The 43,481-nt window shown below is 34.8% G+C and carries 32 protein-coding genes and 1 pseudogene (1 of these 33 only partly in view); 19 read left to right on the forward strand and 14 right to left on the reverse strand.

Going from position 1 to position 43,481, the window contains the following annotated elements; genetic code table 11:
* The 4 genes from IPH52_22580 to IPH52_22595 all read left to right on the forward strand — a co-directional run.
* Positions 1 to 520, forward strand: the end of a protein-coding gene (locus IPH52_22580; protein MBK7057785.1) for a PAS domain S-box protein. The gene continues 1,655 nt to the left of window position 1, outside the view; 520 of the gene's 2,175 nt are visible here — the last part of the coding sequence; its start codon lies beyond the left edge, outside the window; its stop codon occupies positions 518 to 520.
* A 783-nt stretch (positions 521 to 1,303) separates the two neighbouring features.
* Entirely contained in the window at positions 1,304 to 1,723 is a 420-nt protein-coding gene (locus IPH52_22585; protein MBK7057786.1) for a hypothetical protein, read from the forward strand.
* A gap of 18 nt (positions 1,724 to 1,741) precedes the next feature.
* Complete coding sequence (locus IPH52_22590) at positions 1,742 to 2,917, forward strand: hypothetical protein (protein ID MBK7057787.1); 1,176 nt, start codon at positions 1,742 to 1,744, stop codon at positions 2,915 to 2,917.
* 21 nt (positions 2,918 to 2,938) lie between these two features.
* Entirely contained in the window at positions 2,939 to 4,765 is a 1,827-nt protein-coding gene (locus IPH52_22595; protein ID MBK7057788.1) for a methyl-accepting chemotaxis protein, read from the forward strand.
* A 17-nt stretch (positions 4,766 to 4,782) separates the two neighbouring features.
* Here IPH52_22595 and galT read toward each other — a convergent pair whose 3' ends face one another.
* Complete coding sequence (galT, locus tag IPH52_22600) at positions 4,783 to 5,796, reverse strand: galactose-1-phosphate uridylyltransferase (protein MBK7057789.1); 1,014 nt, start codon at positions 5,794 to 5,796, stop codon at positions 4,783 to 4,785.
* 189 nt (positions 5,797 to 5,985) lie between these two features.
* Here galT and IPH52_22605 point away from each other — a divergent pair, with 189 nt between their 5' ends.
* From IPH52_22605 to IPH52_22620, 4 genes are all read left to right on the forward strand, one after another.
* Positions 5,986 to 6,534 carry an LEA type 2 family protein gene (locus tag IPH52_22605; protein MBK7057790.1) on the forward strand — a complete coding sequence of 183 codons (549 nt, stop codon included), beginning with the start codon at positions 5,986 to 5,988 and terminating at the stop codon, positions 6,532 to 6,534.
* 105 nt (positions 6,535 to 6,639) lie between these two features.
* Positions 6,640 to 7,803, forward strand: a complete 1,164-nt coding sequence (locus IPH52_22610) for an acyl-CoA dehydrogenase family protein (protein MBK7057791.1) — start codon at positions 6,640 to 6,642, stop codon at positions 7,801 to 7,803.
* Positions 7,804 to 8,048: 245 nt separating this feature from the next.
* The gene (locus IPH52_22615; protein MBK7057792.1) at positions 8,049 to 8,570 is read left to right on the forward strand and encodes a 3'-5' exoribonuclease; all 522 of its coding nucleotides are present in this window, start codon (positions 8,049 to 8,051) and stop codon (positions 8,568 to 8,570) included.
* Positions 8,571 to 8,574: 4 nt separating this feature from the next.
* Positions 8,575 to 9,114, forward strand: coding sequence for a putative metal-dependent hydrolase (locus tag IPH52_22620; protein MBK7057793.1), 540 nt, complete (start codon positions 8,575 to 8,577; stop codon positions 9,112 to 9,114).
* A 12-nt stretch (positions 9,115 to 9,126) separates the two neighbouring features.
* On the opposite strand, the gene IPH52_22625 is transcribed toward IPH52_22620, so the two are convergent.
* The 3 genes from IPH52_22625 to IPH52_22635 form a co-directional block, all read right to left on the reverse strand.
* Positions 9,127 to 10,248: a hypothetical protein gene (locus IPH52_22625; GenBank protein MBK7057794.1), complete on the reverse strand. Its 1,122-nt coding sequence runs from the start codon at positions 10,246 to 10,248 to the stop codon at positions 9,127 to 9,129.
* Between the two features lie 340 nt (positions 10,249 to 10,588).
* On the reverse strand, positions 10,589 to 11,671 hold the full coding sequence (locus IPH52_22630) for a DUF1624 domain-containing protein (protein ID MBK7057795.1): 1,083 nt from the start codon (positions 11,669 to 11,671) through the stop codon (positions 10,589 to 10,591).
* 14 nt (positions 11,672 to 11,685) lie between these two features.
* A complete protein-coding gene (locus IPH52_22635; GenBank protein MBK7057796.1) occupies positions 11,686 to 11,868 on the reverse strand; it encodes a hypothetical protein in 183 nt (60 codons plus the stop codon).
* A gap of 71 nt (positions 11,869 to 11,939) precedes the next feature.
* On the opposite strand from IPH52_22635, the gene IPH52_22640 reads away from it, so the two are divergent.
* From IPH52_22640 to IPH52_22675, 8 genes are all read left to right on the forward strand, one after another.
* Positions 11,940 to 12,860, forward strand: a complete 921-nt coding sequence (locus tag IPH52_22640) for a hypothetical protein (GenBank protein MBK7057797.1) — start codon at positions 11,940 to 11,942, stop codon at positions 12,858 to 12,860.
* Between the two features lie 101 nt (positions 12,861 to 12,961).
* Positions 12,962 to 14,302, forward strand: coding sequence for an HlyC/CorC family transporter (locus tag IPH52_22645; GenBank protein MBK7057798.1), 1,341 nt, complete (start codon positions 12,962 to 12,964; stop codon positions 14,300 to 14,302).
* Positions 14,295 to 14,837: a phosphopantothenoylcysteine decarboxylase gene (locus IPH52_22650; GenBank protein MBK7057799.1), complete on the forward strand. Its 543-nt coding sequence runs from the start codon at positions 14,295 to 14,297 to the stop codon at positions 14,835 to 14,837. The genes IPH52_22645 and IPH52_22650 overlap by 8 nt, the downstream gene beginning before the upstream one ends.
* Positions 14,838 to 14,850: 13 nt before the next feature.
* The gene (locus tag IPH52_22655) at positions 14,851 to 15,894 is read left to right on the forward strand and encodes a helix-turn-helix transcriptional regulator (GenBank protein MBK7057800.1); all 1,044 of its coding nucleotides are present in this window, start codon (positions 14,851 to 14,853) and stop codon (positions 15,892 to 15,894) included.
* Positions 15,895 to 15,991: 97 nt separating this feature from the next.
* Positions 15,992 to 17,887, forward strand: coding sequence for a HAMP domain-containing protein (locus tag IPH52_22660; GenBank protein ID MBK7057801.1), 1,896 nt, complete (start codon positions 15,992 to 15,994; stop codon positions 17,885 to 17,887).
* Entirely contained in the window at positions 17,871 to 20,030 is a 2,160-nt protein-coding gene (locus IPH52_22665; protein ID MBK7057802.1) for a FecR domain-containing protein, read from the forward strand. The genes IPH52_22660 and IPH52_22665 overlap by 17 nt, the downstream gene beginning before the upstream one ends.
* Positions 20,031 to 20,041: 11 nt before the next feature.
* Positions 20,042 to 20,617 carry a hypothetical protein gene (locus tag IPH52_22670; GenBank protein MBK7057803.1) on the forward strand — a complete coding sequence of 192 codons (576 nt, stop codon included), beginning with the start codon at positions 20,042 to 20,044 and terminating at the stop codon, positions 20,615 to 20,617.
* Positions 20,618 to 20,976: 359 nt separating this feature from the next.
* A complete protein-coding gene (locus IPH52_22675; protein ID MBK7057804.1) occupies positions 20,977 to 21,216 on the forward strand; it encodes a hypothetical protein in 240 nt (79 codons plus the stop codon).
* Positions 21,217 to 21,221: 5 nt separating this feature from the next.
* Here the strand turns inward: IPH52_22675 and IPH52_22680 are convergent, their stop codons facing one another.
* The 6 genes from IPH52_22680 to IPH52_22705 form a co-directional block, all read right to left on the reverse strand.
* Positions 21,222 to 21,575 carry a hypothetical protein gene (locus IPH52_22680; GenBank protein ID MBK7057805.1) on the reverse strand — a complete coding sequence of 118 codons (354 nt, stop codon included), beginning with the start codon at positions 21,573 to 21,575 and terminating at the stop codon, positions 21,222 to 21,224.
* Positions 21,572 to 22,078, reverse strand: coding sequence for a hypothetical protein (locus tag IPH52_22685; GenBank protein MBK7057806.1), 507 nt, complete (start codon positions 22,076 to 22,078; stop codon positions 21,572 to 21,574). Before IPH52_22685 ends, IPH52_22680 begins: the two co-directional genes overlap by 4 nt.
* 14 nt (positions 22,079 to 22,092) lie before the next feature.
* A complete protein-coding gene (locus tag IPH52_22690) occupies positions 22,093 to 27,330 on the reverse strand; it encodes an AAA family ATPase (protein ID MBK7057807.1) in 5,238 nt (1,745 codons plus the stop codon).
* An 88-nt stretch (positions 27,331 to 27,418) separates the two neighbouring features.
* Positions 27,419 to 28,537: a SpoIID/LytB domain-containing protein gene (locus IPH52_22695; GenBank protein ID MBK7057808.1), complete on the reverse strand. Its 1,119-nt coding sequence runs from the start codon at positions 28,535 to 28,537 to the stop codon at positions 27,419 to 27,421.
* Positions 28,538 to 28,880: 343 nt separating this feature from the next.
* A complete protein-coding gene (locus IPH52_22700; GenBank protein ID MBK7057809.1) occupies positions 28,881 to 30,284 on the reverse strand; it encodes an adenylate/guanylate cyclase domain-containing protein in 1,404 nt (467 codons plus the stop codon).
* Positions 30,285 to 30,477: 193 nt separating this feature from the next.
* Entirely contained in the window at positions 30,478 to 31,944 is a 1,467-nt protein-coding gene (locus IPH52_22705; GenBank protein MBK7057810.1) for a CYTH domain-containing protein, read from the reverse strand.
* A gap of 205 nt (positions 31,945 to 32,149) precedes the next feature.
* Here IPH52_22705 and IPH52_22710 point away from each other — a divergent pair, with 205 nt between their 5' ends.
* Positions 32,150 to 36,616, forward strand: a complete 4,467-nt coding sequence (locus IPH52_22710) for an ATP-binding protein (protein MBK7057811.1) — start codon at positions 32,150 to 32,152, stop codon at positions 36,614 to 36,616.
* A 112-nt stretch (positions 36,617 to 36,728) separates the two neighbouring features.
* Positions 36,729 to 37,583: an alpha/beta hydrolase gene (locus IPH52_22715; protein ID MBK7057812.1), complete on the forward strand. Its 855-nt coding sequence runs from the start codon at positions 36,729 to 36,731 to the stop codon at positions 37,581 to 37,583.
* Between the two features lie 37 nt (positions 37,584 to 37,620).
* On the opposite strand, the gene IPH52_22720 is transcribed toward IPH52_22715, so the two are convergent.
* The gene (locus IPH52_22720) at positions 37,621 to 39,690 is read right to left on the reverse strand and encodes a SpoIIE family protein phosphatase (GenBank protein MBK7057813.1); all 2,070 of its coding nucleotides are present in this window, start codon (positions 39,688 to 39,690) and stop codon (positions 37,621 to 37,623) included.
* Positions 39,691 to 39,797: 107 nt separating this feature from the next.
* Here IPH52_22720 and IPH52_22725 point away from each other — a divergent pair, with 107 nt between their 5' ends.
* Positions 39,798 to 41,711, forward strand: coding sequence for a hypothetical protein (locus IPH52_22725; protein ID MBK7057814.1), 1,914 nt, complete (start codon positions 39,798 to 39,800; stop codon positions 41,709 to 41,711).
* Here IPH52_22725 and IPH52_22730 read toward each other — a convergent pair.
* The 3 genes and pseudogenes from IPH52_22730 to IPH52_22740 form a co-directional block, all read right to left on the reverse strand.
* Positions 41,679 to 43,067 (reverse strand): cyclic nucleotide-binding domain-containing protein, encoded by a 1,389-nt coding sequence (locus IPH52_22730; protein ID MBK7057815.1) that lies wholly within the window; start codon positions 43,065 to 43,067, stop codon positions 41,679 to 41,681. The genes IPH52_22725 and IPH52_22730 overlap by 33 nt on opposite strands.
* A gap of 2 nt (positions 43,068 to 43,069) precedes the next feature.
* Complete coding sequence (locus IPH52_22735; protein MBK7057816.1) at positions 43,070 to 43,303, reverse strand: hypothetical protein; 234 nt, start codon at positions 43,301 to 43,303, stop codon at positions 43,070 to 43,072.
* Positions 43,303 to 43,452, reverse strand: a pseudogene (locus IPH52_22740) (phosphopantothenoylcysteine decarboxylase). Before IPH52_22740 ends, IPH52_22735 begins: the two are co-directional and overlap by 1 nt.
* Positions 43,453 to 43,481 lie beyond the last annotated feature (29 nt).

The raw sequence follows: 43,481 nt of genomic DNA on the forward strand, positions 1-43,481 counted from the left end.
TCAAGCAGTTACTGTAAATGATTTGGCTGTGCAAAGTATCCTTCAGGATTCAGCAGGACGCGTGCAAAGTATGATGGTATTATATGACAAACTATATCGATCAGAGAACGCTGGTATTGTCTCAATTAAGGACTATTTTCCATCTTTAATCTTTGAAATTATTAGCCTTTTTCCTAAAACCAAACTTGTTAAGATAGAAACTGAATTGGATGATATTCGATTAAAAACTTTAGTGGTTACTCCTTTAGGAATTATTTTTAACGAGCTAATTACAAATACAATGAAGTATGCATTTTCAGAAAACAAGGACGGGTTAATACGAGTAACCGCAAAGCAAAAGGAAAATCTGATTATCCTCACCTATGAGGATAATGGCAAAGGAATTCCTTCATTCATATCTTTTGATAAGCCGACTGGGTTTGGATTACTATTAATTAAAATGCTAGTAAAACAAATCAACGGAACTATTTCCATGGAAATAAAAAATGGAACATGCTTTGTAATTGAATTTCATGTTTAAGTTGCAAAAAAAGAACCTATGATCTGAAGCAATATGGGGCTGTGTAAAAAGAAGGCTTTCTCACATCGCTTGGCAGTTGGGCGGAGGCGGGTGGATAAAGACGTGAAGGCGCAAATAATAGAGCTAATAAAATCAATACTATTTACGTCCTGTGCGGCTAAACTCAATATTGCTCCTTAGGGAAGCAACTTAATGTAACACATTGCTTTTACTTTTACAAAATCCCTGATCGGCATGCAATGCTAATGGTGGGTTTGTCAAATTCAATGCTGATCCCAAAGGGTCGCAACAAAAGGCGGGCTGTTGATTTTACTAGTTTATTAGGTTTGTCTAATATTGTTGATTTCATAAAATGTTACATAGTTTTACTCTTATGCCTAAGGTGAGTTACTAGGTAGAATTGGAGAAAAGAATAGATTATACAGAAAAATTACTTTGCTATGATAAGATATATTTTTTTAGTAATCAAAAATGTTTCGAAAAATTTATTGCCCTAAAACAAGTCTTTACTGAAAGTGAGTTAATTAAAAAACTTCTAAGGCTTAAATAAATTCTTCTTGGGCTAGCATTTTATTTTAAATAACCTTATTATTTTTTTTGAGTCTGCTGCGAAATGGGTCATTTTTAGTTTTCGTATTGATAAATCTTAGCGGTTAAATGTATGAAACCTTATTTTGCAACGGACTCTTTAAAGGAAAGTGCATGAAACTATTGTTCATATTTTTTATATTCTTATTCACAACAATTATAGCTAAAGATACATCAAAAACAAATAAGGGAAAATTGATTGAAAGAGAAGTAGAAATTATTCGTGTCAAAGAAGAGCCTGATATTAAGGCTAATCAATATTTTCCAAAGCAGCCTGAAGAAAACAAATTACCACAAGATTCTAATACGCAAAGCAATGTAAGAGAAGTCGAAGAAAAAAAAGATGTTGAGGGCTTGCAGGCAAAAGAAACCATTAGCGATAATAAATCAAAAACGATCAAGCTTCCTGAAGTCAGTGTCGAAATATTTGGATTTATTAAAGCTGATTATGTTTATTCCAATCAGGCAATGTTGTCCTTTGGTCGTGAAAATTTAACTGCTCCCAATCAGGCAAAACGCATAGTGCAAAATGATGATCGGGATCAGCGGTCACTCATGAGTATCCGCGAAACTTCAATAGGCTTTAAGCCCAAGTTTGGAAATAATTTGCATTAAGTAATTCAGTTTGATCTAATGGACATTAACCAGGGAAATGGAGGACCGGCGAGTAAGCCTCGTATTGTGCAGGCATACATTGAATATAAATTTGGAAACAAGATGGATTTTTTTGCGGGACAGAAGTGGGATATTTTTTCGCCATTGTATCCTGACACTTACAATATTATTTCTGGATTACTCGGCAGTGGGAACCTTGGTTGGTTTAGAGAACAAATGGGATTTAAGCATTCTCTTTCTTCTCAATTTAATTTATCATATTCGATTGGAAATTCTAATCTAAATACTTCTCCAAACGTATCGCCTAACGTTGAGTTAACTAAGGCTCCAACGTTTGCTTTTCAATTAGAATGGATACCTACCAATCAACTAAATCTTTATCTGTCTGGAATTTATTCTAATTTGAAATACTATGATCCAAATTATTCAACATTGTATTTGAATAATAATTATAGTAGTTCTAGTTCTAGTTTCGATGATTCTTATAACCAACTTTTGAATAATAAAAAAGTCAGTCGTGTATCAAGTGGAATTTCTCTTAGCGCACAATGGAAATTAGCCAGTAATCTCAACATAAAGGGAGAAACTCATATAGGTCAGAACTTAGATAATTTTAGCACATTGACTCAGTCAGCCGTTCAGGTAACTTCGTATGGACAGTCTCTTTTGCAATCCTCTTCCCCTCTCGCCTATCGATCCAATTCTGTAAACGGTGGAAGAACACAATATAACTCTATTAGAGAGGCGGGCGCATGGATGAGTATTCTTTATAATATTACCGAGCACTGGGAAGTTATATTTCTTGCAGGCAAGACTAAAATTTTAAATCCAGATAGATTAAAAACTTCATTTGAATCTATTTCGGGAAATCAATTTTATCTCAAGGAAATGAATCGAAACCAGCCCAATGTAAACGTGTGGGGTTCTGATCAACTTGGCTCAGTGATTACAAATTCAACGATAGGCGGAAGCGTGGCAAGGATTCTAGAAGGCAATTTCAAATTATTCGTATATTACCAATACACGGAGACAGAATACAAGACGAGTGATCGGCAAAAAGGCATTGGTAGACTAATTAGTAGCATAGGAAATGATGGAGCCATTTCGTGGAACTCTGCTAATGCAGCTATACCGGATTCTGGGAATTTGCCTCATGCTCATTTAATTCGTGCTGGCGCTATGATGAATTTTTAGAAAAGCAAAAAAGGAAAGGAAATGAAATTATCTATAAAACAAATTATCACAATTAGCTTTATTGGGCTAACAACGATTATACTATTATTAACGGCTTTGATAATATCCCTGTATCTAAGTCAGAATCAACTGTATGAAAATCAAAATCGAAAATTTGACTCTTATCTTCTTGCAGATGAATTAAGACAGAGTTCGGATGATTTAACAAGATTAATGAGAACCTATGCATTGACAGGAGATGAAAAGTATAAGGACTATTTCTTTACTGTTTTAGATATTCGAAATGGGAAAAAAACTAGACCGGAAAAATACAATCGAATCTATTGGGATTTCTATACGGTTAATGGAAATAAGCCGCGACCGGACGATAAGGCTGTCAGTCTATCTGATTTAATGAAACAAAGTGGATTCACAGATTCTGAATTTACTAAGCTAGAAGAAGCAAGAAAAAATTCGGATGGGTTAGTAAGAACAGAAGAAATTGCTATGAGTGCAATGCAAGGCAAATTGGAAGAAGATGCAAAGACTATGATTTTACCGAATGAAAATTTGAAAGAATTTGCGAGAAGAATTTTACATAGCGAGAAATATCACAAAGATAAATTTAATATTATGAAGCCAATAGATGACTTTTATGTTTTGTTAGAAACTAGAACAAATCAAGAAGTTTTGAATTCAAAGGAAAAGCAAACGTTTCTATTACAAATGACTATTTTTGTTTTGGTGTGTTTAGTGTTAGCATCCCTTTTTTCATTTTATTTAATTCACAGAGAAGTAATAAAACCAATCTTGATATTTAATGAAGAAATTCAAGAAATTACGAATAGTAAAAACTTAACTAAGCAGTTAATCAATGATAGCCACAATGAGATTGGTGAGCTTGCAATGAAATTTAATGAATTTATTAAAAGTATCCGCACTTTATTTTTAGCATTTCAATCTAATTCTAAGAGTGTGAATAAGCTCGCTATGACTTTGGAGGAAGCAATTCAGGAAACAAAAACCTCTTTTGAAGAAGTCTCTATTGCGACTGATAGCGTTGCTGATGAGACAGGACAACTCATGCATTTTACGGAAACAATTACAGAAATGATGAATGAGTCTAAACAGAAAATTTCGAATGGTTCAAATCTATCAAAAAGAAATTTGAGTAGCGCACAAATCTTGTTATCTGAAATTACAAGCGCATACGCAGAGTTAAACTTAGCTAATAGAGAACTAAAAACAATCAGTTCTCAATTGGATGAGACTGCGAAGGCTACTGAATCGCTGTCTGAACGATCAAGGGAAATTCACTTAGTGCTTATTTCTGTTAGGGAAATTTCAAAGCAAACTGGACTTCTTGCACTCAATGCAGCGATTGAGTCAGCTAGAGCAGGAGAGCACGGGAAGGGTTTCGCTGTAGTAGCCGATGAAGTAGGAAATCTTGCCGCACAAACTCAGCAGGCTACTGCAAGGATTAGTCAGGTCGTGAATGATATTACTTTAGAAATTAACGATTCAGTAAATAAAATTCGGATCACAAATGATAGTAGTAAAAAATTATTTCAAATTATTGCTAAAATAGAAAAGGTAATTTCGAATAATGTTTCCATTGTTAAAAATACACAAGAAGAATCTTCTCTCATTTCCTTGGAGCTTTCCGGCATTGAAAAAAACATTACAGAGGTAAATATCGTTAATGCGCAGATACTTGGAGCCAATCAGCATCTTGCTGCATCTGGAGAAGAAGTAAGCGTTGCCATGAAATCAAAAATTGCTGCTCTCGATAATATTAATAAGCAGATAATTTCTTTAAATTCAGAAAACAAAGCTTTGCAAGCAGATATTATTCAATTTAAAATTTAAAAGAATCTAATTGTAATTTACCACTTCGGTGGTATTGGTATTTCAACATTTCTCAAATACTCTGCACTTTCTTCTGGAAGAGATGGATTGATATACATACCACTTCCCATTTCAAAGCCTGCTTGTTTTGTGATTCGAGGAACGATAGAAAGATACCAGTGGTAATACTTTGTTCGCCGCTCTGCAAGAGGGGTTGAACGAATTGTAAAATTATAATCTGGATTTCCAAGACCAAAGTATAACATAGATAAAACTTTCTTCAAAATTTTTGCAAGGTCTTTTAGTTCTTCTAATGTAGCATCTTCATACGAGGATGTATGTTCCCTAGGAAAAATCCAAATATGAAATGGACTGAGTGCGGCATATGGGACGAAGGCGATAAAATTGACATTCTCTGCAATGATGCGAGTTCCGGCAGCAATTTCATCTAAAGCAGTTCTACAAAAGATGCAATCTCCATAATCATCGAAGTAGCGCATTACTTCTTGTATCCTCGCTCTGAAACTATAAGGCACAACGGGAGTAGCCGCTATTTGACAATGCGGATGTTCTAACGATGTGCCTGCTGATTCTCCATGATTTTTAAAGATGACGATTGTTTCCATTCGTGTATCTTTTGCAATTTCTTCATAACGTAACTTGAAAGCTAGGAGCAAATTATAAATATCCTTTTCAGGTAATAGTGCGGTAATGGAATTATGTTTTGGCGTTTCTACTATTACATCATGAACTCCAACGCCTGTAATGGTAGAATTAATTCCTATCTTCCATCTAAACCTTTCTCCTTCTGGAGAAAGGGCAGGATATTTATTTGAAATTACTCTAATCTTCCATTCATTGTTTTCCTCAATTCTTAAAAATTCTTTTGTCGCCAAATGCTCGTTACCCGGACAAAAGGGACAATCATGTCTATATTCTGGTATTTCAATTTTTGGTGAATCTTTTCTTGTAAACTCGTGCGGTCTTTTGGCTCGATCGGTTGCAATGATTACCCAATCTCTAGTAATAATGTTTTGTCTAATCTCGGACATAATAGCCTTCTTATCAACGTCATACGAAACGTATACTTGCCTAATATCTAAAATCAATTCTAATCAAGCAAGATTTAATCTTAAAAAAAACTCTTTTCTTTCTATGATAAATATCAGCAAGATTTGAATGAGACAGAGTTCTTTCAAAAAACCTATTGCCAAAAAAACAACATTCGCAATTATACAGGAATGAAAATAAAACTCAGTCTATTACTTTGTATTTTGCTTTTCTCAGCCTGCACAAATCCTATTGAGAAGAAACGAAAAGAATTAGAAAATTGTAAGATCACAGTTGATTCGCTTGAAATTAAAAATGTTCGTATGTTTATCGTTCCGCCTGTCCCAAAGCTTTATTTTAAAGCAAATATTAAAATCGAGAACACGAATGATGTGCCTGTAACAATCGAGAAATTTTCTTTTAAGATATCAACGATTGACGGTGGAAATGAAAACGCTCATTTAGCGGAAGTTATCAATGCAAACGAGCATGAGATTCCAGCCTTTGCGACTGAAATCATTCAAGCTGATATGCAAACTTTGTTTGAAGAGAATGTCAATAAGAAGCTAGTTATTTTTTTTGCGGACCTGATCAAAGCAGTGTTAGGTGGAGGCGAAATGGAATTTGTATTGGAAGGCACAGTTGAGTTTAACACAATTCTTGGAAAGATGAATGTGCCTTTGAAAGAGAAGGTTAAGACTAGTCTCAGGAATAACAAAAAGTCAGAGAAGAAACCTTGACAACAAGACTATTTCGAAAATTCTATCAGTAAGCATATCAAGAATTTCGGGGGAGACAAGTAAATTTGCCCTGTCCCATAATATTGAAAAGAGGATTGACCTATGATTGATTTTACAATGACCGATGAACAAAAAGCACTGCGTGACCTTGCGCGTGACTTCGCAAAAAATGAAATGGCTCCTAAAGCTGAGCATCATGATACAACAGGAGAATATCCAATGGAAATTCTCAAAAAAGCTTGGCAGGCAGGACTAATGAATTTGCATATTCCTGCCAAATTCAATGGTGCAGAGATGGGCGAATTGGATGATGTAATCATGGGAGAAGAATTATATTCTGGTTGTTCAGGAATGGCTACTGCAATTCTAGCGAATAATCTTGCTTTGGCGCCGGTGTTGATTGGAGCAAGCGATGAAGTTTTAAAAAAATTCGTAGAGCCTATGACTCATGAATTCAAACTAGCGGCTTACGCGGTTACTGAACCGGGTGCTGGTTCTGATGTTGCCGGTATCCGCACAACTGCTACTCGTGTTGGAGATGAGTATGTGATCAACGGCTCCAAGATGTGGATAACAAACGCAGGCGTAGCTGATTGGTTTTTTGTTCTCACAAAGACTGATCCTGCAGCAGGACACAAAGGGATGACTGGATTTATTGTAGAAAGCAAAACTCCTGGAGTCATTATCGGAAAGAAAGAAAAAAATATGGGACAGAGATGTTCTGATACAAGAGCTGTAACTTTTGAAGATGTAAAGATTCACAAAAGCCAAATCGTTGGAAATGAAGGTGATGGATTTAAAATTGCGATGGGTGCATTCGATCATACGCGACCTGGTGTTGCTATTGGTGCTGTTGGTGTTGCTCGTGCAGCTATGGAACATGCTATACGTTATGCGAACACACGTAACGCATTTGGAAAACCAATTTCTGCAAATCAGGGAATTAGTTTTATGCTGGCTGATATGGCAAAAGACATTGAAGCGGGACGTTTACTCTGTTGGCAAGCCGCATGGATGATTGACAATGGTCATAAGAATACCTATCAGGCTTCTCTTGCAAAAGCTTTTTGTGCTGATATGTGTATGAGAATTTGCACAGATGCCGTTCAAGTGTTTGGCGGTTACGGGTATAATACTGAGTATCCGGTAGAAAAACTAATGCGTGATTCTAAAATTTTCCAAATCTACGAAGGAACTTCTCAAATCCAAAGAGTGATTATCTCTAAATTCCTCAACGACGGAAAAGGAATCGAGCACCCAAATAGTTAAAATGGTAACTGCTCAGCAGAATAGAATTGCCACAGAGACACAGAGTCACGGAGAAATTCAAGAGAGAGTAATTGCACGGAATATTGCTTTTTTTCGTAATTCAGATTTGGTTAATATGCGATTATGATTTTTTAATTGAATTCAAATTTTTCATTAACTCTCTTTAATGCGATGAATATGAATAAAAAAAGCACAAATCGAAAATCCTCTGTGTCTCAGTGCCTCTGTGGCAAAGCAGGTAAACAATGAGCTATATTATGGTCGATGTCGAAGCTGATGGTCCGATTCCGGGCGAGTATTCTATGATTAGCTTCGGCGCCGTTTTAGTAGATAAGACGCTCGACAAAACATTTTACGGCAAGTTAAAACCTATCTCGGAAAAGTTTATCCCAGAAGCACTTGCCGTATCAAATATGAGTCGCGAACAAACGCTATTACACTCTGAGCCTGCATCTGTCATGCAAGAATTCGCTCATTGGTTAAAACTAAATTCAAAAGGCAATCCAATGTTCATCTCTGACAATAACGGATTTGATTGGATGTTTATGTGCTATTACTTTCACCGGTTTATTGCTAGTAACCCCTTTGGTCATAGCTCTACTAATCTCGGCTCTCTCTATAAAGGAATTGTCAAATCTACTTTCGAGAATTTCAAACATCTACGCAAAACAAAGCATACCCACAACCCAGTAGACGACGCAATGGGAAATGCAGAAGCACTTCTTACGATTGTAGAGAAGTATGGGCTAAAAATATCACTAGGATAAAATTATGACAAACTCAGCAGATAACAACAAGTATCCAATCGGACAATTCACTCATCCTGAAAAGACAACAGATGAGCATGTTGCAGTGTGGATTGAAGAAATAGAAAAATTTCCAACAGTTCTCAGGCAGACAGTCGCCAATTGGTCTAACGAGCAATTATCCACAAAGACAAAGCCGGATGGTTGGATGGTGGCACAGGTTATTCATCATTTGGCGGACAGTCATATGAATAGTTTTATTCGGTTTAAATTGGCATTAAGCGAAGACAGACCTACTATTAAGCCGTATGCGGAAGATAGATGGGCTGATCTTGCCGATGGAAAAGATTTGGATATAGAAAACTCACTTCAGATACTAGAAGGTCTTCATAAGCGATGGGTGATTTTACTTAAGTCGCTCTACAAAGAAGATTTACAAAGAACTTTTTTTCATCCCGAACACAAAGAGTTTCATTGTTTGGATGCAACTGTTGGCTTTTATGCATGGCACGGAAAGCATCATCTGGGTTTCATACAGAATTTGAAAAAAAGGATGGGTTGGTAAAAAAATCTTTTTTTAGAAAACTAATTTTTCTAACCAGGGAAATAGTTTTTCTGCAAATAGTCTTTGTGCTTCTTTTGTAGGATGACCATCACCTACGATAAAAAAGGTTCCTTTCGGATTTTCTATGTAATACTTGTCTACTACATCTTTTAAATCAAGATAAGGAATTTTCTTTTCTTTTAAGTATTCTTCCATCTTTTGATTTGAAAATTGCGTTAAATCCCTATCTATCGCCCCTTCGAAGTTTGGGGAAAACGCTAAATAAGAAACATTTGTAAAAAATACTTTTATATTTCTTTTTTGACATTCCTCTAGGATGAAGTTAAAGTATTCTCTCGACAAATCGAAATTAACCGCATACTTATCTTTAGGCAACGAGCGATTTTCCGAAAACAAATCTAGTTCACTTTGGTCTTTTACTAAAGATGGAATCTTTTTTAAATTGGACAGAATGACTTTTTCAATCTTGGATTTTGAATGAAAGAATTTGTAATATTGAAAATAAGTAAATTGAACAAACTTAAAATTAAAAAGGAAGCTGGAATAGGATTTATCAAAAAGACTTGGATTCTCTAAGATTGGTAATTGTCTATATTGCATTTCGTGGACTCGATCATCTATCCAATCATTTTCATTTAAACAAAAAAGAATCGCATCTGGTTTTAACTTAAAAAATCTTTCTAAGTTTACTGCATGAATTTTGAAAGAAGTTCCTTGAATCCCCATGTTTAATACTTCGAGATTTTGCTTTTCAAATTCTTTTTTTAAGAAGTATGTAAAGGTCTCTTCGTATTCAACCCCATGACCTTCTACTAATGAATCACCTACAACTAGCATTCTTTTTTTGGTTGGTTTGAAGGTGAAATCATTATCTCTAAATCCATAAGAATTCGTTTTGTAAGAAACAGAAAAATCTGCACGGGCTTGTGTGTATTCTATGTTTGGATAATGAGAATGGATAAACTGTTTTGACTTTATAAGATAGGGATTTTTTTTGTATGGATCTATTACCTGTCCATTCTGTGGATACTCCACAATACCCTTAAAAAATAGTCTTGTTGCGACTTCGCCTATTAGAAAAATAAGGAAAAGTAATAAAAATAATGCGAATGAATAAAAAATTTTAATCTTCATATGAAAATCCTAGATTGATTATTGTAATAAAAAATTTATCTAGGAAATTGCCTATTAAAAAAACGAAGCAATGGATTTTGTCACGGAGGCAATGAGTCATGGAAGTAATTGAGAATGCACGAGTTAAACCTTCGATTGCATCAAAGATACTGTCTAGGATACTATCAAACATACTATTAAAGATAGTGATTTTGCCTTTCTGACTAAACTTAGTAGTATACTTGAGACTATTGTTGATAGTAATTTTGATGCATCGCAATAATTAAGACTGTTTTGAATTTGCTTAGACTCTCTTAACATCTCTCTGTGTCTTCGTGCCTCTGTGGCAATCCGTATATCATTAACCTCCGATGAAGAACTTAATCAGAAAAGGTGGGTTTGGATATCTCTTTTTTATAAGCAGGATGATGAGTGCTAAGAATAGACAGAATAGAATTAAAAGAAAATAAGATAGGAAGAACGTCTCTATGCTTATATATACATCTGCCTCAGTTGTTTTTCCGAAGCCGGGTGCTATGAACTTGGAGATGATTAGGAAATGCAAGAAATAAAAAAATAAAGGACTAACGCCAAGTAGCCGCAGAGGAGTATAGATTTTTAGATTAGAATTCCACTCGACAAGAAGATACAAAAGTAAAATTCCACCGAAATAGGCGGAGTAGTAAGAAAGCGTTGGCGGATAAAATAATTCTGTGTAATTGCCTCTTGCGGCTAATCGAAATTCGTCGTTCCAGAAAAAAATTCCTAGAAGTAAAAGAACTAATCCAATAAGGAATACAAAACCATTGTCTCGCTTTGATAGGATTTCTCTACTCAATCTTAATTGGGCAAGTAGTGCTCCCGTAAATGCAATTCCTATCCATGAAAAGATTGGAAACCAACCGTCAATAAACCAGTGCTTGAGGATAACAATGAATTGACCTTCGAAAGGAACAAAATGTCCTTCTTTCCAGATCAGAGGAAAACTTGGTTTTTCCACATAACCAAAATAAACTCTAAGCATTGGAGCTGCAGCAAAGATTAGGATGACGAAGAATACTTTAAATGGCAATTTCATTCTCATAAATAAAGCAGTCAATGGAAGTGCCAGGCCTGTCAGATACAATACGTCTACTGAAATAAAGGGATAGCTTTTCCATAGAAATGTATCAATACTAGCCGCGACAAACCAAGTGAGAAAACCTCGAAGTAGAAAATAGGAAAGCGGATAATTCTTGTTTAACACTGAGAATCCAACCAGGAAACCTGCGATCATCACAAAGAGTGGTGCGGCTAGAGAGCCAAATACAGTTAGTATAAATGGGTGAGGTGCTTTCAGAATTTCTCCTGCAAAGTTTGATAGAATCATTGTTGCTATGGCGAGACCGCGTAGAACATCTAGGGTTTGATTTCGTGGAATAATTTTAATTTCTGTATTTGTCATTGGTATTGCTTCTTTCAGATTTTAATTCCATTCTTTCTAGTCAACGTGAATTCGATGTAAGAAAAAGAATTTACCACAAAGTTCACAAAGAAATGAAATATACAAAGAGCACTAAGGAAATTCATGCTAGAAATTGGATAAATCAAAAACTTTGCATTCTTTTCTTTGTGGTTAAAAAATCCTAATACCGAATTCATGTTAGTCAATTGTAAAATAGAAAATAAATTTTTGCGTGACTATTTAGAACTACCACAATAATGTGAAATGTATGTTTGATTCGGTTCCTCTTAGGAAGTCGTTTTACCAATTTCTTGCATTCTTTCTAATTCTATTTTTTTTTACGATTCCTGTATTCAGTGAGTCTCCAAGGGATATTCCTTTTTTAAGGACTACGGAGACTGCTTTGCAAACATCCGTTTATACTTTGGTGTCTAAAGATACAAATGTCCGACTCAAAATCATTGGAGTAGTTCACGTCGCTGACAAAGAATGCTATTTGAATATTCAGAAAATTATTAACGATTTGGATTATCTATTTTATGAAGGGATTCGAGTGAGTAACAAAGCGCAGTCGCAGGTTGTAGATGATAAATATCCTGTCAGTTTGGTGGCACAATCTACCGATGAAACAGATACTTTGCGCAGTATCAAAAAATATTCCGATTTAAAATTGGAAATTGCTCGGTTTCTCAATTTTGCTGATCAAGCCGACCATTTAAGACCTAAGGCAAATTGGATCAATGCAGATATAGACTTTAATCAATTCGTAGAACTTTTGAAGACTCATAGGATTCAGTTTGATTCCCTTTCATCGAACTTTTCAGGCGATAGCCAGTCTATTTCGAGAGACTATCTAGAGATCATCAAGATGAATCCAAAAGATAATCCAGAAGAATACCGAGCTAAGATTGCAAATTTTAAAAAGAAAATGTCTCATAATCTTGTGAAATCCGCAAATGATTTGGCTTATTTGGAAGAAATGCGCCTTCCCCGTGAGGCTATAATCATAGAAAGAAACAAAATTGCCCTTACTTTTTTAAAACCTAAGTTTAGTTCCCAAATTCCACTAGAACTCGGTCTACTTTATGGTGCAGCACATACTCCAAATTTTGTTGAAATTTTAACTCGTGAATACAATTTTGAAATTGAGTCCTGTGAATGGCTAGACGCGTGGAGTCTTGAAAATTAAACTTACTATATACTTTTCGTTTTTTATAAAAACAAATAATTTCCTATGGCAGATGGTGAACAAAATCAAATTTCAAAACAACTGGTCAGGTTTGTAAAAACATGGCTCTTATAGAAACATTTATTATTCTTCTTTTAGTCGCAATCAATGGCTTTTTCGTAGCTGCTGAATTTGCACTAGTGTCTTTGCGTCCTTCCAGATTGGAAGAAATGATCAAAGAGAATCGTCCTATGGCGAGTCTCACTAAGACTGTTCTTGTTAGGCTAAACGATATGCTATCCGTGTGTCAGGTGGGGATAACAATCGCTAGCCTACTTCTAGGTTGGCTTGGCGAGAAATTCGTAGCTGTAGGACTCAAAGGCATTTTACAAATGGTAGATTTTCCAGGTAAGGAAAGTTGGAACTTGGAAGGTGTTTCGATTACAATCTCTTTTATGTTCATTACCTTTATGCATATTACGCTAGGGGAATTGATTCCTAAGTCGATAGCCATTCAGAGCACCGAGGTCATTGCGCTTAATTCCTCTTTACCTCTATTATTTTTCTATTACCTATTTTATCCAATTACCTATTTCATGAATGGAATCACAAATCAGTTTATGAAAACGCTTAAGCTGAATAATCTAAATCATAAGTTTGTCCACAGTGCAGAGGAGCTTATGATTCTTTTAGAAGAGCATACCAAGCAGGGTAATATTGATAATGCAGAGTTGCAGATCATTCAAAATACGTTTGAGTTTTCTGAGCATGAAGCAAAAGAAGTTATGACTCATCGTCTGAGTATAGTTGGTTTTTCCGCTGAAGAAAAGATTAAAGAAATTCTACCTGTAATTGCCAAGAATCATTTCTCTAGATACCCTGTTTACAATAAGACGACAGACAAGATAATCGGTGTTATCCACGTTCAGGCTGTTATAGAATGGCTTGCTCGAACCAATCGGAATAAAAATGCAACTGTGAAATCAATCATGCAAGCTCCTGTATTTGTTCCCGAAACTCTTTCTATTGAAAAAGTATTACAAAAGCTTCGCAAATACAAACAGCATATGGCAATCGTAGTGGACGAATACGGTGGAGTAGCCGGTCTTTTGACTGTAGATGATATTATGGAAGAAGTGTTCGGTCCAATTCATGATGAGACAGATGTAAAGATTGAAGCTTTGCATGATGTAAAAACGGATTCTTATACCATTGACGGCGAAGCAGAGTTAGACGATCTAGAAGATATACTAAATGAAGATGAAATGGAAGGAATGAAAGATGTCCGAACCATTGCAGGATTTTTTCTTGAGAAGCACCAGGATATGCCATCTGAAGGAAGTTCCATTACAATTACAAAGGGAACTCTCACTGTAGAAAAGATGCAGGGAAATAAAATTCTAAACATTCGCTTTGATTTAGCACCCGTTCACTATATCCAAACAAAAGAAGACTATGACTAATCCTACTAAAGAAATTGTAATTGCGGTTACTGGTAGTATAGCCGCTTACAAGACTTGTGAGCTTGTTCGCAATTTAACAAAGGAAGGATTTCCTGTGCGTGTCATAATGACTGCTCATGCTACTGAGTTTATTGGTCGTATTACATTTGAAGCGTTAAGCGGTAGACCTGTTCGCATCAATGAATATGATACAGGCATGGCTCATATCGAATTGAAAAATATTGCCTCCGTATTTGCCGTAGTTCCTGCTACCGCGAATATCATTGGTAAATTCGCAAACGGAATAGCAGATGATCTAGTAACGTCTACTTATCTTGCTTCCACTTGTCCTATTCTAATTGCTCCTGCTATGAATCCCGGAATGTATACAAGTCCGGCAGTGACACGGAATTTACAGACTTTAGAAAAAGATGGGGTTCAAATATTGGATCCATCTTCTGGTGTTGTAGTTTGTGGTGATGCTGGACAAGGAAAATTAGCTGACATTAGTTTGATTCAAAACAAAATCATTGAAATACATAAGAAAGCAATTTGATAATTACATTATTATGATAGCAAAATCCTTTGCGAACCTAAAATCGGAAGAGAATTCTATCGTTCAAGATAAGGTCAAATATCTTTTCCTTTTTAATTTGATGACTCTTTTTATTTGTCTGATTTCTTTTCCTGTGGCTATTTATCGTAATACGCTCTCTGGTAGACCTGGTCTATTTATTATGACAGTCACATCTTCTATCACTTTAGTTCTTTTGCTAAATCGAAAACCTAAATATGCATTCGTGTTTAGTTCGTTCGGTTTTTTACTTACGATGACTGTTGGTGCATTTTTTGGAACCTTTCATGGACATGAAGGAATTTATTTTCCAACCATTATCATTTTCTTTCTTCTTTTTACTTCTCTGCGAGTTACAAGTTTTACTATTCTTTATAATTTCTCTATAAGCATTGCAATATATTTTATTAAAAGGAAAGAGCATGGACTCGATCTGAAATTCTTAATTGATAATATGATTGCTCTCAGTTTATTTTCTGGAATGGCTTTGATTGTGGTGCATGTATTTGAAAAGCATATAAAAAAAATCGAAGCCCAAAAAGACAAGCTGGCAGAATTTCTTAGCAGTGAGAAAGAGTTATCGAATTTACTCTTACATCAACCTAACTCATTTATTCATTCTGCTTCAGAGGAAGAAGTTTCTCTTAATGAACGTAAATATGCGAAGTCCGGTTTAAAGGCAGATGAAGTTAAAGAAATAATCCATAAACTATTAAAGTATATGGAAGAGGAAAAGCCATATCTGAATGAAAATTTAAAAATTACAGATTTGGCGAATGAACTAAAGGTAAGTAAAAATAATTTGAGTCAAGCGATCAATGATGGGCTCGGAAAAAATTTTTATACTTTTCTAAATTCGTATCGAATAAATGAGTTTATTCACAAAATAAAAAAGGAAGAGTATTCCTACCATTCTATCTTACGCATTGCAATGGATTGTGGTTTCAATTCAAAGTCTTCTTTTAATTTTACATTTAAGAAGATTACAGGATTAAGCCCAAGAGAATTTAAAACAAGAAATATTGACAGTAATCAATAGTGTGGGTATGATAGCAAATGAGTGAAAAATAAGAATTTGTTTTAGCAAAAAAATGAGTTTACATTTACAAAACTGTCACTAGGATAACGCCAATTATATGGAAAAAAAGAAAAACGACTTCAAAATTTCAAAATTAACAATTCGAGTCAAGCTGATGTCGATCATTTCCTTGATTTTCATTATATCCATTTCCGCCATCATTCTAATCGCGACCTATTTCTTTAAATCAGATAGTGAAATTCGAGTTCAAGAGTTAAATATCAAACTTGCAGAAGTCATCGGACTAAAAGTAAAGACAGACATTGAATCTGTTCTTGATAAGACGCGGCTAATGGCAAATGCTGAAGAGCAGAAGTTCAATTCAGAAAAAGAGAAGCAGAAATTCACGGAATCATTTTTTAAAGACGATCAAAATTTTATTCTATTCGGAATTTTTTCAGAAGAAAATGGAAATTTAAAACCAAAGCTAGTAAATTACAATGATAAATATCTTTCAGAAAACAGAGTAACAGAAGAAGATTTAACTAAAATTTTAAAACTTCATTCAAAGGAATTATTAAAAGCATTTCATGGAGAGCCTGTGATTCACAATGCAAGTCCTGGCTTTCCGTATCCAGTCATTGCTCTTGCGATTCCTCACCGAAGTGATTATGAATCTAGAACAATCCTGGTTACTATTTTTAGAATGGAGAAATTCTTAAGCGCGTTTAAAACATCCGGTATCACAGAAAATTTTATGGTGAATGGAGAAGGCATTGTTCTTGCGCATCCAAATTCCAATATTGTTTTATCGGGAACAAATCTCTCCGAGTCTCCCATTGTGAAAGCGATGCTTAAGAGCACAGTGGATAATGGGTTAACGCGCTACGAAAACGAAGAGAACTCTAAAAAATACTATATGGGTTCTTTTAAAAAGATTGGCTTTGCAGGAATCGGTGTCATTTCTACTGTGTTAGAAGAAAAGGCATTTGAGCAAGTCTACAACATTCAAAGAAGAAATCTTCTCATTATGGCAATAACACTTTGCACTGCAATTTTAGTTGTATTCTTTTACGCGAACTCACTCACAAATCCAATTTTAAACTTAGTATCTGCAACAAAGAAAATAGAAGAGGGACAATTTCGAGTAGATATAATTCCGGCTGCCCGTGATGAAGTTGGACTACTTACAAACTCATTTGTAAAAATGGGTAAGGGACTAGAAGAGAGAGAGAAAGTAAAGGATGCACTTGGAAGATTTGTAAATAAAGAAGTTGCAGAAATGGTTCTTAACGGAGAATTGAAATTAGGCGGTGAGAAAAAAAATTGCGCGATATTCTTTTCCGACATACGCTCATTTACCGCAATATCAGAAAAATTAGATCCGCAAGAAGTTGTCGAATTTTTAAATGCTTATATGACCGAGATGGTTCGTTGTGTCAATGAAACCAATGGAACGGTAGATAAGTTTATCGGTGATGCAGTGATGGCTACATGGGGTGCGGCATTTTCTCGTGGGAATGATGCAGAAAACGCTGTAAATGGCGCTCTTATGATGAGAGCAGCACTCATGAAGTTTAATGAAGGCAGAGGTGGAGACAAAAAACCAATTATTAAAATAGGTTGTGGTCTAAACTATGGACCTGTAGTAGCAGGTCAAATTGGTTCATCGGATAAGATGGAGTATACCGTAATTGGAGATGCTGTAAATCTTGCTTCCCGTGTGGAAACACTTAATAAACCTTTCGGAACCGATATTTTAATTAGCGAAGATTTATATTTGATCGTAAAAGATATTTTCAAAGTAGAAAAAATGAAAGCGATTAAAGTAAAAGGAAAATCAGAGCCGCAAACAATTTATGCAGTTCTAGGAAGACAAGACGATCCGAATTGCCCAAAAGATATGGATGCAGTAAGAAGGCTTGTCGGTATTAAATATGAAGCTCCTAAGCCTTCCGAAGGAAAAGAGGAAGAAGACGAAGAAAAGGAAGTCAAGTATGAAATCCTTGAATAGCAACAAGATTGTAGTATCTGTTTTGCTATTTTTAATTTTTTTCTTTTCGCTACTTCTTTATTTTGACTTCAAAAGAAAAATCGGGATTGGCGATAAAGAGATAATAGGAATTATCCGCTATAAAGAAAAACTTATCCAAAGAAAAATAGATGGGCAAGTTGTCTGGGAAACAGTTGATAGAGATACACCAATTACAAATCTAGATTCAGTTCGAACTGCTGATCGGTCAAACGTCACCATTGAATTAAACGATAAGACTCAGATAGATATGGATCAGAATAGTATGATTCTATTGGATTTTTCCAACCAGAATATCAATCTTGACTTCGCCTATGGAGCATTTACCGCTAAAAGATCGGAAAATGAAAACACAAGTGAATCAAAACTCAATATTAAGTCAGGAGATAAAACAATCGAGCTTCAAAAGTCGGATGTTAAACTCACAAAGACAGATGACAAGAATTTGAATCTAACTGTCGATAAGGGAAATGCTACTATCAAAACAAAAGAGGGAGAACAAGTAATACAGAAAGATCAACTTGTAACAGTCAAGGAAGAAAAAGTAGAAGTCCAGGCTAATCCCGTTAAGCTCACAAACCCCCTCGATCGTTCTATTTTTATGACTGCCAAAGATTTAGTTGCTGTTAGTTTTTCTTGGGAGCCGCAAAGTCCCAGTCAGAAACAAGTAGACTCAGTAACTAATCTTGAAATTTCCGAAGACTATCAGTTTATTAAAAAGACAAAGAAAATCTCCGTTACAAAAGAGAATAGCGCAGAATTACAATTACCCACTTCCACTTATTACTGGAGAGTAGTTACGAATAATCAAAATAAGCCTCCCGTCGTAAGCGAAGTCAGAAAGTTTTCCTTGATCAATGAAGAGCCTATTAAGTTATTTTCTCCTGCGAATAAGGCAAAGTATACCTACACAAACTCATTACCTATCGTTACATTTTCTTGGAATAAGAGTGAGTATGCGTCATCGTATAAGTTGGAAATTGCGAGAGACAATGAATTTAAAGATATTGTTAAGTCGCTCGATTCACATACAAATCGGTTTGGTTTTGATGGACTCACCGATGGAAAATACTTTGCAAGAGTCAGTTCAAAATTTGTATCTGCAAATACGGCAGCACAAGTCTCTGAAATTGTAATGTTTTCGGTGGAGAAAAAAGTAGACTTAGATCCTGTAGAGATTACTGCTCTTGATACAACTACGACAACAGTTACTGCCGTAGAAAAAGAAAAGTTTGTTTTGAATTGGAAAGGTTCGCCTGAATACACGAACTATGAAGTTCAGATTTCAGACGATAAGTCCTTTAATAATATTCTAGAAAATCAAAAAGTTACAAAGAACTTTCATGTTCCAAGTAAGTATTTAAAAAAGAACTCTTATTATTGGAGAGTCAGAGGGATTACCAAAGACGGAAAGAACTCAAATTATTCCACATCTAAGTTTGAAATTAAAGAGCCTGCGAGTCTCGAATTTATTTTCCCAAAGGATAACGAAGAGTTTGCGGTTAGACAATCAGATAAAATAGACTTCAAATGGAATAAGGTTGACTTATACGGAAACTTTAAGTTAGAAATTTCAAATAAGCCAGACTTTACTTCTATATATAAGTCAGAAACAACAGCTTCCTTTGGGACTAGCCTGGATGGTTTTAATCCGGGCACTTATTATGTGCGGCTAAGTCTTGTTAATTCTGAGACCAATGAGGAGCTTCTAAAGAGTAAACCTAGGTCTTTTAAAATCCCTTTGTTATTGAACGAGCCAATATTAAAGAGTCCAAGACGATCAGAAGTTGTAGATATGTCAAATCTCGATACATTAAACTTTAATTGGGAGCCAGTTCCAAATGCTGTTTCTTATAGAATCGAACTTTTTCAAAAAGCGGATAACGGTGATAAGCTTATAGTTTCAGATGATGTAAACACGAACCAATATGTTGTAAAAGAATTGAATATTTTAGATGAAGGCAAGTTTAAATGGCAGATTAAGGCTAAAGTTAAATCTACAGAAGGGAAGGATTTCTTTTCTCCGATAGCAGTAGAGTTTTTTACTATCGCATTAAAATCAGCGCCTTCGTCTGCACCAGAGATAGTAACACCCAAGAAACAGCATATTGATAAGAAATTTTAGTGAGGTCGAGTTTGAAAAAAGTAAAGTCAATTTTAATTCTGATTTGTTTACTCCTAACGGCTAATGGAATTTTGCCTCAGGCTACTGATGTTCATACAGGTAAGACAGTGATTCAGTGGAAGCCAGTCGAAAATGCAGAGAGTTATAAATTGGAAATTAGACCTGAGAACAATAAACAAATACAACTTAGTCTCAAAGAAAACCAAGCGCATTTAGATTTAAAACCCGGAAAGTATGAATATCGCGTAGGTGTATTAAATAAGTTTAAAAAAGTAAAACATTGGAGTAAATGGCTACCCCTCGAAGTTGTGTATTCTCAGCCACCTGTAATCAATGATGATTCCAGGTATTCTTTTTTTCTTCCAGAGAAGGAACAGGAAATAGTGGTTAAAGGCAAATACTTTTTAGAAGAAATGGAAATTGAACTAGAATCTAATTCAGATAAGATACCTATAAAGAATCTACAAAGAATTTCTGATACTGAACTAAGATTTAGAGTAAATCTAGAATCTTATACTAAACCGGATCAAATCCAGCTAACACTTAGAAACCCCTTAAATAAGTTTACGACTAAGAAATCTTTTTAGTATTAGAAGAAAAGCCGAAGCCTAAAGAGCCAGAAGTTGTAGTTAAGGAAGAGAGAGGAAATGGTAAACCAGAAGAGCCTGCAAAATCTGAAACAAAAGAAGTAAAGGAGCCAACGGAGTCTAAATCTTATTCGGCTGAAGTTATCCCTCCTCTTTGGAGATCTAGTTTAGTTCCGGGTTGGGGACAATACTATAAGACTGAAAAAACAAAAGCATATACAATTGGTGGCTCTGTTCTCTTTTTTCTAGGTAGTTATTTTTTCTTTGAGAGTTATAAGGATTATTCTGTAGCTCGATCGGAAAGATATTCGAATCTGCTTTTTTTAATACCGGGAGAAAGAAATTTATTACCCGCAGCATTGTATCTAAGAAATCAATCTGTTCACTCACGCAGTGAAGCCCAGGACAATCTAGAAAAACAAGAAGCAGTGCTTGGCATTGCGGCTGCTATTTACATCTATAATATTGCGGATATTCTATGGAATAAAATGCCAACGGAGAAAGCGATTGAATCCAGTGAAAAGACTTCGGGGCTTTTTTTGAATGTAGGCAATCAGGGACGAGGAAGTTTTCAATTTGGTTTTTCGTATCGTTTTTAAAACTACTAAGCAGGAATTACCTCTACGTTAAATCCTTTGCCAATTCCAGATAAGAGTCTGAAAGAGGTCTTCTGCCAATTGGAATCTTTATTGTAAAGAATGGTTGCATCGATTTTTTTTTCGTTCATTGCTTTCATCCATCCAATGATGGCAGGGACGGAAGATGAGTTCATTGCTTTTAACTGTGTAAAGTCTATTATAATCTTTTTACCTTTAGCCTCCTCAATTATTTCTAGATAATAAGGCTCTAGGACATTGATTAATTCTTTGTTATCACTCTTTCCCTGCCAAGAAAAAATAAATGTATTTCCTTTTTCTTCTGCATTGATTATTAGATTTCCAAATTCGAACGATTTCATTCTGCTTCCTCTATTTTTTTTGTAGCTATAACGGTTATTTTTTTTCCTGAAATTTCATATTTGAGATTAAACTCGGTTTCGTAGGCAATTCTAAATAAGCCCAACTGGCTTTGTCCGGTTTTAGGATTTTCAGCAATCTCTTTTAGTCTTTCCATGTAAAGAGCTTCTAAATCCTTTGCATTCTTTATCTTATCTAAAAAATCTATGAAGGCTTGAACGCTTTCTACAGACTCAATTCCATTCGAAACAGAAATATTTAGTTCGTGTTCTTTACTATATCTAATTTCGAGGGAGACGTCTGTGGCATCGTCCGTGGATAATCCGTATTTGATTGCATTCTCAAATAATTCCATGCATACTATTTCTAATGTTTCGAGAGTATCTATTGTGAACCCTTTTTTTTCTATGAGAGAACTAATCTGTTTACGAATATCAGTGACGACACTCCAAACAGGCTGAGCACTGAACTTCATGAAAAACTTTATATCCATATTTTGCGTCATTTATCTTCGTCTCTTTATTTTCGTTTGCAAATCATAAAAGTGGTATCGTCTTCCGTTTTAAAATCTTCTAAAGATTTTAAAATGCTCTGTTTGATTACTTCGACAGATTCACTTCCTTTTTCTTTGAGAATTTTTACTAAGCCATTAATCTCATACATATAACCATCAATATTTGTAGATTCAGTGATTCCGTCGGTAAATAAAAGTAATACGTCACCAGACTCCATATTAATATGATCTACCTGGAATTCATTGTGTAAATCATAATACCCAATCCAGCTTCCGTTTGTTTCAATAATTTCTACAGTTTTTTTCTTGGCTACATAGAGAAGTAAATCTTGGTGCATGCCTGAATAATAAATAGACCCATTTGCCTCTTTCAAAAATAAAGTTAGGGTCATGTATTTTTTAAGTTTCATTTTTTGGATATTCGAACTGATGACCTGGTTTACTTTACTTAAGAGCAGGGCAGGGTCTTTCGTTTCTAGAGAATTTAAAATGGTATGAATAGCAGTTTGAGTCATCATCATGAGTAGCCCTGCCGTAACGCCATGTCCACTAACGTCCCCAATCACGAACCATTCTCGTCCCTCCGTTTGAATTACATCGAAATAATCGCCCCCAACTAAATCAGCGGTTAACATATAAGTAGCCACATCGAAACCAGAAAGAGTCGGAGAGATTGGAAGAAGAGAAGTCTGAATATCCTTTGCAATTTCCATTTCAGTTGTGATTCTGGTTTTTTCTTTCGTGATGCTTTCTAAGTTTGAATATAGACTTGCATTTTCGATAGAAATTGCAGCTTGAGAGGATAATATCTTAATTACCTCAATTCGGTCTTTGGTGAATGCACCAGACGTTAGATTATTTTCTAGATAGACGATTCCTACAATTTTTCCTTTGCTCAAGAGTGGAATACATAAGACCGATTTAGGTTTATTTTTTCTAATGTATGAATCTTTTAGTTTTCCTTCTTTTGTAACATCTTCGATTACTAGTTCTTGCTTTGTTCTATTTACGAAGTTTACTATAGATGAGGATAATAGCTCACTATCTTCTCGCAATTCTTTTCGGTCAAAGTTGATTTTATTTTCATCTGCATTCCAAGAAGTTTCAATGAACAGTTTTTCATTTTCTTCCAATAGTAAGAAACCTATTTCTGCACCTGCGTTCTCGGCTAGGACTTTCATTAAAGAGCCAAGCAGGTTGCTTAAAATAATTTCGCCCGAAATAATCTGAGAAGCTTTTAAAATGGAAACAAAATCAAGGGAAAGGTTGGCTTCCATTTTAGTTGTGCTCTCTGTTGTTTTCTTTGAAATGTTTTTTTTGCCGCTAAAATAATCCAAATCATTTTCATTGGTTTTAGTGCTTAGAAAAGGGTATTTTTTTGCCAGTAAACCAAGTTTGCCCTTAGCCCCCCAATTCGAAAACAGGTAATAAGCTTTTTTCAAATGCACTTGAGCAAATTCTTTTTTTCCTAATTGAAGCCAGAATTTTGCATATAGTTCATTGGCAATGGCTTCTTCTTGGGTATAATTACTTATCTTTGCTAATTCCATTGCTTGATCATAAAAGTCCTGTGCTGATTGTTTTTCTCCTAAGACTCTATGTTTTTCTGCTTCTACAAGATTCCATTTATGCGAATAATTCATTGGGGCATAAGATGCCCAGTATTCAAGTTGCGATTGATTTTTCTCCATTCTTTTCCATTCTTTTGAATCAGTAAAAGGTAAATCTCGATTATTCGCATCATGTAAAGCTAACCCTGAAAGAATTAATAAAGAATCATAGAAATATAAATTCACCTCTCCCACTGTGCCACCGCCGGCGGTAAGGTATTCTCTTGCTTGCATTGCATCTTCTTCTGCAATAGTATAATCTTCAAATAGGTAATGGACGAATAGTTCATGAATAAAAAAATAAAATAATCTAGTTCTATCATCGGAGGCTTTTGCTTCTTCTACTGTCTTTTGACGCGATACAAGAAAATCCGTTCCTATATGATCTTCTTTCCCGCTTATTTCTAATGCAGCATTCAAAAAGATAGAACAGTAATTAGCCGCAGTTAGTTGGTTTACTTCTCTTAGCTTGTCTCTATAAGCTAGAAATTTTGTTTTTAGAGCAGGTAATGGATCCCCCAGCCAGAATGAATTCAGGCATAGAGAATAACCATTATAACCCACAAATTCTAATGCTCCCGTTTCTAGCCCGACCTGATAACCATCTTGCAAGATCGGAATTGTTTCGTGTAAATGAAATCTTCTATGGAGCAAAAATAATCCAATTGTAATATGTGTAGCAGAGCGCATGATTTTATTCTCTGGCTCTAAAACAAGACGATAGGCGACATGTCTAAACTCATCCATAGAAGGTATATCATGAAGGATATTATTCAATAGAATGCCATAGGTTGCATAACTAAAAGCAGAAATTTGACTATTGCCGAATTGAATGGATAGGTTTACCAAAAGTATAATTAGCAATGGAAATAATGGAGAGCCAGAATTATAGCAGGATGGAATTAGGCAGGCACCAATATTCATAATGGAAAGTATTTCTGGATCTTTCATTTTTGGGAGAGAAAAAAGTTCTTCAATCTTTCTGTCTCCAAGCAGGAAATTAATTTCCTTCATTCCCTCTAGGTAATTCTCCGGAGTAGGTCGTTCCGGGAAATGAATATCTAACTTGGATAATATGTGTTTGCCGGTAGCAATTGCTTCTGGAAGTCTATTCTGTGATGCAAGCGCTTGGATTTTGACGAAGTAGATTGGAACTTGATCGAGTGAGTTACTTGCATTATTTAGTAAGTCTTGCATCCACTCATTCATTAAGTCAAAGTTTCCAACAAGAGAGGCAACCTCAGAACCAAGATCATGAAAAGCCAGATTCATTTGATAGTTATCCTTCCATCCATTTGCACCGAGTAGTGCAATGCCATTCTTCGCATAATCAATAGTAGCCTGATAAGCGCTAGAAGCTCTTGCTTTGCGGGATGCTATTAGGTTGAGTGAGGCTAATTCTATTCTTTCCTTTTGACTTTGTAAAAGGGAAATTCCAAAATTAAGTTGATTGACGAGAGAAAAAATATTATCTTCTTTTTCTTCTTGGGACATTCTACTTTCAAGAAGTCTACCTATTTGGAAATGAGTTTTTGCACGTTCCATTTCTGGAATGAGAGAGTAACAGGCCTGTTGAACTCTATCATGTGCAAATTTATATTCTGGAATTCTTTCTTCAATACTATTTTCGGAAGAAGGAATAAAGTCTGAATCCGAAATACTACCAATTAGAATAATAAAATTTTCCATGATTGCTGGATGTAGGTAATGAAGAGTATCCTCAATAGAATATCCTGCAACAAGCCCGACTGTCTTTAGATCAAACTGGTTTCCTATGCAAGCGGATAATCTCAATATATCTTGCGTATTCATAGCTAATAGCTGAATTTTCCCGGTCATGAATTCTACTACATTATCAGTAAAACCTCTTTTTTCGATTTTTCCTATATCCCAAGTCCAAATTCTGTTTTTATCATCGAAATATATTAGTTTTTCTTGCGCTAGAGATTTTAAAAATTCATTCAGAAAGAATGGATTTCCGGCTGTTTTTAGAAAGACTAATTTGGCAAGAGAAGTTACATCTATAATCGGCAAATTTAAAGTATCCCCTATGAGTTCAGTAACGTTCTCTAGACTGAGAGGGGAAAGAGAAATATAATTTAGAATAGCACCAGCACCTGCAATTTCTTCGAGGGTAATGGATAATGGAGATGTTACGGATACCTCGTTGTCTCGATAAGCGCCAATTAAAAACAATCCGGGAGAAGGATGACTCATTAGCAGATGCATGAGTCGTAGGGAAGCCCCATCCGCCCATTGAAGATCATCTAGAAAAATAACAAGAGGATGTTCCGGTTTTGTGAATACTTTAATGAATGTCTGGAACACTAGATTGAAGCGATTCTGTGATTCGTTTACTCCAAGTTCGGCTAATGGCGGTTGTTCGCCAATGATGATTTCAATGTCAGGAATTACATCTACGATTACTTGCGCATTTTCGCCGAGAGATATTATTAGCTTTTGTTTCCAATCTTCCAATTGTTGCTGGCTTTCGGATAATAGCTGTTTGACTAGGTCTTGAAATATGTTTACGAATGCTTTATAGGGAATGTTTCGATTGTATTGATCAAACTTTCCGGAAATGAAGTATCCTCGCCTTTCCGTGATGGGTCTATGTATTTCGTTGACTAATGCAGATTTGCCTATACCGGAATATCCTGCAATCAGAAGCATTTCGCTTTTGTCGGACACAACACGATCAAATGCATCGAGTAAAACTTCCAATTCTTTTTCTCTACCGTAAAGTTTTTGCGGAATCTGAAATTTGCTAGAAGTATCTTTTGTTCCAAGCTCAGTAAAAGAAGGGATATAATTCTCTATGCCAGAACTGATAATAGCAAGATCATATTGTATGCCGCTACTACTCAAGTATCTGTCTTCAGAAGTCTTAGAAATCAATTTCATAACTAAATCGGAAAGAGGAATTGGAATGGAAGGGTCAATTTCACAAGGAGGAATTGCATGTCTAGCAATATGGGAATGAACCAATTCCATTGAGTCACTGTAGTCAAATGGTAATTTGCCGGTAAGAAATTCATAGAAGGTAATACCGAGAGAATAAAAATCAGTTCTGTAATCAATCGTTCGATTCATTCTACCCGTTTGTTCAGGAGAAATATAAGATAGAGTTCCTTCTAGAACATTTACATTTTCCAACATAACATTTTCTATGGCATAGGTAGTAGAAATTTCAAAGTCGATTAGTTTTAGAACTTCTGTATTTTGATTGTAAATAAAATTGGAAGGATTTATATCTTTGTGAATGATATTATTTTTGTGAACATCTTTAATTGCACTTACCGTTAGAGCTGCAATTTTAAAAAATTCGGCTAATCTGAATTTGCCTCTGCGATATTCTTTTAGAGATATAGCGTCAATATCCTCCATAGCAATTGCTAATCGGTTTTCTTGTTTTTCTAAGCTATAGACTTTTATAATATAAGGAGAATCTATTTGAGAAAGAATGTTAAATTCATGATTTAGCTTTGCGATTACAGCAGGAGAGGGAAATTCACTTTTGATTAGTTTTAGAATTGCTTTAGTGCCGTTCTTCTTGTGAACTGCTTTCTGTATTTCTACAAAATTGGTTTCATAGATTTTTGTTTGAACTTCATAATTTCCAAATTCTTGCATATTGCGCCATTAAAAAGGTATAAAATAAATTAGAAAGAAAAGAAAGGAATTTTACAAGCAATTATTAGGAGAAAAAATAAAAACGAAATCAGTCAATGTTTACAAGCTCTGTTCCTTTATAATAATGAGTCAGAATATCACGATAGTCGTAATTTTTTTCAGCCATGCCCTTACTGCCCCATTGACTCATTCCTACACCATGACCAAAGCCCTGTCCTTTGATTTTAAAAAAATCGTCTTCGAATTGAATTTCAAATAGGAGAGACCGCATAACTGTTTGTCCAACGGCTCTTCTAAATTCGACTGCATTCATGAGCGCAGTTTTTTCTTTGCCTTCTATTTCTAGTGTCTTAGCTCTACCCGATGGCGTGTATTCAGATATTTTAATTCCCTTGATTTCTTCTAGCTCGAGGGATTTTAATTTCTCTTGCAGTTGAGTGCGGCTAAGAGTAATTTTCCACTCAAAATTAGTAGCTTCTTTGCAGTGAGGAGATTCTACTGCGACTAGATAGGTTAATCCAGTGTAGCCCCAGACATGTTCGGGTGATTCCGTTTTGCCACCACTATTGCTATGATAAAAAGTCCTTGCTGGTTTATTTTGGTAAATCAAAATTTCTCCCGTTGTATCTCGGACTGCTTGGTTAGACCTGACAGTCTCCCGCTTGATTCCTCCATAGACTTGAGATTGAGTGGTAGATTCTACATGATAGGTGCTATTCGGAGCGGATAATATAGAATCGACCGCATAAGTTCTAGCTGCGACTGCCTGAGCTTTGAGAGCTTCCGTATGCCAGCTAGAAGGCATTTCCGCAGGAACAACTCCCATAAGATAGTCTTCCATTTGAACTTTATTTACAAATATAAATTTTCCAGTAGCGACCTCCGGGACTATTTCCAATTCACCATTATAAGAGAGATCTTTTAGAGTAAACACATTTGTGTCGAACGTAATTTTTACTTTTTCTTTTGTCTCAGCAGGAAGGAATAAATAGTTGTAATCCACATCGAGGTTACTACTTGTTAGCTGTAAATGAATTTTTCCTTTTGATTTGATTTCGAGTGATGTGTCAAACTTTCCAATGTTTACTTTGATTGTCTTTAATAATTCTTTGTCAATCGGCTTCCATGATTTCTGAAAGAAAGAACTACAAGAAATATATAATAAAATAAATGCAAAGGCTAGTATGTAAGTAATAGATTTTATCATGGAGTTTAAATAATTTTTAATTTTGAATTCTCAATTAATTCACCTTACACAATGTGAATGAGCAGCGTTGACTAATGGTGCGCTCTTAATTCAAAATTCATAATTCAACATTCTTAATTAATAACATTATCGGGAAATTGTCAATGGGAATTTAATTTTAAGATTTGTATATGCTTGCGATAAGTTGACGTTTTATCAAGTAGGGGTCAGGAAGGGCTTCCCCTATGCCCGTCGGATAACTTCCGGTTGCCCCTCGAACCCCAAGGAAGAGTATAAGAGAAGCCCTTCCTGAGTGGTAGTATGTATATCGTTATCTTATCGGAAGGTTATAGCATTCTTATTGTTATGACTCAGCTCGGTAAATAAAAAGACAATCGGCTGCACCTTCTTTTACTTGCATGGAGCAAATAGAATCTTGGATGACAAAGGAGCCTAAATGTTCTCGATTCAAGTAGAGTTTGACTTTATGCGTTAAGGTATCGAGTAGATTATCTAGAACATAATAATCTTTCATATCTTCCGAAAGTTTCTCCAGACGTTTTTTGAAGACTATGTTCGGCAAAGCTTTTGAATATTCTACAATGTCATTGCAGATTAAATCCAATTTATTATTTTCGGTTGAATTCAAATATTCGATGCTTGTGTTTAGATTTAGTAACAATCCACCTCGAAAATTAGAGATTGAATCTGCTACATCATCTACTTTTTTTTCTAACCTTGAGGCTACGTTTACATCTTTTCCGAAGACAGTGTATTCTCGCAAGTCAAGAGCACCGGTAAATCCTTCTTCGACTTCGGCGACATTCATTCCGATTCGAGTGCGAATTTTGATTGGTTCTGAATTCTCATGAATTTTGATTTCACTAATGGCTAATATTCCAATTGCCGCTTGTAACATTCTGAATAAATCATTCTCAATATTTTCGGACAAAGAAAAGATTGCCATAAATGCGTCACCAGCGGTTTGCACGACGTAACCCCCATGCAGTTTAATATGAGCAGAGGCTAAGTGTTGGTATTTCTTGATTAATAGTCTTGTGGACTCTGCTTCATCAGAAGATGCAAATTGATTTACCAATTGTCCGAAGCCTTTTAGATCACTGAATAGAACTCCAATTCTTTTTTGTGCTTGCAAATGCTTTGGCTCAAGTGGGGGATAATCATCCTTTGCCCATAATCTATTCTTAATGAATAATTGTAAAATATGACTCGGCTCATATCTATCATGCATAACCTCTGATCTACTTGCAAGTTTTTCAATTAGATTTTTTGGGATTAGCTCAATTGTTTTTAGACCAATGATTCGGCTTAGGTCTGGCATTTCAGTGATTACATAAAAGAAATTATGGTAGTAGGTGATTTCTCCGACTGTCTTCGATTCTTCGATGAAGCCAATCGTATCTTTTAATAGATTTCCTTTTGTGACTGTAGTTCCAAATATTTTTCCGAATTCTGTTGAGGCTAGGTTTTTACAATACTCCTCGGATAGATCTTTTTCAAATCGTGAAATGTGTTCTTTGATTTGAGTTTGTTCAATATCTCCTGAATTATAAATGCCATCTGTTTCTTCGATTGGGATTTGTATATCGTCTATCGTTGTGATTCTAGCACTGAAAAAATTTATATCAGACCAAATCTTGGAAGATTTATAAAAAATATAATAGGTTTCATTTATATCGGTATCCTTAATTTTTAAAATTAAGTTTAGCCGCGCCATAATTCTTGTAATACAACGGTGATTATCCACTTTTTTCTCCAATCTTTTTAATTAACTCACCTTGCGCAAGGTGAGTGACCAGCGTTCCCAGCGCTGAATGTGGGGTTACACCTAACGGTGGGTTCGCTGCCGCGGGCAGTTAGTTTCATTGCTTTATTAGATTTATCTAATATTCTTATCCCCACTAAAAATTCCATTGTTTTATTCATTTGTATAAGATGACTTAATTCATTGTTGCTTTTTTTAGGATCATCTTATACATAGTGTCTTTTCTGTTGGTTGTTATACCGCAACAAGGACTTTTGATATTCATTTTTGTTAGATCATATCGTTTGTCTTCTAGGTTTCGAAGGTTCTTATACGCAACGGAATAAATTTCTTCTACGTGAATGTCTAAAAGCTCTGGAGGCATTTCAGAAGAAAAATTATAGAATGTTACATCACGGACAGTTTTCGCAAGACCTCTGCCGTCTATCGTTGCATTTTTATTTCCAATGCTAAAATTCAATTGGATTTTATTGTAAAATTCTTTGTCACCTGCAATATCGAGCAAACTCAATGTTTGCTTCTCTAGAAAGTTTTCCATTTGTTTAATGATTCTTTCTCCTTGTTTCAAATCATTGGTTGCTTTGAATTGAAATAAAAGCATGATTTCACTTTCCGGTAAAAGAATTTTCCATAAATGAAAACCATCATTGTCTTTGTTCATTTTTTTTAAGAGAGTTTGGATGTATACAGAGGCAAACTTAATTATTTTAGCTCTACCTTCTAGAAATGCTTCCTTTCCTGCTTTGCCTTGTAGTTTAAAATCAGGATGAGGATAATAAGAAGCAATGCTTGGAACAAAAAAATAATTTCCCGGATCTGCGGCTAATTGTGCCTTGACTATATCAGCTAAATGGTTTGCCCCGTTTGTCCAATCTATAATATTTGTGGAATCATTGAAGTTTGATTTTTGCACATGCTCAAGAACTCGCCTGAATTTCGGAAGTATGATTCTATTCTTTATGAAGTCAAAATCTTGGTTCGTATAATCACGAATAACCTCAACAAAGTAATCTAGAATTTTATCCGTTATTTTATCGAAAGAGCTAAATCCTTCTGATTTATTCTTAGAATTACGGGCTTCAATTTCTAATTCGTAGAGGGTAACATTGTTTGGAATAGAAATGCAATCAATTGCTATCTCGCAAATTTCTTGATTATCAATGAATGCAGAAAAACGACTCGTATCCACAGTGAAGCGGCAGAGTTCTTTCATAAGTGAGCCATCTATGTCTGCAAAAATTCCTGCCTTCACGACTGCTTCGTGTGTTTTTATCGAATCCACTGAGGATGAGGCAAAGATTGCTTCTCCTTCAGTGAGCGTTAACTTGTAATTATTCTCTACTCTACCTGTTAGAGAAGGATTCTCAAAACCGTATTCAGGTTTTTTGAAGGTGATAAAAAAATCATTCTCTCTTTTGCGAACGCTGAATTGTGCTTTTTTATTTAATAAATCCAAGGCGGGCGTATCAAAATAAATATAAGGTCTAGTCTTCTTACTCTTTGCAGTGAATCGAATTTTCTGATTGGACTGAATGGATAATTCTTTGAAAGATTCATTGTTTAAAACTTTATAAATCTGTTCGGTTAAAATATATTTGTATTCGTATTCTTTTTGTATACCTTCGCTAGAAGCTTCATTCACTAATTCAATAATTTCGGATATATATTCTCCGCGTCATCCATCCAGATGAATTTTAGTTTTTTTATTAAACGTCTCTTTGTTGTATTTATTTTTACTCAAATTTTGCAAAACCATTTTTTTTACATACCATTTTATTGTTTCTTGACTTGAAACACTATAGCTTTTCAGCTACGAAGAGAACTCTGTTTTATTGGGAAAAAAAGAGATGAACGAAGAGAATGTAAAACAATACCGAGAAGAAGTTATTAAATATTTAACAGATCCAGACAGTCCAGGCGAGATTGATTTCTTGGAAAGACAAATGCTCACTAGAACTAAAAAGCGTCTTGGTATTTCTGACATCTTAGCTAAGGATATTGAAGATAAATTAATCTTACAGTATGCAGCAAAAGTAGAAAACAATTGTGAATTAATTCTAGCGAATGATACAGAAAAAAAAATAGAGAGTTATGAACTAAGAGAGCAGTTAAAGAATGATCTCAAACGCCTCGGCACGCAAGCAAAATATGATAGCATTGAAATCGTTTCCATCTTCAACGAAGGAAAAACAGGAGCGTTTGTTTTTCAAGCCAAGGTAAGAAAGAATAAAGAAGAGTCTTTATATGTTTATAAATACGATTACTTTCCTAAAATATTAAAAGAATACATTGGATTCGAAAAGAAAAAACAATTACAAGGTCAGATCCTTCCTGCTCATTATGATTTTATGCAAGGCTCACCAGAATACCATTCTGGATTTTTACAAATGCCACCAGCACAAAATTTTGCAGGGGGAAGTATACTTAGATCTCTCAAGCAATTATTAACAGAAAACATTCTTGAATTTGATATGGGAACCAATCAACGAAAGAAATTGTCTTATCCCATTGGGCAAGTAGTTCATTTTCTAGTGACTAAGTTCTATTATCCGTATCAGAAGATTGAAAATCTTTCTTATCAAAATAGTTTCGAGCAATTTCTTCCGCCTAGAGAAGATCATAATGGTAAAATTGTTTTTGAAAATGAAACGATAGACACTACGATTTATTATAAAGTCAGATCTCTTGATATTGTAAGTTATGATTTATATCCAAAGACAAAAGAAGTGTCGGGTGTAAAATTTAAAATGCTAATTCCGTCTAACGGTTTTTTCTATCGCAGGGATGCAAATGCAGAAATAAATTACAATGACACAGATAAATTAGTCTATAATTTAAAATCATGGAATCTATACATCGAAAAGAAGCCAAAGAATATTCCGGAGAGACAACAATTTCTATCTGATATTTCTAAAAAATATTCTTTCTTAAGTGAAGTTTCTAAAAAATTTAACTTATCAAATATTTTCTCCAAAGCTTCAGGCGAGTTTCATCTAAATGATATTTTGCAAACTAAGGGGACAGTGTTTAATACAAGTTGTCTTCACGGAGATTTGAATACTGCTAATATATTATTATGCAAATTAAGCAATGGGCATTTCAGCCCGCTTTTAATTGACTTTTATGAAACAGGCATTACTGGAAATATGTTTTTTGATTTAGCTAGACTTGAAGCTGAGATGGCGATTCCACTTCTCTCCTTTGAACTCCGAGACAGATTTAATCTAAAGTCTGATACGAATGCGTTAGCCGATATGCATATCAATTTTATTTTAAATTTTGAAGAGCAATTGTTTCAACTCAGACAAGATGAAAAAGCGTTTAATGGTGATTTTGTGCTCTTTGATTTTAGGAAAAGTCTTTCTACAGCCGTGAAGGATATATTTTCAGAAACAGATTATGCTGAGTTTGAATGGTTTAAAAATTATATACTTGCGATTGGCATTTATACTATCAAATACAGCAAGTTTAGAGAGACAAATCTAAATAAACTTGTCGCAACGGTTTGGGGAATGCGTTTCTTTCATCGGTTTGAAAATTTTAAATCGAATGAGGCTAGAAAAGTCTTTGATCCAACGATCAGTGCGATGGTGAGTGCAATTCTCACTAATAAATTTCACCGCCTCAAGCAACGCTGCACAGAGCAAAACAAAGAAACTAAAAAGCTACTCGGTATAGAGCAAGTCCCTATTAACCTTCACGTTGATTTTCACGGTGAGCTTAGATCGTATTTTCAATTATTCTTAGAACAGAATAAATACAATAGCTTCTTTTTAATGGGAGACAGTGGAACGGGTAAGACTGTGTTCTTGGATTATTATACGATGGCACAGGAATTTTCTTTTCCAATTTTATTTCTTGCGGGGAATAAAGAATGCGAGACAGAAGATAGTTTTATCAAAGAGATTAAACTAAAACTAGGTGCTGAGTTTGATAGACCCGATTGGCTTAGTCTTCTAGATCACACTCTCGATGACGGACCCGATAAGTATAGATACTTAGTTGTCATAATTGAGAATACTTATTATAATCCTGACCCGACTCTCTTTATTAAATCCTTTTTACGGTTAATACAAGAAATAAAAGGCGGCAAAGTCAAGTTAGTCGTTCCATGCACTCAATCGTTTTGGGATGAAAATATAGAATTTACCGAGGCGACACAAAAAATCATTTCGATGAATGCCTATCCACACATGGGTGCTTCTGGAAATTCCGCCAGTTACTATCAATTAACCCCTCCAAATGACTCAAAGACTTCCGAGTTATTAAATAAATATTTTAAAGAGTATAAGATACATGGTAATCTAATTGGAAAGGCGGAAGCATTAGCCAAAAATCCGTGGATACTAAGTCTTTTTTGTGAAACTAAAAAGAATACTCATATTGGAAATTTGGATCATGTTTTCTTTGTTGATATCATTGAAAAATTCATAGAGAAGAAAAACAAAAAAGTCGCTGCCTTCGCTCGGTTGCCTGAAGCTGCTGTTTATAAATTTATGCTTGCGATTGCGAAAGAAATGGAATCAAAGAATGCTTTCTTAATTCAAAAGGATATTTTTTATAAAATGTTCCAAGAGCATTTTCCGAAAGATGTAAACTTTGATACATTTAAAAATTCCCTTTTTCAAACTGGCTATATGTCAGGAGACTCAAATAAATTCCAATTTCGCCATTTAGAAATTCCCGCCTACTTGATAGTATCCGATAGAATTAAAACTTTCTCTGATGAAGGCACACTCGAACAATCCTTTGACGTATGGCTCATACCAGCGATTAAGAAAATAAAAAAAGTTCCTTTCTATGAAATTCTTGTTTATTATTTCATCACTCTTTTATTTAAAAAATTTCCGGGTAATATGGATTATTTCCATCGGGGAATTGAAAAACTAATTCAATCGTTTACACCAGAAGCAAAGTCTTTACTTTACGCACTCGGTAGAATATTTGCGAGAGCTATTTGCACTTTACCAAAAGTAGATTCTAAGACAGCAAGACTAATTATAAAATTCCAAATGCTTTTTGAATCTACAAAACGAAAATACAATGATCGTGTTTTGGAAAAAGCATACAATACTTGCTTTGTTTTGATAGAAGATAATTTTGTATATGACAAAGATGCAATCATCTGGACAGAAAAATTTGAAAAATTCATTCAGACTAGAGACACTGTAGAAATTATCAAGACACTAAAAAGCTCTGATACAAAATGGGATGAGTTACTTCATTTCTTAAAAAATGATTATAAGAAAAATTCTAACTTCATTCGAAATTATCTGACTCCGGTATTAGATATTTTAAAGGAGAAATTGCATGATAACGAAATTCCTCTTATTAAACTAAGCGAAGACCTGCTCAATCTAAATAAAAAGAGTCAGTATAAATATGCAAACTTCGAAAATAAAATCTACGATATTCTTTTTGAAATAGAAAGGACTCATAGAGAACAGGCAAATCCACAATACCGCAACAAGGCATTAGAAGTAATTGCGCTGAGAAAAATTTATGATAAAGAAACATTTCGAATTGTCCTTGACCAACTTTACAAATGCAGCAACGCAGAAGATGAGTTTGCGCACCTACTCAGATTTTTAATTAACTATAGCGACTTTGAAAGCGAGATTGATTTTACTGCATACGAGACACTAAAAAAATTACTAAAAGATATTAAATACGAAAAGTTAAGTCACAATATGCGAAAGCTTCTAGATGACTATCTACTCAAACATTCTCCCCAACTCATGTATCCACTCGTGAAGGCGATGAAGCTTGGTCCGATTGATCAAAAGAAATTTTTAATGATAGCGAAGAACTCCGAAAATGGGGATAAGGACATTCAGCCGGTGCTCTATATCATCATTAAAAATCAGGATGAATTTTTACTCAAATACAATAAGCAATGGAAAGACTACAACTGGGTTGGCGAACAATTAAAACACGATCCGGGTGATGATAAAGAAGTCCTGATAAAAAAAGCAAAAGAAATCGTAGAAAAAAAATTACGACTCGAAGCAGGTAGTTACGACATACACCACTTAACCACTATCAAAGTGCCTTACGAGCGTTATTCGCGCAGTAGAAAAAAATACGTTCAATACATTCGCCATCTAACTTATCTCACAATCAAACAGCCCTATGTATTCAGCGAACTTTTAAAACTAGAAGACTTGAAACCATTCAAATGGGATTATATCTTAGAGCCTATCAATATCGAAATATCCGGTCCTGTAAAAGACTTAGTAGATATTTTCTCTGCTCCAAATGTGATTCAGAAATGGAAGGATACAATTAAAGATGTGTGGGTAAGACCGGTTTAGATACCAACCACCTATAATTCCTTGACGCTAAGCTTATACGATTTTACAACAGTTGTAGACCGATAAATTATTTATTATCTTAGTTATTACAAACAAAGAACCGAGAGGGAATATGGCATTTACTAACAAACAGAGCAGTTTTCAATCAGGAACAGACAAATCCAATATTTTTTATCAATCATGGATAAAGCCCAATGCAAAAAGAGTTTTAATTCTCCAGCATGGGTTTGGGGAGCATAGTGATCGATATGGAAATATTATTGAAAAATTGAAAGACGATGATTTTAATATCTATGCTCTTGATTCGCGTGGTCATGGGAGATCAGAAGGGAAGCGTGGGCATGTGGATCAATTTCAATATTATATCAATGATTTGACAGAATTAATTTATATTGCTCGCGAAGAACAGGGGATAAACAAAGTTAGCCTCTTGGGACATTCTCTTGGTGGAGTGATTTCTTTACAGTATGCGGTGGAAGGGTTTAATCAAGATCATTTAGATGGACTTATTTTAAGCTCCCCCGGTCTTAAGGTTAAGATGGATTTTGATAAAGAAGTAAAGAAATTTATCGGAGAGATAGTTGCTTCTTTTCTTCCCGATACAACGATAGACGCTAACTTAGATTTGAATTATCTTTCTCATGATAAATCAGTCATTGAAGCTTACAAAAAAGATAAGCTTACTCACGGTAAAATCTCGTTTCAAATGGGCTCCAATCTATTTAATTTATCAAAAGCGTTATACGATAAAGCAAACCATATTCATGTTCCAATTCTTATTATTCACGGTGAAGACGATGGAATTATTGATGTAAATGGAAGTCGTGATTTATTTCGCCATCTCACAGTTGAGAAGAAATTTATAAAGACCTATCCAAAACTTTATCATGAATTAATGAATGAACTTCCTAAAGATCGTGAGATTGTCTTAACAGACATAGTAGAATTTTTGCATTCTGTGGGCTAGCTAGAAGAAAGCAGGTTTGGAAACCTGCCTTCATTACTTAGCCCTTTTTCTTATTTAGAAATCTTTTTAGTTTCAATGCAGGAATGTAAGTGGGATCTAAGTTTAGAATCTTTTCTATTGCGTCTATCGCTTTGTCGGGGTAGTTTTCTTTCGTAAATGTTTTTGCCAGATTATACAAAGCAGGTAGATTGCCACTTCTAAGAGATATTGATTTTTGTAATTCTAGTTCTGCTCTACCATAATTTTCTAATTTATAAAAACAATATCCTAGAATCAGATGAGAGTCTGCATTGTAGGTCTTTAGGCTATTGTATTCTTCAAGGTATTTAATTGCCTCGTTATAATTACGAATCTTTGCATAGCATTTGCCAAGAAGTAGTAGTATACTCAAGTCATTGGGCAAAATGCGATTAGCCTTAATTAGATGCTCTGCGGCTAATTCATAGTTTTCGCTATTAAAATTTCGTTCTGCTTCTAATTGGTGTTTATCAAAAGCTTCCATGTTTAAGCTGAGACCAATTCCGAGTAGTGTAATATCATCGCCCTGGTCTGTTCCACGACAGTAATGATTGAACTTCTTCATTATAAAATCAACAGACGTCTTCACATCCATATCAGCGGATTCTAATATATATTTGATTAAGTTTTCTTGTTGGAATTGCTCTCCTACATCGTTTTGACCTTCAATGAGTCCATCTGTGAATACAAATAGTTTGTCGCCTGGTTCTAACTTTATCTTATAATCTTTGAAGTGTTCTCTTGCATCATCAAACATTCCAAGGAATGTTCCTTCTCCTACAAGTGTAACAATTTCTTTTGTTTTGCGTTTAAAAAGTATGGGTCTTGGATGACCGGCAATCGAGTAAGTCATTTCATATTCGGAATCAAAAATTCCATAGAAGCAAGTTAAGTAACCCTGTTGTTTTACAAGGTCTAGTAGTTCACTATTAGCATTTCCTAATATTTCGGAAGGACTATCTAGTTTGTAATTTGTAAAAAGTAATTTTGAAATCGCCGTTATAAATGCAGCCGGCACACCATGACCGGATACATCACTTACTAAGACTCCTAGACGATTAGAGCCAAAGTTAAAATAATCATAATAATCCCCGCTGACTTCTTGCATTGGCATGAAGCTAACGGCAAACTGTAATCCTTTCCAATCAGGAATTCGCTGGGGGATAATGCCTCGTTGTATATTGCGTGCGATCTTTAAGTCTTTTGTAATAGACTTTTGTTTAATCATCAGTTCATTTCTTAAACTTTTTAAGACTTCGACTGCTGCTTCTAAATCTCTATTCTCAATATATAATTCTTTTGATTTACTAAATATATCATTTAGATCAATGTAAGAATACTGCCCCTTATCCGCTTCATTTAAAGAAGAAATTACAAATGTCTTGGACTCAAAGGCAGGAGAAATTTTATTGATATTTGTTTTTCCTACTTTGATTTTACATTCTAACCAGGAGATTTCTACAATTGATTTTTTAGAGTTGAATTTGGTTTTATCCGAGTGAAGAAAAAAACGGGAATCTACTTCATTTAAACTTGTTTCTATTAGAGTAGTCTTACAACCGGATACTTGAAATAGAATCGCTGCTCCCTGTAAAATCCCAGTAAGAAAAATTAAATCATATGCGTTTTCTTTTATCTTCTTGTGAAATTGAAATTCTATTTTAAGTTTGTTTTTAGAATAGCTAATTGTTTTAATTTCGATATAACGAATATAATGATCTATGAGCAGAGGAAGTCTAGAAATTAATTCTTCAAATTCAATTTGAACATCATCCGATGGAAGTATTTCAAAGCTATCTGCTAAAAAGAAATCTTTACCCATATTAAAAAAAGTTTCTGTTAAGGGAAGTGTCTCTTCTATTTTATTTAGAATTCTTCTTTCTAGTAAACAGGAAATCCAAAAGTTACTGTCCTTAAGGATCCTTGATAGCGTCATTGGATCTACTAATTCTTGAATAACAGATTCACTGGATTGGTTTTGGCTATGGTCTAGGTATACACGTATAATCTTGTTAAGCCTTCTAGCTGTAACTTCAGGTATTATATACAAGCCTTGCGAGGTAGAATCTGTTGTTTGAGTTTCTGACATGTTTACAATACATCCTAAATTATGGAAAAAACTTTTTCAATTAAAAATAGTTATATTCGAAATTTTAATTGGATTTTCAAGAATTGCCTAGAGTTAGAGAATGTATTATGGCAAGAAAAAATCTTATTTTCCTAATTTCCTTCGTTTTCATTCAAATACCATTTATTCTATTTAGTTTTTCTTTCTTATTGCAAGAATTTAAGGCGATATGCCCTAACCAGGACTTTTTAAGCTGGGATGCTGATTTGCGGTTTATTAAAACATTGAAAATGCTAGACCAGTTACGACACTTCGAGTTCTTTTCTTTCCTCTTTCAGATTCTAGATTCCCCAACCTGGCCTATTTTGCGTAACTTAGTGCAAATAATGGTGTTTTTAATGTTTGGAGTATCTGCCTATATAGATGTTTTGATTACTTTAGCAACCTTCGCTATCTTGATTGGCTTAGTGATGCATGTTCTCTATTATCTCACCGACGGACATTGGTCTTCGGGGTTGCTGTTTCTTCCGATTTGGGCAATGCTTTTTTTATCTCCTCCCGTTCTAATTTATACCTTCTCAGCCATGCTAGAAATACAAGGTGCCGTGTTTTTTCTGGCAAGTGTTTATTATCTTCTACTATTTTACCGCTCTGAGAATGGAATTGTAGATAAATGGATTCTTGTAAAATTGTCTCTAAGTGCATTTGCCTTGTTTAGCACAAAGTATCCCTATGGATATTTATTACTTCTTACAATTCTTATCGTTCACACCAGCTTGTATTTAGAAGAAGTCGTTTTGTTTGCGACTCGATATATTGCCTATATAACCCAAGAAATAAAAAAGCAGTATCGGATACTTGGAATTATCCTTCTGGTGCTGATTTATCTAATTGTTCCGGAGTCCATTCTAAAAGGAAAATCTAAGACCTATATAAAGTATGTCATTGTAATGCTTGCATCTATTGACTTTTATCTTTATCTGTTTCGTCAAGCAACTGAATTATCTAATCTTAAGTTTGATAGGCTAACCAATATTTTCCGTTGGGTGTTTCTTCCTATTATTGTTTTTGTATTGATTCATCCAGATCGTTTTTCTAGTTCTAGTAGCACACTCGCACATGTGCAATCAGAAGGACATATGGTAGGCGAGATAGTAGAAAAGAATTTAGATTATTATCTTGTTTTCTTTAAAGCAATTACAAATGATTCTTTTTTTCCTGAATGGATAGGAATTATCCTATTCGTAATTATGCTTTTGTCTGTGGCTTACGGCTATTATGTGTATTTCAAAGAAAAAAGAATAGAAAACCATTTCTTCTTTTCTTTATTCTCTTTCTTAACTATTTTGGTATTGACATTCTTTACTCCTAATCACCAAGCCCGTCACGTTTATCATCTATTACCTGCTATTGCTATTGGAGCATTGCTTTTATTTGAATCTTTTCGAGTTCGATTCAGTATTTTGTTTTATGCTTTGGTAGTTTTACTTTCTGTCCTGGTTCTAATTCCATTTGCAAATAAATTCTCTCATAGGTTTTCAGGGGAAAATGTATGTTATACGGGAAAGAACAAAGATGATTTTTTTACTCCTAGGGAAGTCGAAAGACTCTTTAAAAATCTATCCGAGAATGCTATCTTTTTTAATTTCATCAATCCACTTCATGTAAACAAGGCTGATACAGAATTGGTATTAGCTAAAATTGCCTATGAAAATAAAAAGAAGATATTGATTAACCCTAAGAATTTTAAATTAAACCCACACGAGGAAGGGTATAATGAAGTTTACCTTATAGTAGATTCTTGTGAGAAGGAATACTTACCGGAGACCTGGTTTAAGAACCTTCATCCATCTATAAAATTAACAAAACGAGATGATCCAAAATTATCTATAACCTATGAAGTAGCGACTAAGGGCAAACCGTTTATCCTCGCTCCTCCCTATCCTGCAAAGAATTTGCTAGACAGAAAGGTTTATAGAGATGCTAGGTTTTCAACAGGAGAAGGGTGTTTACAGACTCTTCGGTTTACGATTCTTCCTTAGAGGAGTTTTCTTTTTTGATTCTGTTTTGTCGGGTGATAGAGATTTGTTATGTTTCTCTCTTTCTTTGATGAGTTTATCAACGTGAGCGGCGAACTCCGGATAATGCAGAATAATCGACATGAAGGTGTCTTTGTCTAGGTAATATAGATCGCAATAATCCATGGCACGGATACTCGCTGTTCTCGGAGTATCCATTATGAGCGCAATTTCTCCGAAGAAATTGCCTTCATTTAATATCCCGTAACTGGTAATTCCATCTTCTGCAAGAATTTCAACCTGTCCTTTACTTATAAAATATAGATGATGACCGGTATCTCCTTTCTTAAAAATAAAATCTCCTTTCATATATACAACAGGGACAAGGTTTAAAATGATTTTAGAAATTAAATCATCACTTGCACTTTTTAAAATGGGAACTTTTCTCACAAGATCACTATTTAGATAGATGCTTACTTTCATACGAAGAGAAGGAGGTAGCTCACGTAAGATTTGATTTTCATCGTAACCTTTTCTGTTCTTCCAAATATAATCGTAATAATCCAAAATGCTTTTTTGCATATCAGCGGGAAGCTTCTTATATTTCATAAACGTATTGATCTTTTGAATCTTGTCTACAAATTGTGATCTTACAATATCTGAATTCGCAAGGATAGTAGCGATATTAGCCACAAGATATCCGTAAGCACCTGCCCCAACTAGCATAATACACATTGTATAAATAGTCTGCACATTTGTGACAGGGGTTATATCTCCGTAACCGATAGTTGTAAGAGTAGTCACCGACCAATAGATGGCTCGAATGTATCTAGTTACGGTATCGGGATTATTGACTCCGCCAACGCCACCATCAATTACAATCCAACCACAGGCAGTCCAGTGGGCAAATATTGTTATCCAATAAACTAAAAATCCCAATCGCATAAAACTTGTGCTATCGAATTCATGCATACCCCAGGTTCGTTTAAATAAAACGCCATCGGTGAGTTTTATGATTCGTAAGAAGCGAAAGATACATAGAAATAAAAGGGATTCTGAAAGAATTCCATGCTCAATCATTAGCTCTAAGGGGATAACAGAGAGTAAATCCAATAGGAACCAACTGAACAGATAATTCTTTGCAATGCTTAGAGGATCTGTGATTAGAATTTCATTTTTAAAATAAGAGGTTCTGAAATTAAAAATTAAATCTACAAAGAAAGCAATGGAAATAAAAATTTCAAAAAAAAAGAAAAATCCTGTTTGCGGATAAGGGAATAATATCCAGAAGGGAATGTCAATAGAACAATACGTAGCCAATATGAATATGAACAAATCCCAGTATCGTTTGAATGAATTCTCTAAAGAAAAAATTTTCATAGTTATGCATTTGACTTCATAAAGTCACTAATCTCTTTTGCGAGAATATTTTTTGGTTGGTCGTTGATTTCTTTTATTAGACCGGTCTTAGAGAAAATACGAATACTAGAATTGACTTCTCCAAATCCGGTATTGGATTTACCAACGTAATTTCCAATGATATACTTGAGTCCTTTACGCTCTAATTTACCTAACGCATGTTCTTCCAATTTCTCAGTCTCAGCGGCAAAGCCCACTAAGACGCTATTGGTATACTTTTTATCTTTAAGGAAGCATTAAGAGCCATTAGAATATCTGGATTCTTTTCCAGTTCAATCATGAGTGCGACGGTAGATTCTTTTTTAATCTTATTCTCTGCAGTCATAATCGGACGAAAATCAGCGGGGCTGCTGCCATAATTACAAGAGTATCATT

It is taken from the genome of Leptospiraceae bacterium (genome assembly GCA_016708435.1).
Classification (GTDB): domain Bacteria; phylum Spirochaetota; class Leptospiria; order Leptospirales; family Leptospiraceae; genus UBA2033.

Bases quoted from the DNA above. Each gene is read 5' to 3' on its own strand.
- IPH52_22690 (MBK7057807.1), bottom strand. From the start codon at position 27,330: ATGCAAGAATTTGGAAATTATGAAGTTCAAACAAAAATCTATGAAACC.
- IPH52_22605 (MBK7057790.1), top strand. From the start codon at position 5,986: ATGAAAATAAAACTCAGTCTATTACTTTGTATTTTGCTTTTCTCAGCC.
- IPH52_22680 (MBK7057805.1), bottom strand. From the start codon at position 21,575: ATGAAATCGTTCGAATTTGGAAATCTAATAATCAATGCAGAAGAAAAA.
- IPH52_22595 (MBK7057788.1), top strand. From the start codon at position 2,939: ATGAAATTATCTATAAAACAAATTATCACAATTAGCTTTATTGGGCTA.
- IPH52_22650 (MBK7057799.1), top strand. From the start codon at position 14,295: ATGACTAATCCTACTAAAGAAATTGTAATTGCGGTTACTGGTAGTATA.
- IPH52_22640 (MBK7057797.1), top strand. From the start codon at position 11,940: ATGTTTGATTCGGTTCCTCTTAGGAAGTCGTTTTACCAATTTCTTGCA.
- IPH52_22655 (MBK7057800.1), top strand. From the start codon at position 14,851: ATGATAGCAAAATCCTTTGCGAACCTAAAATCGGAAGAGAATTCTATC.
- IPH52_22715 (MBK7057812.1), top strand. From the start codon at position 36,729: ATGGCATTTACTAACAAACAGAGCAGTTTTCAATCAGGAACAGACAAA.
- IPH52_22635 (MBK7057796.1), bottom strand. From the start codon at position 11,868: ATGAATTCGGTATTAGGATTTTTTAACCACAAAGAAAAGAATGCAAAG.
- IPH52_22730 (MBK7057815.1), bottom strand. From the start codon at position 43,067: ATGAAAATTTTTTCTTTAGAGAATTCATTCAAACGATACTGGGATTTG.
- IPH52_22660 (MBK7057801.1), top strand. From the start codon at position 15,992: ATGGAAAAAAAGAAAAACGACTTCAAAATTTCAAAATTAACAATTCGA.
- IPH52_22615 (MBK7057792.1), top strand. From the start codon at position 8,049: ATGAGCTATATTATGGTCGATGTCGAAGCTGATGGTCCGATTCCGGGC.
- IPH52_22620 (MBK7057793.1), top strand. From the start codon at position 8,575: ATGACAAACTCAGCAGATAACAACAAGTATCCAATCGGACAATTCACT.
- IPH52_22645 (MBK7057798.1), top strand. From the start codon at position 12,962: ATGGCTCTTATAGAAACATTTATTATTCTTCTTTTAGTCGCAATCAAT.
- galT (MBK7057789.1), bottom strand. From the start codon at position 5,796: ATGTCCGAGATTAGACAAAACATTATTACTAGAGATTGGGTAATCATT.
- IPH52_22695 (MBK7057808.1), bottom strand. From the start codon at position 28,537: ATGATAAAATCTATTACTTACATACTAGCCTTTGCATTTATTTTATTA.
- IPH52_22590 (MBK7057787.1), top strand. From the start codon at position 1,742: ATGGACATTAACCAGGGAAATGGAGGACCGGCGAGTAAGCCTCGTATT.
- IPH52_22710 (MBK7057811.1), top strand. From the start codon at position 32,150: ATGAACGAAGAGAATGTAAAACAATACCGAGAAGAAGTTATTAAATAT.
- IPH52_22630 (MBK7057795.1), bottom strand. From the start codon at position 11,671: ATGACAAATACAGAAATTAAAATTATTCCACGAAATCAAACCCTAGAT.
- IPH52_22725 (MBK7057814.1), top strand. From the start codon at position 39,798: ATGGCAAGAAAAAATCTTATTTTCCTAATTTCCTTCGTTTTCATTCAA.
- IPH52_22625 (MBK7057794.1), bottom strand. From the start codon at position 10,248: ATGAAGATTAAAATTTTTTATTCATTCGCATTATTTTTATTACTTTTC.
- IPH52_22720 (MBK7057813.1), bottom strand. From the start codon at position 39,690: ATGTCAGAAACTCAAACAACAGATTCTACCTCGCAAGGCTTGTATATA.
- IPH52_22685 (MBK7057806.1), bottom strand. From the start codon at position 22,078: ATGACGCAAAATATGGATATAAAGTTTTTCATGAAGTTCAGTGCTCAG.
- IPH52_22665 (MBK7057802.1), top strand. From the start codon at position 17,871: ATGAAATCCTTGAATAGCAACAAGATTGTAGTATCTGTTTTGCTATTT.